Raw genomic sequence first — 57671 nt, forward strand, 5'->3', positions numbered from 1 at the left:
ACGATAGGGCTCGCTAATAAAGAGACACTAGTGACAGCGGGACATCTAGTGACAGCACGCGCCAAGGAGAATGGCGTTATGCTGATGCCTATCGACAGCGAGCACTCCGCTATATTCCAATGTCTGAACGGGGAAGCGGCTGAAGCGGTTCGTTCCATTACGCTCACAGGATCCGGAGGAAGCTTTCGCGATAAAAAGCGGGAAGAGCTGGAACATGTGACGATAGAGCAAGCGTTGAACCATCCCAATTGGTCCATGGGCGCCAAAATAACGATTGATTCGGCGACAATGGCCAATAAAGGACTTGAAATTATCGAAGCCCATTGGCTGTTTGATATGCCGTATGAACGCATTAATGTACTTATACATCCAGAAAGCATTATCCATTCCTTCGTGGAGTATCAGGATGGAAGCATTATCGCGCAAATGGGTGTGCCGGATATGCGCGTGCCCATTCAATATGCGCTTACTTATCCGCAACGGATCCATAACCAAGCTCCTTCGTTGAATTTGGCGCAAGTGGCCAAGCTGCATTTCCGTGAAATGGACTATGATCGTTATCCGATGGTTCGTTATGCTTGTGAATGCGGCATAGCAGGGGGGACGGCGACGACCGTATTTAACGCAGCCAATGAAGTTGCGGTTGCCCGTTTTCTGCAAGGAGCGATTGGGTTCTTGGACATTGAACGAATTGTATATCAGATGATTTCGAAGCATGATATCATCCCTGTCCCATCCCTGGAGGAAATACAAGAGGCGGATGGACTTGCGAGAGCGGAAGCCGCAGCGATTTTATAGCACCAATTGGTTTTAGCGGATTCTCTTGTGCGGAATCGGAGAATAATGATAATCTATATAGATAAACGGCGACCCGAAATCGTGAAGGAGGATGCAACGCAGTGCAGATGGTGCAAATAGTATTTTTAACGATACTCGTCTTTTTCGTCATCGTGACGATCCACGAGTGGGGACACTTCTTTTTTGCGAAACGCGCAGGCATTCTCGTGCGAGAGTTTGCAATCGGGTTTGGTCCGAAAATATTCTCTTATACTCGAGAGGAGACGCGTTTTACGCTACGGCTGCTTCCGGTCGGCGGATATGTGCGCATGGCGGGGGAAGATCCCGAGATTGTAGAAATACAGCCTGGGCAGACCATTGCTGTTCGTATTGCGGATAACCAAGTGACGAAGATGTATCTCGATCAATTGGACATGCGTAAACAAGTCATCCGCGGCGAAGTGAGCAAGATTGATTTGGAGCGCGAATTGAAAGTGACTATGGACGTTGACGGTGAAACGCTCACTTACGATATACATCCGCAAGCGATGATGGTCGTGAAAGGCGATGAAACCCAAATCGCTCCATACAACCGCCAATTCGGCAGCAAGACGGTCGGACAGCGCGCAATGTCTATTTTCGCGGGACCGCTGATGAATTTCATCCTTGCCTTCATCTTGTTCGGCGCATACATTCAATTCGCAGGGATACCGGTAGACAATCCGACCTTTGTAAAAATCGGTGATGTAACAGCAGATCTGCCCGCTGCTCAAGCACAATTGCAAAAAGGTGACATCATTGAAAAGGTCAATGACATGGTTGTTGGCGGAGATCGTGAGAAAATGATCGAGCTCATTTCGAAGTCTGAAGGGAAGCCGATGGACTTCGTCATCCGACGGGGTGATGAAGTCATCAAGGTAACACTTACCCCGCAAAAAGTGGAAGGTCAGGAAGGCGGAAAAGTTGGAATTGTGCCTATGCTGCCGACTCGAACAGCTTCGTTCGGAGAGACGATCAAGTTCGCTGGCGTCACGATGGTCGATACGACAGAACGCATCTTTGAAGGCTTCCGCATGCTTATATTCGGTCAGTTCAGTCTGGATGATCTTGGCGGACCAGTAAGAACATTTGAAGTAACCGGACAATTTGCCAAGCAGGGAATCGCGCAATTGACTTTCTGGACAGCGATTCTTAGTTTGTATTTGGGGATTTTTAACCTGTTGCCTATACCTGCTTTAGACGGGAGTCGCCTTGTCTTCCTGGGTATCGAAGGAGTTCGCGGCAAGCCGGTTGATCCGAATCGGGAGAGTATGGTTCATTTCGTAGGATTCGCCATGCTGATGTTGTTGATGCTGGCTGTCACCTACAACGATATACTTCGTTTAGTTAAAGGGTAATAGAAACGGAGATTTGATCAAAGAATGCCCTTTTAATGAAGCATTTATATGACACAGCTGTACGGAATAAATGATGATGCGGATTGTGTCTTCGGGAGGATTTTAACCGTTATGTCGAAAGAAAAACAATTTGTTACGGAAATTACACCTCAGCAAGAGGATTTCTCGCGCTGGTACATTGACGTCATCAAGAAGGCGGAATTAATGGATTATTCGCCGGTTCGCGGATGTATCGTCTTCCGCCCGGACGGCTATGAAATTTGGGAGCATATTCGCGAAGAGTTGGACCGCCGTTTCAAAGAGACGGGTCACCGCAACGCCTATTTCCCATTGTTCATTCCAGAGAGCTTCTTCCAAAAAGAGAAGGAGCACGTGGAAGGCTTCAATCCGGAGCTGCCATGGGTAACGGAAGCCGGCGGTGAAGTGCTTGAGGAGAAGCTGGCGATTCGTCCGACATCAGAGACGATGATTGGTCATATGTATTCGAAATGGATCCAATCATACCGTGACTTGCCGGTACTGATTAATCAATGGGCGAACGTCGTTCGTTGGGAGAAGCGCACGCTTCCGTTCCTGCGAACGAGCGAATTTTTGTGGCAAGAAGGTCACACTGCACATGAAACGGAAGAGGAAGCACGTCAAGAGACGATGCTTATGCTGAAGACATACCGCGAGTTCGTTGAAGATTATTTGGCCATTCCGGTCATCGAAGGCCAGAAGACGCCTTCGGAGAAATTTGCGGGTGCTGTCGACACATTCTCTATCGAAGCGATGATGAAGGATGGACGAGCTGTTCAAGCCGGGACATCTCATTATTTAGGAACCAACTTTGCGGTTGCTTTCGATATTAAGTTTTTGGGTCGCGAGAACGAGCAGGAATTCGTGCATACGACGTCCTGGGGCGTGAGCACTCGTCTGATCGGGTCCCTTATTATGGTACATGGAGATGACCGCGGTCTTGCATTGCCGCCGAAGGTGGCTCCAACCCAAGTCATTATGATTCCTATCGGACCAGCGAAACTTCGCGATCAAGTCGTTGGCCGCGCCAACGAACTGTTCGGTGAATTGAAGCAAGCTGGCGTACGCGTCCGTATGGACGACCGTTCGGACATTAGTCCAGGCTGGAAATTTAATGAATATGAAATGCGCGGTGTGCCAGTGCGTCTCGAGATCGGCCCGCGTGATATGGAGAACGGCGTATGCATATTAGTATCCCGTATCACCGGTGAGAAGCGTGTGGTGGAACAAGCAAACTTGGTGGAAGAAGTGCGCAAAATGCTTGCGGATGTCCATCAGGAAATGTATGATCGCGCCAAGCAATTCCGCGACGAGCATTTCTACACGGTCGATTCGATTGATGAGATGAAATCGGAGATGGAAGAGAAGCGCGGCTTTACGCTTGCCGGATGGTGCGGTTCAGAAGCGTGCGAGAAGCACGTGAAGGACGAAACCGGTGCAACGAGCCGTAATATTCCGTTCGATCCGCAGGAGAAGAAGACAACTTGCTTAGTGTGCGGCGAGGCTGCGAAGCATACGGTTGTGTTTGCTCGTGCGTACTAGATTGCCTTAGATACGTTTTACTGAAATAAGCCTGCTTGCAGACAGGATGAAGGGAAGCTTCCATCACGTGAACATCCAACGGAACACCGGAAGATGACTCGCCTGAGAGAGGCTTCTCTTTCATTTGGGTTTCTCGTCGGCTGTACGCAGTCCTGAGACTGCAGGAAATAGAGGAGGTGGAAGAAACGGCATGTCGGACAAAAGACAACGATTTGAGCTATTAATGAAACAGGCGGATTTACCGGGGGAACTGGTAGACAGTTTTTTTCTGGATGGCCGGATTGAACAGGTGGAGTGCAGCCGTTCCAATCGGGAATGGACGATACACATCGGTAAATCATCAGTTGTCCCAGCGGAGGCCTATCGTTCCTTCTGTCTGAAGGTTCAAGATAAAATGTCTCATATTGCGAAGATTCGCATTATTTTTCACTATGACGAGCAAGTTGCCAGCGGAGATATCGTTGAGGCATACTGGGGGTTGTTCGTTGAATGGGTGAAGCGCGAGGTTGCCTCAGTAAATGGGTGGCTTCATCGAGCCAAGGTTGAAACCGAACAAGATCATGTTAAATTGACATTATCAGAAACGACAACGCTTGAGCTTGCGAAGAAGAAGAAAATTGATGATTATGTAGTCAAATTCTTCGAGACTTATTTCATGCGGACGCTCCGTGTGACGATTCAGGCAGGCAGCTTCGATAGCAGTGCGTATGAAGCGTTCCAGGCGAAGGTCGTACAGGAAGAGCGGCATGCGGTTCAGCAAATTATGGAGAGCGCGGAGCGCGAGGTAGCGGAAGCGGAGGGCGAAGCTCCTGAACGGCTGCAGGTCGGTTATGATATTAAAGATAACCCGACTCCTATTATGGACATCCAGGAAGAGGAGAAGCGGGTGACCGTCCAAGGCGCCGTATTCGGTCTCGAGATGAAGGAGCTGCGCAACGGAAGCACGCTCTTTACGTTCAATTTGACCGATTTCTCGGATTCTATCATGCTCAAAATGTTCGCGAAGACGAAGGAAGACGTGAAGATGCTGAGCCTCATTTCGAACGGGAAATGGCTGAGGGCGCGAGGACGCGTGGAATACGATCGCTTCATGCAGGTGCCCGAGCTTGTCATGATGCCGTCTGATGTGAACGAAGTGACGCCGCCCGCCGAACGCAAGGATACGGCGGAAGAGAAGCGGATTGAGTTCCATTTACATTCGTCAATGAGTGCAATGGATGCAGTCACCTCGATTAGCGACTACATCAAGCAAGCGGCGAAGTGGGGACATCCGGCGATCGCGGTGACGGACCATGGAAATGTGCAGTGCTATCCGGAAGCTGCGAAGGCGGCTAAGAAGCACGGCATCAAGATGATCTATGGCTTGGAAGCGAACGTCGTCAATGATAATTTGGAAGTGGTCATGAACTCAGATTCGCGCAACTTGAAAGAGGCGACTTACGTCGTATTTGATATCGAGACGACCGGACTGTCCGTAACCAACAACAAAATCATCGAAATTGCGGGCGTGAAGATCCAGGACGGGGAGGAAATCGACCGTTATACCTCGTTCGTCAATCCACACGAGCGCATTCCATACAACATTCAACAGCTAACGAATATTACGGATGAAATGGTTCAGGATGCGCCTGAGGTCGATAAGGTCTTGCCCGAATTCGCCGATTTTGCAGGCGACGCAATTCTGGTGGCGCATAACGCCCGCTTTGATATGGGCTTCGTACAGAATAACTTGAAAAAGCTCGGATTGCCGGAGCTGACGAATCCGGTGCTGGATACGTTGGAACTGGCGCGGCTATTGCATCCCAGCATGAAAAATCACCGCCTCAATACGCTCGCGGATAAATATAAAGTATCACTTGAGAATCATCACCGCGCGATTGACGATACGATCGCGCTCGCCGGCATATTGAACGGGCTCTTGAACGATGTATATCAGATTCGCGGTATTGAAATGCTGGAACGGTTAAACGATTATGTCGGGCAAAACCTGCAAAATGCCCGGCCTTTCCATTGCAATATTTATGCCATGAATTCGGTAGGGAAGAAAAATCTGTTCAAGCTTATATCGATGTCTCATACCGAGTATTTCAAGCGTGTCGCTTGCATTCCGAAGAGCAAGCTCGTGGAAATGAGAGAGGGATTGCTCGTCATGTCCGGCTGCGAGAAAGGTGAATTTTTCGAGACGGTCTTAAATAAATCGCTGGAAGAAGCAGAACAGGTCGCCGAGTTCTATGACGTGCTGGAGATTCAACCGTTGACGATGTATATGCACTTGGTGGAGAAAGGACTGGTGGGTTCGACCGCCCAAATCCAAGATGCGCTGCGCAAGGTTATCCAGATAGGAGACAAGCTGAATAAGCTGGTCGTGGCGACTGGCAACGTTCATTATTTGAGTCCGCGCGACAAGCTGTTCCGTGACATTACAATTCACGGCATTACGGGATTCAGTCCGCTTAAGGATCTCCGGAAGCCAGATGCTCATTTCCGCACGACGAACGAAATGCTGCAGGAATTCGAATTTCTCGGCAAAGACCTTGCCTACAAGGTCGTCGTGAAGAACACGAACGAGCTGGCGGAACGGATTGAGGAATTCGAACTATTCCCCGATAAGCTGTTCACGCCGATTATTGACGGTGCCGACGAAGAGATGCGTTCGAAATGCTACGATACGGCGAAGCAGATATATGGGGAACCGATACCGGAAATCGTCGTGAAGCGTCTCGAGAAGGAGCTGGATCCGATTATTAAATACGGATTTTCGGCCAACTATTTAATTTCGGAACGGCTCGTAAAAAAATCGAACGAGGATGGCTATTTGGTCGGCTCGCGGGGTTCGGTCGGATCCTCTGTCGTTGCGACATTCCTCGGCATCTCGGAAGTTAACCCGCTTCCGCCGCATTACACTTGCCGCAATTCGGATTGCAAGCATAGCGAATGGTTCACAGACGGCAGCGTGCCGAGCGGCTTCGACTTGCCGGACAAAAATTGTCCGGAGTGTGGACAACCGATGAAAGGCGAAGGCCAAGATATCCCATTCGAAACGTTCCTCGGCTTCAAGGGAGACAAAGTTCCCGATATCGATTTGAACTTCTCCGGAGAATATCAGCCGATTGCCCATAACTATACGAAGGTGCTGTTCGGCGAGAAGAGCGTATTCCGTGCGGGCACGATCGGCACAGTCGCGGAGAAGACGGCGTATGGATACACGAAGAAGTATGAGGAGGACTATGGGAAGAAATGGCGTGGAGCCGAATTGAACCGACTGGCGGCTGGGTGCACCGGCGTCAAGCGAAGCACGGGGCAGCACCCGGGCGGTATCGTCGTCGTACCGGATTACATTGAAGTCGAAGACGTTACACCGGTCCAATTCCCTGCGGATGATACGAGCGCGGAGTGGAAGACGACGCACTTCGATTATCACGCGTTCGAAATGAATCTGCTCAAGCTCGATATTCTCGGGCACGATGATCCGACGATGATGCGCATGCTTCAAGATTTGACCGGAGTCGATCCGACGACGATTCCGATGAATGATCCGAAGGTCATGAGCATGTTCAACTCGACTGATTCGCTTGGCGTAAGGCCAGATCAAATACGCTCGCCGGTTGCAACCTTCGGCATTCCGGAAATGGGGACGCGTTTTGTCCGTCAGATGCTTATGGAATCGCAGCCGACTTCGTTTGCTGATTTGCTGCAAATCTCGGGATTGTCGCATGGTACGGGGGTATGGCTCGGTAATGCGCAAGAGTTGATTAAGAATGGTGTCTGTACGATCAAAACGGTTATCGGTTGTCGTGACGAAATTATGCTCTATTTGATCTATAAAGCAGGTATGGATGCGGGGCTTGCCTTTAAAATTACGGAAAGCGTGCGTAAAGGAAAGGGCTTGACGCCGGAATGGATCGAGGAGATGAAGCGTTGCAATGTGCCGCAATGGTACATTGACTCCTGTCTCAAAATCCAATACATGTTCCCGAAAGCGCACGCTGCGGCGTATGTCATTTCCGCGGTGCGTACTGCTTATTTCAAGCTGTATCATCCGATTGAATTTTACGCTACGTACTTTACGGTAAGAGCGGAGGATTTCGACATTGAGCTCTGCTGCCAAGGCTACGACGCTATCAATCGCAAGATTGATGAGATCGAAGCGAAAGGGTTCCAAGCAACCACGAAAGAGAAAAGCATGATTGCGATATTGGAAATGGCGGTTGAAATGACAGCACGCGGTCTCTCGTTTAAACCAATTGACTTGTACCGCTCGGATGCGACGAAGTTCTTGGTGGACGGAGAGGCGCTCATTCCACCGTTCTCCGCCGTTCAAGGCATCGGCGAGAACGCGGCACGCAACATTGCGGCATCGCGCGAGGGCGGAGAATATTTGTCCGTGGAAGATTTCCAGATGCGTTCGAAAGCGACGAAGACGATAGTGGAACTGCTCAATCAAATGGGCTGCTTCCGTGGACTGCCAGAAAGCAACCAGTTGTCGCTATTCTAAGTGCAAGCATGAGGAAGCGCCTGCTGGGGCCGCAGGGGCAATGGAATACCCTTGCCATTCCATAGACGGCTATGATATAATTTTTTTGGTAATCATGTGGATAAATCCGTTAACGTAAAGAGTGGGGAAACCCACTCTTTCATATTTGCTAACGGATTCTGACATATACAGTCTATATTCCTTACATTGTAGGAGGTCCTTTGCATTGAGTTCACCGAATATCAAATCGGTAGTGGAGAACATGGTTATGCCGTTTTTGGAAGAGAACGGCATTGAACTTGTCGACGTGGAATATGTGAAGGAAGGCAGCAGCTGGTTCTTACGCGTATTTGTGGACAAGGATGGCGGCATCGATATTGAGGATTGTGGCCGCGTCAGTGAATATTTGAGTCTGAAGTTGGATGAGGAAGATCCGATTTCGGATGCTTATTTCTTAGAGGTATCCTCACCGGGTGCCGAGCGGCCGCTGAAGAAAGCACAAGACTTCGTCAAAGCGGTGGGCAAACACGTGTATGTGACTACATACGAACCGATTGGCGGGCTGAAGGAGTTTGAGGGTCAGCTCGTTTCGTTTGATGAACAGACCGTGGTGGTTCAAGTCGGTAACAAAGAGCACGCGCTTCCTTACGACAAAGTAGCTAGCGCACGACTTGCGATAGTCTTCTAATATGAATGGAATCAAGCCGGTATCGGCTGAAAGGGGGAACTAACCAAATGAGTATGGATTTTATTGAAGCTTTGACGGAGATCGAAAGAGAGAAAGGGATTAGCAAGGATGTGCTGATCGATGCGATCGAAGCAGCACTCATTTCGAGTTACAAACGTAATTTTAATACAGCGCAAAATGTGCGTGTCGATATTAACCGGGCAACCGGTGTCATTAAAGTATTTGCACGCAAGACGGTTGTGGACGAGGTACTTGATCCGCGCATGGAAATTTCGCTCCACGCTTCACGCGAACTGAATCCTAATTATCAATTGGATGATGTGTGCGAAATCGAGGTAACTCCACGCGATTTCGGACGCATTGCGGCGCAAACTGCGAAGCAGGTTGTGACCCAGCGCATCCGCGAGGCGGAACGCGGGCTCATCTACAACGCTTTTATTGACAAAGCTGATGATATCGTAACTGGTATCGTGCAGCGTCAAGACATGCGTAATGTGTATGTGGATCTTGGTAAGGTAGAAGCGGTACTTCCTCTGAATGAAGTGATGCCGAGTGAGAAATTTAAGCACGGCGATCGCGTGAAAGCATACATTACGAAAGTGGAAAATACGACAAAGGGCCCGCAAATTATTTTATCCCGCACGCACCCAGGGCTTCTGAAGCGTCTATTCGAGCTTGAAGTTCCGGAAATTTTTGACGGTGTCGTCGAGATTAAATCCGTTGCTCGCGAAGCTGGGCAGCGTTCGAAAATTGCGGTATATTCTCGCAATGAAGAAGTTGACCCGGTCGGCTCCTGTGTTGGTCCGAAAGGAATGCGCGTCCAGACGATTGTAAATGAACTGCGTGGTGAGAAGATTGATATCGTCCGTTGGTCGGAAGATGTGCAAGAGTATGTAGCGAACGCACTCAGCCCGTCCAAGGTCGTTGAGGTGGATGTGCGTGAAGCAGAGAAGATGGCGCGCGTTATCGTCCCTGACTATCAATTGTCGCTTGCTATCGGTATTAAAGGTCAAAATGCTCGTCTTGCAGCAAAATTGACCGGATGGAAGATAGACATTAAGAGTGAATCTCAAGCGGAACAAGAACCGGCGGCCGAAGAAAATGAATCGCTTGCGGATCCGGAAGAAAACGTAGAAATAAGCGAATAACACCGAAGGCGCGACCAACGCCATATGAAACGGTCGCAGCCTTCTCTGGACGGTGCGATCGGATCGTAAGGGGGTATGAGTCATGAGACAAAGAAAAGTGCCGCTGCGCAAATGTGTCGCATGTCAGGAAATGATGCCGAAGAAAGAACTTATTCGTGTTGTGAAGACGCCCCAGGATGAAGTGCTAATCGATTTGACAGGGAAAAAATCAGGTCGCGGCGCATATTTGTGCGGAAAGCTATCCTGCTTTAAGCTGGCTCATAAATCGCGTGCTTTGGATCGGGCGTTGAAGCATCAGGTGCATTCCGAAATATATGAACAGCTTGCTAACGATTTCGTGAAAGTGGAAGATGAATTTCGCGCTTTGCAAGAGCGGGAGGACGATGATGAGTAAGCTGATGTCGCAGCTAGGCCTCTCGCGCCGGGCAGGCAAGCTCGTTACAGGGGACGAGAATGTGATGAAGGCGATTCGAAGCAAGCAAGCGCGGCTCGTATTCGTTGCGGGGGATGCATCGGAGAACACGAAAAAGAAGTTTCGGGATAAATGCCATAGCTACAGCGTGCCGCTTGTCATCGGGTTTGACCGAATGATGCTTGGGGAAAGCCTCGGCAAAGCGGAACAGGTGGTCTTGGCGGTTACGGATCATGGGTTTGCGAACATGATGCAGAACGGACTGAAAACTATGTCGGAGGTGGAGTATATTGACTAAACAAGAGAAGGACAATAAAGACAAATTGAGAGTGTATGAATATGCCAAATCGCTCAATATGAGCAGCAAAGAAATTATTACGATTCTCAAGCGTATTAACATTCCAGTAAACAACCATATGAGTGTAATGGAGAATGATGCAGTGGTAAAAGTAGAACAGTTTTTTAAGGATGTAAAAGCAAATGCACAGGCGAAGCGTGAGGGCGGACCGCAATCTAAACCGCAAACGCAAGCGCAAGTCAGTCAAGTGAGCAGCAAACCTGCCGAAGCGCCAAAGAGAACGGACAACAGCGGTAAAGAAGGCAACGACAATAAACCGCGTCAAGGACAGCGTGAAGGACAGCGTGAAGGACAGCGTCATCCGCAGCGTGAAGGACAGCGTGATGGAAATCGCAGTGGTTCGCGTGATGGACGTCCGTCGAGCCCAGCGGCTTCTTCGGATCGCAACGCTAATCGTGGTGGAGCTCGTGATGGTCAAAGAGAACAACAGAGACAGGGCGGCGATAGACAAACTTCTATGAATACAAGACAAGGTAACAATCAGGGGAAACCGACGGGACAAGGTGAACAACGCAGACCGCAGCAAGGCGGCCAATCCAATAATATGAATCGGGGCGGACAGCAGAGAACTGCACCGCAGCAGCAGCAGCGTAACGACCAAGGCAAATCGCAACAGCCTCAGCGTCAACAGCAGCCTACTCGCAGCTTCGATTCGACGAATAACGACAGCTTCTCTCAGAAGCCAGGCGGCAACAAAAATCAAAGCAGAAAGCCGAACTCCACGACTAAGCGCTTTGATGACAACAGAACGGGCGGCGGCATGCGCAACGGTCGTGGCGGTCGCGGCGGCAAGAACCGCGGCAGAGGGAACAATCAACAGCAAGTGCATCGTGAAAAAATTGACAATACACCGAAAAAGATTATTGTGCGCGGAGAGATGACGGTAGGAGAACTCGCGAAGCTGCTCCACAAGGATGCTTCCGAAGTCATCAAGAAGCTCTTATTCCTCGGTGTGATGGCGACCATCAACCAAGAGGTCGATTTGGAAACGATTCAGCTGATTGCGGATGAGTTCAAGGTTGAAGTGGACTTGAAACTTCCGGTTTCCGAAGATCCGTTCGAAGAAACAGAAGAAAAAGACGAAGAAGCTGACCTGCAAGAGCGTCCGGCTGTCGTTACAATTATGGGTCACGTCGACCACGGGAAGACGACTCTGCTTGATGCTATCCGCAAAACAAATGTAACAAGTGCTGAAGCGGGCGGTATTACGCAGCATATCGGAGCATACCAAGTCGAATACAACAATAAGAAGGTTACGTTCCTGGATACACCGGGTCACGAGGCATTTACATTGATGCGTTCCCGTGGTGCGCAAGTTACGGACATTACGATTATCGTCGTAGCGGCAGATGACGGTGTCATGCCGCAAACCGTAGAAGCGATTAGCCATGCAAAAGCAGCAAATTGCCCGATTATTGTTGCCGTGAACAAGGTTGATAAGCCAGAAGCTAACCCGGACCGCGTGAAGCAAGAATTGACGGAATATGAACTCGTTCCAGAAGAATGGGGCGGAGATACGATTTTCGTCAACGTGTCTGCGAAACAGGGCATGGGGCTTGATGAACTGCTTGAAATGATATTGCTCGTGTCAGAAGTAAATGAGTACAAGGCGAACCCTGACAAACGAGCTCGCGGTACGGTTATCGAAGCAGAGCTTGATAAAGGCCGCGGACCGGTCGTGCGTATTCTCGTGCAGCACGGAACGCTCAAAGTCGGAGATGCCTTCGTAGCCGGCACATGCTTCGGGCGTGTACGCGCGATGGTTAATGATCGTGGACGCCGCTTGAAAGAAGCAGGTCCATCTACTCCAGTAGAAATTACAGGTTTGACTGATGTTCCGCAAGCAGGCGATCCGTTCATGGCGTTCGAGGACGAGCGCAAAGCGCGTTCCATTGCGGAGAAGCGTGCAACGACATACAGACAAAGCCAGTTGGGCGCCAATACGCGCGTAACGCTTGACGACCTGTTCAAGCACATTAAAGAAGGCGAAATGAAAGAACTGAACGTCATCATTAAAGGGGACGTGCAAGGTTCGGTCGAAGCGCTGCGCGGTTCGCTTCAGAAAATCGACGTTGAAGGTGTTCGCGTCAAGATTTTGCATTCCGGTGTCGGCGCCATTACCGAATCCGATATCATCCTGGCGACGGCTTCCAACGCCATTGTCGTCGGATTCAACGTTCGTCCGGACGCGCAAGCGAAAGCAACGGCGGATGAAGAGAAAGTGGACATTCGTCTGCATCGAGTCATCTACACTATCGTAGAAGAAATCGAGCAAGCGATGAAAGGGATGCTTGATCCGGAGTATAAAGAAGTCGTTATTGGTCATGCTGAAGTACGGAACACGTTCAAAATCAGCAAGATCGGTACGATTGCGGGCTGTATGATTACGCAAGGCAAGATTTCCCGCGCGGCAGAAGCTCGCTTGATTCGCGATGGCATCGTCATTTTCGAAGGGAAAATCGACTCGCTTAAGCGCTTCAAGGATGATGCAAAAGAAGTCGCACAAGGATATGAGTGTGGAATTATGCTGGATAAGTACAACGATCTCAGAGAAGGCGACGTCATCGAAGCGTTTGTCATGGAGACGGTTGAACGCAAATAAACACACCTGTACGGCAGCAGCTTCCACAGCAACTAATGAAATGAGGTGTTTCCCATGGCGAACATTCGTGCTGGACGGGTTGGCGAACAAATGAAAAAGGAATTGAGTCAACTTATACAACTGGAATTAAAAGATCCTCGCATCGGCTTTGTTACGGTGACGGGAGTAGACGTGACTAATGACTTGTCGCTTGCGAGAGTCTATCTCAGTGTCATGGGCGATGAAGAACAGAAGGAGCAAACTATTAAAGCGCTGGATAAAGCAAGTGGATTTCTCCGTTCCGAGGTCGGAAAACGAATCCGTCTTCGCCATACTCCAGAGCTGTCGTTCAAGATAGATGCTTCGATTGAATATGGAAGTCGAATTGAAAAGCTGCTTGGTGATATTCGCGAGGAGAACGATACACCATGATGCAGCGCAACAAGCAGGAACAAGTGGAATCGAGCTTACGGCTCGATTCACTTGTCTCAACAGAGAATTGCATGGCTGAGCAGTTTTCTCCGTCATACGTTGTTGAATTGCAAAAAGCTTGCGATTTTGTTCGTGCTTGCAACAACGTGCTTGTCGTATCTCATGTCCAGCCTGATGGAGATGCAATAAGCTCAACCCTCGTTATTGGTTGGCTGCTCCGCAGATGGAACAAGACCTTCAAGATGGTGAATGAGAACGGAGTGCCGCATCGGCTGCGCTACTTGTCGATGTCCGAGGTCGTACGCTCCTATGCAGATGAAGAGGAGAGACATTCGCAACTTACGTATGACATGGTCATCTGTGTGGACTGTGCGGATTATTCTCGTATCGGCAAAATTGCGCAGTGGGTGGCTCAAGATGCCCGCATCTTGAACATCGACCATCACCCGACCAACGATCACTATGGCGAAGTCGCGTTAATTCGAGAAGATGCTGCAGCTACAGCAGAGATTCTGTTCGATATGCTGCAAGTGTCTGGCGAGGAACTCGATTCGGAAGTGGCGACGATGCTGTATACCGGGATTTTGACTGACACTGGGGGATTCCGGTACAGCAATACGACCCCGCATGTTATGGCGATTGCGTCACAGCTGCTGAAGCACGGAGTAGATGGCAACGATATTGCCGATCGGCTGCTAGAGAAAATGTCGATGCCGCAAGTTCAACTCATTAAGCGAGGGCTCTCGCGCCTGTCCTTCACTCCCGATCAGAAGATTGGCTGGTTGTATATTTCACCGGAAGATATGATTGATACGGGAGCGTTGAGCGAGGATTTGGAAGGGCTCGTCAATTATCCGCGCAATATTGAAGGGGTGGAAGTCGGCCTGTTGTTCAAGCAGGTGGATGAGACCGGAGTCAAGGTCAGCATGCGTTCTGCCGGGAGGGTGAATGTCGCTGAGATTGCTCAGCATTTCGGTGGCGGAGGACATGTTGTTGCTGCCGGGTGCAAAATTAACGGACAATTGCATGATGTCATTACTATGGTTGTAGAACGGGTGAATCAGTCTTTATGACAAAGTATCATGGTGTGCTGCCGGTATGGAAGCCGACCGATTGGACATCGCATGATGTCGTAGCGAAGGTTCGCCGATTGATTTGGGAGAAACGAATCGGTCATACAGGCACATTGGATCCACAGGTGGTTGGCGTATTGCCGCTATGCATCGGGAAGGCGACCCGCTTGGTGGAATATTTGCAGGAAATGCCTAAAGAATATGAAGCGACGCTGCGCTGTGGTGTATCTACGAATACGGAAGATATGAGCGGAGAAGTGATAGAACGAAGCGATGCTTCTCATCTTACTGAAGAAATGGTAAGGGACGCCATACTAGCATTCGTGGGCAACATCGAGCAAGTGCCGCCGATGTTCTCGGCCGTCAAAGTGAACGGCAAGCGATTATATGAGCTGGCAAGAGAAGGAAAGTCTGTTGAACGAACGCCTCGTCAGGTGACGATTTACAATATTGAGCTTCAGGAAATGCAGCTTGGTCAAGCCGAGCCTGAAATACGGTTTCGCGTATTGTGCTCCAAAGGGACTTACATTCGTACATTATGTGTGGATATCGGGCGCAAGCTTGGTGTTCCGGCGACGATGTCCAATCTGAAGCGGACAATATCTGCCAACTTCACTGAAGATCAATGTGTGACGTTCGAGCAGATCGAACAAGCCATCGCCGAAGATTCCTTCACATCGATGCTCGTTCCTGTGGATGAAGCAATTTCTTTTATGCCGAAGACGTGCGTTATGGAGCGATATACGACGTATGCCACTCAAGGACGGGGCATTCCGGTTCATGCTTTGTCTCCGCAACCTTTGACGAACACCATCGTTCGGTTGTATGATGAACAGGGAACGTTCTTTGGAATCTTTCATGTACCTGAGGGGCAGTCGGAGTTGCGCCCCGTCAAAGTATTCCTACCCGAATGAAGCTGTTAGAGAGAGACAGCGCAAATGGAGTTATCTGGTACTCTTTTTGCGCCACCTTTTCGTCTTATATTGTGAAAGGGAGAACATACTAGAAGTGCGTATTCAAAAAGGTCACTTTTGAGCACTGAGAAGTATACAACTTTTCGTAAGAAAACTGCATCGGAAGCATAGGCTCTTCTAGAGTGAATGCAAGATTCGACGTTGAATGACATCTTGGGATGCTTCGTGAAAAAAGGGGACTTTTTGAACAACTTCTAGAAGTAACATAAACGGTTAGTTGCAACCGCAAAACGATAGAATGCAGGGGCTCTGATTACGATGGAAACGATACCTTTACACGCACCGCTCGATGACACGAGCTGGACTTCATGCCGACAACCGCAAGTGTTGGTACTAGGTCATTTTGATGGAATTCATACAGGACACGCACAAGTGATTCAGCGTGCGTTGGACTATGGAGCAGAACACGGCTTGCCGGTCGGATTGATGACATTTCATCCGCATCCGAAAGGAGTATTCGGCAGATCTGAATATCACCGTTATGTGACGCCGCTAATGGAAAAGGAACGAATTTTGTCCCGAATGGGTCTGGATCGCTTGTACGTTGTTCAGTTTGACATGTCGTTCGCCCAAGTATCGGCGCAGAAATTCGCCGAGGCCGTATGCGCGCTTGGAGTGAAGCATGTAGTCATCGGCTTTGACTATCGATTTGGTCATCGCGGGGAGGGAACGGCTGAGATGTTGAAAGATTGGGGAAATGACTGCTTTACCGTAGATATTGTGCCTGCGCACAGCGAAGACGGTACGAAAGTGAGCAGCACACGGATTCGTCAATGCTTGGCTCAAGGTGACATTACGAAGGCCAATCAACTATTAGGCCGGCCATATCTGATTCAGGGCGAGGTCGTTCATGGAGACGCACGCGGCCGGACTATCGGCTTTCCGACAGCCAACGTAAATCCTGAGGAGCCGTACATTATTCCTGCAATCGGAGTATACGCCGCGAAGGTGAAGGTTGGCGGGACATGGTATGACGGCGTGCTGAGCATCGGTCTGAAGCCTACGTTCAAGTCCGGAGAAACCGTACCGACCATTGAAGCGCATCTATTTGATTTTGATGCCGATATTTATGGGGAAACAATTGCTATAGCCGTGATGGATTATATCCGTTCTGAACAGAAGTTTAACTCGATTCAAGATTTAATTGCGCAAATAACAGCGGATGCGGAAGAAGCACGCCAACGATTAGCTGCTATGGATGCAGAATCGATGTTCTCCTGCGCGGCTCAAGAGCGATAAGCTGCAGATAGATAAAGCGAAACATCGTTTTACTTTTGCGATTGATGATGCTATACTAATAACGTTGTCGTATTTGCGACACTTGTCCTTAGCTTGGTTACACGATCTCACCGACGGTAACGAGGCTAATGGCGTACATCAATTTACACATATTAGGAGGTGAATAGGATGGCATTAACTCAAGAGCGCAAACATCAGCTTATTGAAGAACACAAGACGCACGCATCGGACACGGGTTCTCCGGAAGTGCAAATCGCTATCCTTACGCAAAACATTATTAATTTGACGGATCACTTGCGTACGCACAAGAAAGACCATCATTCCCGTCGTGGTTTGTTGAAAATGGTTGGTCAACGCCGTAAGTTGTTGGCTTACTTGAAGCAGAAAGACGTTAAGCGTTACAGCGCATTGATCGAAAAACTCGGTCTTCGCCGATAATAGCACGACCCCAAGCAGCCTGGTTGTTCACCGCCGCCTGATAATGCGGCATGCAACTGGGTTGCTTTTTAGTGATTAAGAAAGCTCATACATAATTATATGGGACAAGCTCCTCTTTAAAGTGGGAGTTCAAAAGGGAATTTCTGTGCAACCTCTTTAAACGGTATTTCGAATAAAATGCAGGAAATACTGGGAGTAGTGCCGAAATGATTACTGTTTAAACTTAAGGAGGGATCCGATGAACCGCATCGAGATGGAACTTGGCGGAAGAACGCTCGTAATGGAGACAGGCCTTCTGGCCAAGCAAGCTAATGCGGCGGTTAAGGTTCAATATGGCGACACGGTTGTGCTTTGTACCGTTACGGCATCGAAGGAACCGAAGGATTTAGATTTCTTTCCGTTAACCGTCAATTATGAAGAACGTTTGTATGCTGTTGGTAAAATACCTGGAGGATTCATCAAACGTGAAGGTCGACCAAGCGAGAAGGCGATTCTTGCTAGCCGCCTGATTGATCGTCCAATTCGTCCGTTGTTCCCGGAAGGGTTCCGCAATGACATTCAAATCGTTGACCTGGTCATGAGCGTAGACCAAGACTGTCCTCCGGAAATCGCAGCGATGATCGGTACATCCGCTGCATTGACCATATCGGACGTACCGTTTAATGGACCGATTGGCGGCGTCATTGTCGGGCGCATCGACGGACAGTTTATTATTAATCCGACAGTAGAGCAAGAAGAGAAGAGCGACATTCATCTTACTGTGGCCGGCACGAAGGACGCCATTATGATGGTTGAAGCTGAAGCAGACGAAGTGCCAGAAAATGTAATGCTCGAAGCGATTATGTTCGGTCATGAAGAGATTAAAAAAATTGTTGCTTCCATTGAGAAGTTCGCCGAAATGTCAGGCGTGGCGAAGATGGAAGTCAAGCTGCATGCCGTTGAAGCCGATGTGAATCAAGCTGTGCGCGCATTTGCTCTGGAACGTCTCGTCGAAGCGATCCGCATTCCTGAGAAGCACGCACGTCAAGAAGCAATCGACACCATCAATCAAGAAACGGTGGCCCATTTCGAAGAGATCTACATGGAAACGCCAGAGAAGCTGGACGATGTCAAAGAGACGCTGTATGATATCGTGAAAGAAGAAGTTCGTCGTCTGATTACGCATGACAAAGTGCGTCCGGATGGCCGGAATCTGGATGAAATCCGCCACATCGAATGCGATACAGGGCTGCTTCCGCGCACGCACGGTTCAGGTCTATTCACGCGTGGCCAGACACAAGCGCTCAGCATTTGTACGTTAGGTGCGCTTGGCGATGTGCAAATCTTGGATGGCCTCGGTCTAGAAGAATCGAAACGCTTCATGCATCATTACAATTTCCCGCCGTTCTCTGTAGGTGAAGCACGTCCGCTTCGTGCGCCAGGACGTCGTGAAATCGGTCATGGTGCGCTTGGTGAACGTGCGTTGTCCAAAGTCATTCCACCGGAAACGGAGTTCCCTTACACGATTCGTCTCGTATCCGAAGTGCTGGAATCGAACGGTTCTACGTCGCAAGCTAGTATTTGCGCAAGCACATTAGCTATGATGGACGCAGGCGTACCGATTAAAGCACCGGTTGCCGGAATCGCAATGGGACTGATTAAAGATGGCGAGCATTTTTCCATTTTGTCGGATATCCAGGGGATGGAAGACCATCTCGGAGATATGGACTTCAAAGTGGCAGGTACGGCAGAAGGCGTAACGGCCATTCAAATGGACATCAAAATTGACGGCATTGACCGTGATATTTTGACGCAAGCGCTCGCGCAAGCTCGTGAAGGCCGGATGTTCATTTTGGGCAAAATGCTCGAAGTGATTCAACAGCCGCGTGAATCGTTGTCTAAATATGCGCCAAAAATTCTTATCATGCAGATTAATCCAGATAAAATCCGCGATGTTATCGGAGCTGGTGGTAAAGTCGTCAATAAAATTATTGAAGAAACCGGCGTTAAGGTGGACATCGAACAGGATGGGCGCATCTTCATCGCTTCCCCTAGCGAAGAAGCGAATGATCGCGCTCGCGAGATGATCGAGGGTATTGTGAAAGAAGTGGTTGTCGGTGAAACCTATACTGCGACGGTGAAGCGCATTGAGAAGTTTGGTGCCTTTGCAGAGATTCTTCCGGGTAAAGAAGGTCTTGTGCACGTTTCGCAGTTGTCTACCGAGCGTGTCGCCAAAGTAGAGGATGTCGTGTCCATCGGTGATAAGATTGAAGTGAAGGTCGTTGAAATCGACCAGCAAGGCCGCATCAATCTGTCGCGCAAAGTGTTGCTGGAGCCCGCTCAACCGACGGATGGCGCTGCAACCGAAGCAATAACTGCAGATCGCCCGCGGAATAATGGCAGCCGCCACAATCAAGGTGGACAACGTCCGCCGCGAGGACCGCGCCCGCCGAAGCCGCAAGCATAGGCTGCACTTGGGTGCATTCATATTGTAACGGACTTCGATTCCGTTGCACACTTGAAACGCCGGATGGCGATTATAGGATTCAAGGAAAGAGGCAGACTGGTTTCTGGCTCTTTTTTTGCGTCTATTTTCCTTGTTCTCCTTTCTAATCATCCTTGTCCGCATAAGCTGCGCCGAAATGGCATAGAATCAGAAGGACAAACTTTGGAAGGGAATGGACGCCATGCGGCCTATCATATGGAAATGGATTGTAATTGCGGCGAGCGTACTCGGAGTTCTGCTCATCGCTTCTGAGACCGAGGTGGGAACATTTATTCAGGAACGCAAGGCAGATCTTGTGATGAGTGAAGCGTTTCAGACGGATTCGATCGAGGCGTTGGAGCATAATCCACTCATGCAGCGGATTATGGCGGAAGCGAAGCAGCACGAGGTTGCGCCGATAAATGCTCGTATTGATCGAGTATGGAAAGCAATTCCCGGGTATAACGGAGTCGAGGCCGATATAGAACGGACCTACAAGGCAAATAAGGGGAAATCAGAGCAGGATAAACTGAAATGGATACTGCGAGAGGTGAAGCCAGAAGTTTCGTTGCGTGATTTGGAGCCGCAGCCGATATATAGAGGGAACCCGAATAAGCCGATGGTGGCGCTTATGATTAACGTCGCATGGGGAAATGAGTTTATTACTCCGATGTTGAAGGTGCTGCAGGAGGAGAAGGTGAAGGCAAGTTTTTTTCTGGATGGAAGCTGGTTGAGTAAAAATCCCGATGTGGCAAAACAAATTCAAGCCGAGGGACACGAATTGGAAAATCATGCGTATACGCATCCCAATATGAGCGAGCTTAGCGCAGGACTGCAGTCGCAGCAAATCGAGAAGACAAAACGGCTTCTAAAAGAAACGTTAGGTATCGAAAACAAATGGTTTGCTCCGCCGTCCGGCGACTTTAATGCGTTGACGGTAACCACTGCGCATGCACATGGCTTATCAACCGTCTTATGGACGCTTGATACGGTGGATTGGAAGAAGCCTGAACCTTCCACTATATTGCAGAAAATAAGGAAGAAGGTCGAACCGGGTACGCTTATTTTGATGCATCCAACCTCCTCATCCAGCCGTGCATTACAGGATATGATACGTATTATCAAAGATAAAGGGTTTCATCCGGGAACGGTGAGCGACACGCTGTCCGAACAGCGCGTTCCGTTGGTTCCAGTTGAGAGACGGTAAGTTTTTTGGTAGGATTAGATAGGCATGCATGGATAGAATTACGGATGAGGAGGATTGCCGGTGGAGAAAGTGCAGTTACGTAACGGACTACGTGTCGTTATGGAAAAAATACCGACCTGCCGTTCCGTTTCTTTCGGTATATGGGTGAAGACGGGTTCACGACATGAGGATGAAACGACCAACGGTATTTCTCATTTTATTGAACATATGATGTTCAAAGGAACAGAGCGATTCGATGCGAAAGCGATAGCGGATTCGTTCGATGCGATTGGCGGGAACGTAAACGCGTTTACCTCCAAAGAATATACTTGCTATTACGCGAAGGTGCTTGATGAACATTTGCCGCTCGCGGTCGACGTGCTTTCGGATATGTTTTTTCGCTCAACGATGCAAGAAGATGAACTTATGAAAGAGAAAAACGTCATTTTGGAAGAAATCGCGATGTACGAGGATACGCCGGATGACACGGTTCATGATCTCGTCACGCGGGCGGCTTACGGATCGCATCCGCTTGCTTACCCGATTCTAGGGACGAAAGAGCGGCTGTCCCTGATGGGACCGGATCACTTGCGTCAATATATGCGGGAGCATTATACGATCGCAAATACGGTCATTGCCGTAGCTGGCAATTTCGATGATTCGATTGTCGAACTGCTTGAGAAGCATTTTGGTCATTTCGAAAATACGAAGCAGTCATCATCGATTACGCCACCGAGCTTTCACAGCGAATTGATCTATCATAAGAAGAAGACCGAGCAGAATCACATATGCTTGAGCCTTCCGGGCTGCTCGATGACCGACCCGCGTCTGTACGCGATGATACTGCTCAATAATGTCATCGGCGGCGGCATGAGCTCGCATCTATTCCAGGAAATTCGTGAGAAGCGAGGCTTGGCATATGCTGTTTATTCCTATCACTCATCACATGCGGATACCGGCCTGTTCACGATCTACGCGGGAACTGCTCCGAAGCAGACGCAGGAAGTGCTTGATTTGACGCTGCAAGTATTGGGGGATTTAGCCGTACAAGGGTTGTCGAATGAAGAGCTGCGCAAGGGGAAGGAACAGCTAAAGGGGAATTTGATTCTGGGCTTGGAAAGTACCGGAAGCCGCATGAACCGATTAGGGAAGAATGAATTGATGCTCGGCAAACACTATACATTAGATGAAATCATAGCACGAATTGAAGCGATAACGATGGAAGACGTTTCGTTTGTGCTGCAGCGCATGCTGTCGCAACCGTTCGCGGTTTCGATGGTCGGTTCGAATGACCGTGCAATATCGGCTTTCAGGAGGGATTGTCTTGTTACAGCAGGATCATCAAGTACAAATTAAAAGATTACCCGGAAATGAAGATATTTCTTTGCCGCAGAAAATGTCTGACCTTGCTGCTGGCTTTGACTTATATGCAGCTGTGCAAGAGCCGATAACATTGGCGCCGGGTCATCGCGCATTGATTCCTACAGGCTTCTCGATGGCGATGCCCGCCCATTTGGAGGCCCAAATCCGACCGCGCAGCGGTCTTGCCTATAAGCAAGGCATCACGTGCTTGAATTCTCCCGGTACGATTGATGCGGATTACCGCGGTGAAGTCAAGGTGCTGCTCGTGAATGTGGGGCAGCAGCATTTCACTATTGAACGCAAAGAACGGATTGCCCAAATGGTATTTCAATTCGTACCGCAAATCCGGTTAATTGAAGTAGACGAATTATCTGACACCGTTCGTGGAGAAGGTGGGTTCGGACATACGGGCACGAAATAATCGGCATAATAACGCAGTCTGCTCCTGTACCGGGAGCGGCTGCGTTTTTTGCTATAAGAGGTTGCTGAGAAACTACCTTGTTCGAAGATTTCGATGCCAGCTATCAGATCGTGGCTGCACCCCTTTATGGGCTCCCGCATAAGATATTCTATACGTTTGGGCTCAGAAAGGAGTGAACAGCGACTATGTTAACCGGAGTTCAAGTCGTGTTCATAGGTGGGGACGCCCGTCAGCTTGAAATTATTCATAAATTCATCGAACTCGACGCCAGTATCACGCTAGTCGGATTTGACCAGCTGCAGAACCCGTTCCATGGCGTTCAACGTCAACCGTTGACACCGGAGCTGTTGAAGGATGCCGATGCCATAATGCTGCCAGCCGTAGGCACAGACGATAACGGCAAGGTGCATGCGATATTTACTTCGGACGAACTGATGCTTACCGAAGAACATATGGCGGTTGTACCGGAGCATTGCGTCATTTTTACCGGGATGTCAAAGCCGTACTTAAGCAAGCTATGCACGAAATACCGGATTTCACTCATTGAATTGTTCGATCGGGACGACGTAGCGATTTACAACTCCATCCCTACCGCTGAAGGAGCGGTGATGATGGCGATCCAGCATACCGATATTACGCTGCACGGTTCGGAGTCGGTCGTGCTCGGCATGGGGCGGACCGGATTCACGTTGGCTCGTACCTTGCTCGGATTGGGAGCGAATGTTCGTATCGGTGTGCGCAAAGATGAGCATTTTGCTCGTGCGACGGAGATGGGATTCAGGCCGTTTTTCCTAAGCGAATTGGCCCATCAGGTGTCAAATATCGACTTGCTTTTTAATACGATACCGACTATGATAGTCACAGCACAGGTCATTGCCCAAATACCTAACCGTGCGGTTATTATTGACTTGGCCTCGTTCCCTGGCGGCGTTGATTTTCGCTTTGCAGAGAAGCGCGGCGTCAAGGCGATGTTAGCTCCCGGATTGCCAGGCATCGTTGCTCCGAAGTCAGCGGGGCGCATCTTGGCGCACTGCATAACGAAGCTGCTTCTTGAGTTTATGCGGAATCGGGGGAATGGGCAATGAACTATCAGGGGAAGACGGTCGGTTATGCATTAACGGGTTCTCATTGTACATTTGCGGAAGTCATGCCACAAATACAGCGGTTTGTCGACGCGGGAGCGCGCGTCATCCCCATTGCGTCACAGACGGTGATGACGACGGATACGCGCTTTGGAACGTCAGAAAATTGGCAAAAGCAGTTGAAAGAAATTACTGGGAATGATATTATTTCTACAATTGTAGAAGCCGAGCCGCTTGGCCCGTCCAAGCTGCTTGATGTGATGGTCATTGCACCGTGCACTGGCAATACGACAAGCAAACTCGCCAATGCGATGACAGACAGTCCCGTCTTGATGGCAGCCAAGGCGCAGATGCGCAATCAGCGTCCGCTAGTTTTGGCGATCTCAACGAATGACGGACTCGGATTGAACGCAGCCAATATCGCTAAATTATTAGTCGCGAAATACATTTATTTCGTGCCGTTCGGTCAAGACAATCCGGCACAAAAGCCGAATTCCCTAGTGGCACGCATGGAATTAGTTCCTGAAGCGTGTTTTGCGGCGTTGGAAGGAAGACAGATCCAGCCGGTCCTTATTGAGCGATTTCAATAGACAATATAGCTTATCACGCATAATATTAATATAAGTATTTATACAAAAAAGCCCCTTTTCAGCACCGAGAAGTAGAAGTTTCCGCAGGAAACCTGCTTCGGGAGCATAGGCTCTTCAAGAGTGAATGCAAGACTCGATGTCGAATGACCTCTTGGAATGCTTCGTGATTAAAGGGGGCTTAGATTGATGGGACAGAGGGGAGAAAGTCATATGACGAATCAGAAGCGGTTTAACGTTGCTGTAGTTGGCGCAACAGGTGCAGTAGGGGGACAGATTATCAAGCTGCTGGAACAACGCCAATTTCCGATTAATACATTGAAATTGTTGTCATCGGCTCGTTCCGCCGGCACAAAGATTCCGTTTAACGGTCAAGAGTTTACCGTTGAGGAAGCGAAGCCGGAAAGCTTTGAAGGAGTGGACATCGCTTTGTTCAGCGCTGGCGGCGACGTTAGTAAAGCGTTAGCTGCGGCAGCAGTTGAACGGGGCACGGTCTGCATAGATAATACCAACGCCTTCCGTATGGATCCGAATACACCGCTTGTCGTACCTGAAGTTAACATCGAGAAGGTCAAAGAACATCAAGGTATTATAGCGAACCCGAATTGCTCTACAATTCAAATGGTGGCAGCATTGAAGCCGCTTTATGATCGTTATGGAATCTCCAAAGTGATTGTATCCACTTATCAAGCGGTGTCGGGAGCGGGAAGCCGCGCGATTGACGAACTGCTTCGTCAGACGAAAGCGGCGCTTGAAGGAACTGATGTGAATCCGGATATTTTGCCGGTAGGTTCACTTCCAGTCAAGCATCAGATCGCATTTAATGCCATTCCGCAAATTGATAAATTCCAAGATAACGGCTTTACGTTGGAAGAAATGAAAATGATCCGTGAGACGAAGAAGATTATGAACGATGAGGACATTCAAGTAACGGCTACTTGCGTGCGAATTCCGGTCGTATACGGACACTCTGAATCCTTATATGTTGAATTGAAAGAGGATTTCCAGATGGATGAAGTCCGTCAACTGCTCGCGAATGCTCCTGGTTTGACTTTGGTGGATGATCCTGAATCTCAGCAATACCCGTTGGCTGCAGACTCGGCCGGTAAACCAGACGTATTTGTCGGACGCTTGCGCCGTGACTTATATGAGCCACGTGCTCTTAACATGTGGGTCGTATCAGACAACTTAATGAAAGGCGCTGCATGGAACGCGGTACAAATCGCAGAATACATCGCTTCGGAGCGGTAGTAATCCAGCAGGCCGCTCCTGCTTTACCATTAAGGAATGTTCAAGTTCTGTGAAGCGCTAAAGCAAAACCAAACCTTCCTTATGGCGATACAACCTACCTCTACACGCGGTCGCTCATCTTCGATAGGCCGCGATAGAGGTTTTCTCATACTAGGCTGTTAAGCAAGCTTGGTTTTCTTTGGCTATCGATGTTTCTGCCGTTCAGTCTTCATAAGTTGGAGGAATTACACATGCGCATTTTAGTTCAAAAATTTGGTGGAACTTCCTTGTCATCAGCAGAAGCCAGGGTTCGCGTCATCCACCATATACGTCGTGAATTGGATCAGGGATACCGTCTGGCGGTTGTCGTATCTGCTATGGGCAGACGGGGAGAACCTTACGCAACCGATACGTTGCTTGATTGGATTGGTCAGAACGGAGACAATCTGCCTGTTCGCGAGAAGGATTTACTGCTGTGCTGCGGTGAAATTATATCCGCGACAACGCTTTGCAGCTTGCTGGAGAATGAAGGAATTACGGCAACTGTCCTTACGGGGGCACAAGCTGGATTTAAGACTGACAACCATTATGGCAATGCCCGGATCGTGGATGTTCGTCCGGAACGCGTCATTAGCGCGTGGAAGGATGCTGAGGTTGTTATCGTGACTGGTTTCCAAGGACAGACGGAAAACGGTGACTTCACAACGCTTGGACGTGGCGGCAGCGATACTTCGGCCACTGCGCTGGGTGCGGCATTGCATGCAGAAATTGTCGACATTTATACAGATGTGAACGGTATTCTAACGGCTGACCCACGGCTGGTGGAAGACGCAAAGCCGCTTACGGTGGTGAGTTATGCCGAAATATGCAATATGGCGCATCATGGGGCGAAGGTTATTCATCCACGAGCGGTCGAGATTGCAATGCAAGCGCAAGTGCCTGTTCGCGTACGATCCACCTTTAGTGACGACGAAGGGACACTTGTCACACATCCGGAAGGCTTTCGCGATATCGAGACGGGTATCGTTGATCGCTTTGTGACCGGAATCGCTTACGTAAGCAACGTAACGCAAATAACAGTAGAAGCCCGGGAAGGCGCCTATGATTTACAGCTGCAAGTGTTCAAAGCAATGGCCCAAAATCAAATTAGCGTTGATTTTATTAATGTTACCCCTTCGGGAGCAGTTTATACGGTGTTCGACAATGATGCGCCTCGCGCGCTTCATGTGTTGGATGAGATGGGGTATGCTCCAAGGTCGTTGTCAGGTTGTGCTAAGGTTTCGGTTATCGGAGGCGGCATCAATGGGGTCCCAGGTATTATGGCCCGCATCGTTGAAGCCTTAACGGAACAAGAAATTCAGATCCTTCAATCGGCTGACTCCAATACGACGATATGGGTGCTCGTACGTAAAGAAGATATGGTTCGTGCATTACGTGCGCTGCATGCTAAATTTGAGCTTCATCGATAAGCCGGCATTGTATATGAATCCCGAACTTTCAGCGTTAAACACGCCAGAGGAGGAATCAATGTGGACTTCGGAAGAATGATTACAGCCATGGTGACACCGTTCGACGAGAACGAAGAAATCCATTGGTATGAAGTAGAACGACTACTCGATTACTTAATCGAAGAACAACAGAGCGACAGCCTCGTCGTGTGCGGCACGACAGGAGAATCTCCCACGTTAACCGATGAGGAGAAGCTGGCGTTGTTTCGTTTTTCCGTGGAAAAAGCGAACGGACGTGCTCGCATCATCGCAGGTACCGGCAGCAACAACACCGCGCATTCCGTTCATATGACTAAGCTGGCTGAAGAGGCTGGTGTCGACGGAATACTTGCGGTCGTACCGTATTACAACAAGCCGAGTCAAGAAGGACTATATCGTCACTTCAAAACAATCGCGGACTCCACGTCGCTTCCGGTCATTGTATACAATGTGCCGGGTCGCACAGTGGCAAGCTTGTCAGTAGAGACGACGCTGCGTCTTGCAGAAATACCGAATATCGTGGCGACGAAAGAATGCGCCAGTGTCGATCAGATGTCTCAACTCGCAGCGCGCGCGCCGGAATCGTTCCGGGTGTACAGCGGTGATGATCCGATGACCTTGCCTTTGCTTGCGATAGGGGGCTATGGAATTATTAGCGTTGCGAGTCATTTGATTGGCGCACAGATGAAGAAGATGATCGAATCGTATTTGGCTGGCCAGCCGGCTGAAGCTGCACGTCTCCATCAAGAGCTATATCCCGTATTTAAAGGATTGTTCGAATTTCCTAGTCCGGTACCCGTCAAATATGCCATGCAGCTCAAAGGTTTTGACGTTGGTGGCGTACGCTTGCCGTTAGTGGAACCTACAGATAGTGAAGCGGCATCTATACGTCAGCTAGTTCAGTCCATTGAAGCGCAGCAAGGCTAAAAGCTTACGTTTTGAACATGCATTTTTATGCAAAATAAGCTATGCAATCGAACATATTTAGGAACCGATGCGATTTCGAAGCATCGGTTTCTTTGTTTTCGGCAACAATATACGTAACAAACGCCGACTTGTGTTTTTTACTTTTGTTCATGTATAATGAGAATCAAGTGACTGGGTGCGGTATATTTTTATTCAAAAAGAAAGAAATTCATTGGTACGACGGCCAACTGAATATAGGAGGTTAGGATCCACTTGTCGAAGAAAAACAACGTTGATAAATTGTCCATCTTCGCATTGGGCGGCGTAGGCGAAATCGGAAAAAATATGTACGTCGTTCAATATGGTAACGATATCGTCGTCATTGACGCAGGGTTGAAGTTTCCAGAAGAAGACATGCTCGGAATAGATATTGTCATCCCGGATATTTCATACCTGACGGAGAACCGAGATAAAGTAAGAGGTATTCTGATTACGCACGGACATGAAGACCACATTGGTGGTTTACCTTACGTATTGAAACATTTGAACGTTCCTGTTTATGGAACGCGACTTACGCTCGGATTGATAGAGAGCAAACTACGTGAAGCCAATCTGCTTGGTGAGACGAAGCGTATTCTTATCACAGCGGATTCGGAAGTTCAGCTCGGATCCATCCGTGCCAGCTTCTTTAGAACGAATCACTCCATTCCGGATTCGGTTGGTGTCTGCTTAGACACACCGGAAGGCAGCGTGGTTCATACAGGAGACTTTAAATTTGATCACTCGCCAGTAAATGCACAATATGCGGACTTGCATCGGATGGCGGAAATTGGACAGCGTGGCGTACTTGCTTTGCTCTCTGACAGCACGAACGCAGAACGCCCTGGCTTTACACCATCGGAAAGCAGTGTAGGCATTGCATTGGAAGATATTTTTAGAAAAGCGGAACAGCGTGTGGTGATCGCCACATTCGCTTCAAACATTCACCGCATACAACAAGTCATTGAAGCGGCTCATGCTACCAATCGCAAGCTGACGGTTATCGGCCGAAGCATGGTGAACGTCGTCACTATCGCATCGGAATTAGGATATTTACATATCCCGGATGGCATGCTGATTGAACCCGAAGAAGTGAATAAGATGGCGGCAGACCGTGTCGTTATTTTGTCTACTGGTTCGCAAGGGGAACCAATGTCTGCGCTGACGCGCATGGCTCGTTCTACACACCGCAAGGTAGATATTTTGCCGGGAGATACAGTTGTAATTGCAGCAACGCCAATTCCAGGCAATGAGAAATATGTCGGTCGTACCGTAGATGAATTGTCCCGTCTCGGAGCACATGTAATCTACGGCGGCATGAAATCGGGTGTTCACGTATCTGGACACGGCAGTCAGGAAGAACTAAAGCTGATGCTGAACTTGATTCGCCCGAAATACTTTATTCCGATCCACGGTGAATATCGCATGCTTCGTCAACATGCTGCGCTAGCTGAAGCGGTCGGAATTGAATCTGAGAATATTTTCATTACCGATATCGGAGATACGGTAGAAATTCAGAACGGTGTTGCACGCCGAGGTTCGAAAGTTCCTTCTGGTTATGTGCTCATCGATGGTCTTGGTGTCGGAGATGTCGGGAATATCGTCTTGCGCGACCGCAAGCTGTTGTCGCAGGACGGGATTTTGGTCGTGGTCGTTACGCTCAGTAAGCAAGACGGAACGATTTTGTCCGGACCGGATATCATTTCACGCGGATTCGTATATGTACGTGAATCGGAAGGGTTGCTTGATGAAGCTAATCGCATCGTGACATCGACATTGCACAAGTTGATGAGTGAGAAAGTGAATGAGTGGGCATCGCTTAAGACGAACGTGAAGGATGCGCTTGGTCGATTCTTGTACGAGCAGACGCGCCGACGTCCGATGATTCTTCCGATTATCATGGAAGTGTAGAAGTGTGGGGCGAGAATCCCAGTCACCAGTTATTCTCGTCCTGCCCACACGAACCGTGTAAGTAATAGTTAAGGCTGTTATTCCTGCCCTAGGGCAAGGAATAACAGCCTTTTTAACATTAAGGAAAGTGTTCTGTAAAGCGATAAAGTGAAATCATGTTCTAGAAGCATAACGATTCCCTTAGATGTGCAACCTATGACAGCATGGCACAAGATAGATCGGAGGGAATAGTGATGTCAGATCAGAATGGGTCTCCGTTTTCGTTTACACAGCAACAGAATGAGGCTCCCCCAGACGCTCAAGCACCGAAAGGTCCGCCTACCGTGGAGACGATTCAACAATTGGGGACCGCTTCAACTCCTTCTCCGGGTGAATCCAACATTTACTGCCTAAATATTATCGGACAAATCGAAGGTCATATCGTGCTTCCCCCCCAGAACAAGACTACGAAATATGAGCATGTTATTCCCCAACTGGTTGCGGCTGAACAGAACGCCAAGATTGAAGGAGTGCTCATCATTTTAAATACAGTCGGCGGCGATGTGGAAGCGGGTCTGGCTATTGCCGAGATGGTCTCATCGATGTCTAAACCTACCGTGACGCTAGTGTTGGGAGGCGGGCATAGCATCGGCGTACCGATAGCCGTATCATCCGCTGTCAGTATAATCGCGGAGACGGCCACAATGACGATACACCCGATACGTCTGACGGGTCTTGTAATCGGCGTGCCGCAAACGTTCGAATATTTAGACAAAATGCAAGAACGGGTGGTACGCTTTGTTACGACTCATTCGCGTGTGTCTGAACAGAAATTTAAAGAACTCATGTTTACGACAGGCGAGCTTACACGGGATATCGGAACGACCGTAATCGGAGTTGACGCGGTTCGATACGGTCTCATCGATGAGGTGGGTGGAATCGGCTTGGCATTACAGCACTTGAATCGAATGATTGATGAGAAAAGATCCAATCCGATTGGGAATCCGAATATGAGCCCGAATGTGAATAATGTAAATCCGAGTATGAATCCCGGTGCGAAGCCAGTCCAAGCCCCTCCGGCTGCTCCGCCGATCGGAGGAGGACAAGCATAATGTTATATACCGTTATGCCAATGGAACAGGTGTTGAATGGATATGATAAAGAGCCGAAATTTATGGAAATGGAATGGCAGGGACGCACTTTGCTGGTGGAGCAACTGGATTTGACAACCGTCCGAATCGAACGGTTGCTGCAAGGCCGCGGACTCCAGGACTTTTTACTCCCGTGTTTTGCTCCAGGCACTGTCTTATCGTTGCGTTAACATATGGCTTGATGTGTGAGCACGCGCCTCTGTTCAGGAGGTAAGCGTGCTTTTTTGTCTTCATGGAATGACAATAGGAAGAACGGCTGTTCTGTGCTATAATGTACAAATGGAGGTGACTGTATTTGGCCCGCAGGAAGAAAAAAAAGCAATCCTTTAGCAAAAGCCTGAAATACGAAATATACGGTATTTTGCTTATTACGTGTTCCGTCATCGCGTTGTCTGGCGGGGCGGCTTTCGGGCGATCATTATCCAAAATTTCAGGGTTGCTATTAGGAAAATGGTATTTCATTATTCCGCTTATGTTCATATATATTGGCTTGGCGGTCATGATTAAACGAAATTGGCCGTCAGGGTGGAATCCGCGCAAGACAGGGATGGTATGCATCATGTTGGCTCTAACGATGATTAGTACCGTTCATACTGTTGAGCAGCGTATTTTGCCTGTTGCCGAAGATGTTAGAGCGGGATTCATATTTCAAGACATACATAAGACATTAAAACTAGAATTACTGCAAGCTCAAGAGACAGGAACAGCAGGAACGATGCTGCAAAAGGATATAAGCGGCGGATACGTTGGCGCTGTGCTTTATTGCGCTTTGTTCATGCTGTTCGGCAGCCTTGGAAGCAAGCTTCTTACCATTGTGTTGCTATTTATCGGATTTATGCTGGCCACCCAGCTTTCTTATGTCGAACTCGTTCGTCTCCTGCGTACTCAGGTGAAGAAGTTGACCAATGTGCTGAAGAAGAAGCGCAAGGCGCGCTTGAATGAACGCAAGCTGCAGGAAGGCAAACAGCGGGTCGCGGCTAAGCGTCCCTCGGAAGAATATATGCTGCCGGATTCGCTCGATGACGAGGAAGATGAAGAGGGACCTCCGCGCCGGAGTGCCAAGATCCCAATATTTATGCAATTGTTCAGCCGTAAACGTACAGCCGAATATACAGATGAGGATGAAGAATACGGCGAAAGAGCAGTCTTCAAGGGGCGCTCGAAAGCGGCGCGCTTGAGTGACGGCGATGATGAGGAAGATAGTCTGATTATAAATGCGGCAGGGACAGCGGCAGCCGCGAACGCTTCGAGTGGGATGCTCAATCAGCATGGTGATCTGAATTCCGGTCCCAACGAAGCTCCCCGGTTCCGAGATTTCTCAGCACAAGCGGGTGAACCGGATTGGGCTGCTCAGGAAGGCGAATTGATAGAGCCCAATGCCGCCGCTGGCCAAGCGCCGTGGAAGCACGACGATACGGAGGATAATTGGGAGGAAGCAGCCCCTCAAGCTATTGCTCAACAAAGTGGTGGCAATTCGGGTGACACCGAATCAGCTGCCGAATTACTCCACGATGCTGACGGTGCGAATGCGGAAGGAGCAGCGGGTGAAGCGGCAATGATTAAGCCGCCACCCCCTCCGGTTAAGCCGTACAAAATGCCGTCGTTCAATTTGTTGGCCAAGCAGCCGAACAGTGCCAAAGGCGGGGATCAAGCTGATTTCATGCAGACAGCCCGCAAGCTTGAGGCGACGCTGGAAAGCTTCGGGGTACGGGCTAAAGTATTGGAAGTGGTTCGCGGACCAGCGGTGACACGGTATGAGATTCAGCCTGACATCGGCGTTAAGGTAAGTCGGATTGTAAGTTTGTCCGATGACATCGCCCTTGCGCTTGCTGCGAAGGACATTCGGATGGAGGCGCCGATACCGGGGAAATCTGCCATTGGTATCGAGGTGCCGAACAATGAGGTATCGACGGTCACGATGCGTGAAGTGATGGAGACGCCGACATTCCTAGAGGCCGCATCACGATTGTCAATCGCTCTTGGACGCGACATCTCGGGCACTCCGATCGTAGGCAACTTGGCCCGCATGCCTCACTTGCTCGTGGCGGGCGCTACAGGTTCAGGGAAGTCGGTATGTATTAACGGTATCATTACGAGCATTCTGTACAAGGCCAAGCCGGATGAAGTCAAATTTTTAATGGTAGATCCGAAAATGGTCGAGTTAAATGTGTATAACGGCATTCCACATCTGCTGGCGCCAGTCGTGACGGATCCACGTCGTGCATCGCTTGCGCTGAAGAAGATCGTAGTAGAGATGGAGAAGCGATACGAGCTGTTCTCGAAGTCGGGCACACGGAATATTGAAGGATATAACAAGCTTGTCGCTGAAGAACCGGATAAGGTTCTGCCATACATTGTCATTATCGTCGACGAGTTGGCGGACTTGATGATGGTCGCTGCCAATGATGTCGAAGACGCGATCTGCCGATTGGCGCAAATGGCCCGTGCTGCAGGCATTCATTTAATTATTGCGACACAGCGTCCTTCGGTTGACGTTATTACGGGTGTCATTAAGGCGAACATCCCTTCACGGATAGCATTTGGTGTGTCCTCTCAAGTGGATTCTCGCACCATTCTCGATATGGCGGGCGCGGAGAAGTTGCTGGGCCGGGGCGATATGCTCTTCCTGCCGATGGGCTCCTCGAAGCCAATTCGGGTACAGGGAGCGTTCTTGTCTGACCAGGAGGTAGAATCGGTCGTTTCCTTCGTCAGTGGACAAGGTCAGGCCGAATACAACGAAGACTTAGTTCCGGAAATTGACGAGAACGGACTTGCAGCGGACGAGCCGATCGATGAACTGTATGAGCAAGCCATTCAGATGGTGCTTGAAGCGCAGCAGGCTTCAGCGTCCTTGCTTCAGCGGCGCATGAGAATCGGATACAACCGGGCGAGCCGGTTGATTGATCATATGCATATGCAGGGCATTATCGGACCTCATGAAGGGAGCCGACCGCGCGAAGTGCTCTTGACATTAGAGCAATATCAACAAAATAAAATATCTTCATAACGTAAGAAAGGGATGCTCCGACGTCCTTAAAGTGTCGACATCCCCTTGTATTTCTAAGGAAATAGATACTAACTATTTTTGAAAGTTAGTTTGCGTAAGAACATACATGAAGGATAAAAGATTGCCTCCTATTTGGCCCTTCTGGCCAGATGGTTGGCAATCTTTTTCATGTTCTGGGCAATAGCTGTCATGAGGGCGGGGGGCAGGTGGTAGTGCCGCGAGATGGGTGTGCCTGTTCCATGCGTTGCCTCACTCTCCCCTTCATTCAGAATGAGAACCCCTCTCCCTTTCAAATCGGAAACACATTGACGGGTTCTTTTGTCCATTCTCCCATATAGTCAGGTGGAGCACGCCGAGGATAAGGCACGCTTCGTTTCAATATACCATGGCATGAAGCGGCCGATTATGATGGCAATAAATCTAAACCGTAACGTCTTCTGACGATAGGGGAGAGCGAAGCAAAAGAGCGGTTAAAGCAAATCGGCGTCAGCCTAAACATGCTGCTGCACGAATGGAGCATTTCGTTAATGATGAAGCATAGCTATGGTCAAAATCTAGATCCAAATGAATAGAAATTGCTGTGTTTTCTCATAATAAAGTTGCCAATCCTGTCAAATTCACAAGAGAGAGGTAGACGTTAGGCCATGAGAAAACGCATGATTTGGATTACGATGTGTATGGTGTTCGTGCTGTTCGGTGCATATCAGTACAAGCATATGACACAGTCCGCTGCCACTTTCAGCAATGCAACCATAAAGTATGGATCAACGGGACAAGACGTAAATGAGCTGCAAGGACGGCTGAAGTTTTTAGGCTATTATGACGGTAAAGTGGATGGTGTGTTCGGTAGCTCCACGCTTGAATCTGTAAAGTGGTTCCAGTGGAAGTTCGGTATGAAGGCAGACGGTGTAGCTGGTCCGAAGACGAAATTGAAGCTGTACAACGCTACGAAAAATTGGAAGCCGGGAGCGGCAGAGACTGCGCCAAGCGCTTCAAAGCCCAAAAACAACGTCAGCGGCTCCAACAATCTTGGATTTTCCGAAAATGATTTGAAACTAATGGCCAATGCCGTATATGGCGAGTCTCGCGGCGAACCATACGAAGGCCAGGTAGCCGTGGCCGCTGTCATTCTTAACCGGGTAAAATCACCTAGCTTCCCGAACACAGTATCGGGCGTTATATTCCAACCAGGGGCATTCACTGCCGTAGCAGACGGCCAAATCTGGTTGACGCCCAATGAAAAGGCGCGCCAAGCTGTACAGGATGCGATCGAAGGATGGGATCCAAGCGGCGGCTGCCTGTATTATTTCAACCCGGTTACCGCCACGTCCAAGTGGATTTGGACCCGGACTCAAGTGAAAACGATCGGCAAGCATATATTCTGTATGTAGCATTCGGAACGAAGAAGCAATGGTCAGGGCTCGACCGTTCGCTTCTTTGTTTTTAAATGGAAGTGCAATTTCTATATTCGGTATGTGGCAGGTATACTATGGATAAATATCGAATATAAGATGCAAGATGCATGACAATAGCCGTGTAGGGGACACGGAAGAAGAGAGGTAAACACTCGTGAGCAAACCTACTTTTGAACGAGGCAATGTCAAAGGCATACGGGTTCACGTTATGCCGACGAATCGCTTCAAAACGTTCGCCATCTCCGTATACGTAGGGATACCGCTTCAGGAAGAAACGGTTACCCCGATCGCATTGACGCCATTTGTGCTTCGGCGAGGGACGGCTTCTTATCCGGAAACGATTCGCTTTCGCGAGCGGCTGGACGAAATGTATGGTGCAGGATTTGGGTTCGACGTATACAAGCGGGGAGATTATCAAATTATACAGTTCCGTATGGACGTAATTAACGATACGTTCGTCCGTTCTGCAGACTCCTTGCTCGGTCAGGCGTTTCAATTTATGGGCGATGTCATTACTTCGCCTGTCACGGAAGAAGGAGTCTTCCGCAACAAGTATGTGACAGAGGAGAAAGAGACGCTGCGCCAGCGCATTGAATCGATTGTGAACGATAAGATACGATACGCGGCAGAGCGCTGCATTGAGGAAATGTGCAAAGATGAGCCATACCGGCTCCATGCACTTGGCGATCGTCAAGATTTGGATGGTATCGACGCACAATCGCTGCACGAGAAATATCGTTGGTGGCTGGAGCATGCCGCGATCGATGTGTATGTCGTAGGCGACACGACACTCGAAGAGGTGGAACGATACATTAACGAGTCCTTCGTCTTGAGCCGGATGGGCGAAACGCCTTATGCACGTTCCATGCCCGTTCCTCGGACCGGAGAACCGAACACGGTCGTCGAACGTCTGGACGTCAGTCAAGGGAAGCTTAACATGGGGCTTCGCTCCACCATCACTTACGGGGACAATGGGTATCCGGCAGCACTGTTATTCAATGGTGTGCTAGGCGGTTATCCACATTCGAAGCTATTTATTCATGTCCGGGAAAAGAACAGCCTTGCCTATTATGCATCATCGCGCTTTGACGGCCATAAAGGAATTTGCACGATCCAATCGGGGATTGAGTTCCAAAACTTTGATAAAGCGCAGCTTATTATTAAAGAACAGCTGGAAGCAATGAAGGCCGGACAGATTGAATCATTGGAGCTGAACCAGACGAAGGCGATGATAGCCAATCAGCTTCGGGAAATTGACGACTCAGCTTTTGAAATGATCGGTTTTGATTTTAACCGTGTCTTATCTGGCCGCGAACGCTCTACAGCCCAATTAATAGATGAGATTATACAAACGGATGAAACGCGCATACAAGAAGCGGCACAAACCTTTCATTTGGACACGATATACTTCTTGCGTAATCGGGAGGAGGTTTAACGATGGAGCAACGTCAATATTCCCAGTTGCAAGAAACGTTATATTACGAACGAATGGACAACGGTTTAGATGTCTACGTCCTGCCGAAGCCAGGCTTTCAGAAGACGTATGCAACGTTTTCGACGAAGTATGGTTCTATAGACAATCATTTTAAGGTTGAGGGCCTGAACGCGATTCAAGTCCCTGACGGTATCGCACATTTTCTCGAGCATAAAATGTTTGAAGAGCCTGAGGGTGATATTTTTGCAACCTTTGCCCAACAGGGCGCTTCTGCGAACGCTTTCACAACCTTTGACCGTACCGTATACTTGTTCTCTTCCACCGCCCGAGTTGAGGAAAGTTTGGAGACATTAATTGATTTCGTGCAAAGACCATACTTTACGGATGAGAACGTAGAGAAGGAAAAGGGAATTATTGCGCAGGAAATCAACATGTATCGAGACAATCCGGCATGGCGTTCCTACTTCGGATTAATCGAGGCGATGTACCAGCGTCACCCAGTACACATCGATATTGCCGGAACGGTTGAATCGATCGGTACGATTACGAAGGAGACGCTGTATACGTGTTACCACACCTTTTACCATCCGACCAATATGCTGCTGTTCGTCGTCGGCGGTGTAGATGAACAAGCTATTTTTGAATTAGTGCGGCACAATCAATCGCAGAAGCAGTTCGAGCCACAAGGACAAATCGATCGTATTTTCGAAGCAGAGCCTGATGCGGTACAAGAGGCCAGACGTGTCTCGAAGCTGCCCGTTTCCATCCCGCGCTGCTTGTTCGGATGCAAAGAACCCCGACCAGGACTGGAAGGCAGAGCGCTCTTGGAGTATGAAATTGCAACGCGCGTCATGATGGATTTGCTGCTGGGCAGCAGCTCGCCACTGAACCAGATCCTATATGAAGAAGGACTGACAACCGATTCATTCGGCAGCGAGTTCAACTGCAGTCCGGATTATGCGTTCTCGATTATGGGCGGAGAAACCAAGGAGCCGGATCGCTTAGTGCAGCGTGTACAGGAACTAATTGAACAAGCGAAGCAGAAAGGCTTCGAAATGGCTTCGTTCGAACGTATTCGCAATAAAGCGATCGGTTCTTATTTGCGAATGCTTAATTCGCCAGAAGCAATTGCTAATGAATTCACGAAGTTCAAGTTCCGGGATACGGATTTATTTGATATAATTTCCGTATACGAATCACTAAAGTTAGAACAGGTTCATCAGCGGCTTCAAGAACATTTCGATTGGAATCGATTAGCGGTTTCAATCGTGGAACAGCCGTAGTATATGAAGGCGTGCCTGACTAACGGGTACGCCTTCTTTGTATTTCGGTATTAGTCCAAGGTTACAGCATGTAAAGGGGAGAACAGGGAATGAAGGCTTTAGCGGAAACTTCCGTGTTGATTACAGGAGCAAGCCGGGGGATTGGGGCTGCCATCGCTGAACGATTCGCTTCCGTGGGGATGAAGGTCATCATCCATTATTTGCAGTCCCATGAATCCGCCAATGAAGTGGCGAGACGGTGCTTGGCATATGGCGGCGAAGTGATGACGATCGCAGCCGATTTACGTTCAGGGGAACAGATCGATCGGATGAAAACGAAGCTGGACGAGCTCGGGTTCACACCGGATATTGTTGTAAATAATGCAGGTGTCGCGTATTACGGTCTGTTTACCGATGTGACGGAAGAAGAATGGGATGAATGCATGAGCATTAATTTAAAGGGGATGTTTCTATGCGCCCAACGATTTGTGCCCCATATGATTTCGCAGAAATACGGTCGCATCATTAATGTATCATCGATCTGGGGCATTACGGGGGCTTCTTGTGAAGTGATGTATTCCACGGCAAAGGGCGGGGTAAATGCGTTTACGAAGGCGTTGGCCAAAGAGCTCGCCCCATCCGGTGTGACAGTCAATGCGGTTGCTCCAGGTGCAGTGGACACGGATATGGTCAAACATTTGGATAATGAGGAGCGGGTTGCTCTTCAGGACGATATTCCGCTAGGCCGCCTTGGCACTCCAGAAGAAGTAGCATCGCTTGTCTACTTCTTGGCTTTACCGGAGTCGAGCTACATTACGGGACAGGTCATCAGCCCCAACGGAGGATGGCAAACATAGCCAGGGCGCAATCCATTCATGTCAATCATACTGCCGAGGCAGGTTTTATCTATGATGAGAACGCATAATTCTGGCCTCAATCGTACATATTACGACTGTTGACGCATTAACTAAAGCGACAAGGAGGCGTTCTCATGTCATCTGTACTTAAAAGTTTCGACTCATGGAAAAAATTTCTTGGCGAGCGCGTCAAGCAAGCAAAAGGAATTGGTATGACAGAAGAAACCATTTCCAAATTAGCTTATGAAATCGGCTCGTTCTTGGATGAGAAAGTGGATCCTCAGAACCAGCAGGAGCGCACGCTGAAAGAGTTGTGGGAGGTCGGATCCGATGAAGATCGGAAGACGATTGCCCGCTTGATGGTGAAATTGGCTGAGCGCAACGGCTAATTGACACATGGCAGAGCAGCATGAGAAACCCTCTACCGAGGCCTTTCGAAAGATGAGCGACCGCGTGTAGAGGTAGGGTTTATTGCCATAAGGAATGTTTGGCTGCACTTTACCGCTTCACCAGAATTTAAACATTCCTTATTGGTCAAAAAGAAAGGGAGTTCTACAAAGAACTTTCTTTCTTTTCTGTCATCTTCATCTCATTGTTGTCACATGAATACATGCTCACAATCTGCTATAATAATACTATTCGCCTAACGGTTAAAGCTTGCCGTTTTTTTCTTTCATTTTTCACTTTGTCCGGTGGAATTTACGTGCTAGTTATTGTAGAATGAAAAGCGGCGGATTACCGCGGATGAGGTGTGTGTCATGGAATATAAACAGTGGTATATGGAATACAAAATACATAAAAATCGCCCAGGGCTGCTCGGGGATATCGCATCACTTCTCGGTATGCTTGAGGTGAATATTCTTACAATAAATGGTGTCGAGGATAAGACTCGGGGAATGCTACTGCAGACGGATGATGACGAGAAAATTGAGATTATGGGGCAGATGTTGAAGAAGGTCGACAATATTACAGTTTCCGCCCTTCGTCAGCCCAAATTGGTCGATATTTTGGCAGTTCGTCATGGGAGATATATTGAAAGGGATTCCGATGATCGGAAGACATTTCGGTTTACTCGGGATGAGCTTGGTCTGCTTGTTGATTTCTTGGGGGAAATATTCAAACGCGATGGACACCAAGTGATTGGTCTTCGTGGAATGCCTCGTGTCGGCAAGACGGAATCGATTATCGCCGGTAGCGTCTGTGCGATGAAGCGATGGTCTTTTGTCTCGTCTACCCTGCTGCGTCAGACTGTCCGCAGTCAAATGTCTGAGGAAGAAATGAGTTCGAACAACATTTTCATTATCGATGGCATTGTCAGTACGATACGCTCCAATGAGAAGCATGAATCGCTTCTTTACGAAATTATGAATATGCCTTCCACCAAAGTGATTGAACATCCGGACATTTTTGTTCAGGAGACCCGATATAATTACGATTTATTTGATTACATTATTGAATTGCGCAATACGCCAGATGAAGAAATTACATATGAGACGTTTACGACCAATTATCATGATCTATAGGATTGGGAGTTGCGGGTTATATACAAGTACGTGTTCAAAAAGTGAACTTTTCAGCACCGAGAAGGTTGCAAGAACCTGAAGCGTATGCTTCCGAAGCGAGTTTTGCTCCGCAAAACTTATAAGGAGGAGCGAAGTGTAGGCGAGACTACATGAGCACCGGACTTAGAGGGGGAGTGCAAGATTCGATGTCGAACCGCTTCCTAGATGATCTTGGTGATCAAAAGGGGACTTTTTGAACATACTTTGCAGCATGATATTCCAGACAGGAGGTGAGGTTGTGTCAGAATTAGGACAGCTGTTGAAGAAAGCCAGGCTGGAGAAAGGCCTCTCGTTGGATGATGTCCAGGAAGCTACGAAGATTCGGAAGCGTTATTTGGAAGCAATTGAAGAAGGGGACTACAAAGTGCTGCCGGGCTCGTTCTACGTACGCGCCTTCGTAAAAACGTACGCAGAGACGGTGGGCTTAAACCCGGATGAAATATTGCAATATTACCGCAATGATATTCCTGCTACCGAGCCGGAGACCAATAGCGAGCCGATAATTCGGAAGAAACGCAGTGTTCAGCATTCGGACCGGTTCGGGAGATGGGCGACGACGCTGCTGATGTGGGCGTTCGTTATTCTTATTATTGTGATCCTATATTTCTTTTTAGTAAAAACGTCGGATACCCCGAACAATCAGACTGCGGATGATACGAAGATTACCGATTCGGAGTCGCCGTCCCCAGTTGCGGGTGAGGGGAATAAAGGCGATGCTGCAGGCGGCAACGGAGGCAACACGAGCACAGAGCCGCCGGTTACACCAGAGCCAGAGCCTGAACCAAAACCAATTGTTGTGCTTGAGAAGTCAAGTCGAAGCGAGGACAATTTTGTGGTTGCCGCTCCGGACAACGGGAAATTGGAAGTCGAAATAACGTCGACAGGCGGTTACAGTTGGTTGGGCGTGTTCGTAGGTAATCGTCAGGGCGAACGGCTGTATTACGAGAACTTGGACGATGGTAAAACTGTGAAATACGAGATGCCAGACAAAGGAATGGCGATTCGAATGGGGCGGGCCGATTTTATTACCGTCAAAATCGCTGGGGAAGTAATCCCTGACGGTGATGTGGCTGGCTTGAAAAACATGAATCTGAAGCTGGTTCCATATGAAGAAGCGCAGAAGCTCCAGCAAGAAGCCGGAGGCGCAGGAAATACCGGCAATTCGGGGGCGAACGGAACAAGCACGCCCTAAACCGATACGCGCGGCTTATGGATAAATCATCTAGCAAGGTGACCAGCATAATGCCATCTCTGCAGGGGAGAATAATCGTTGCGGCGATCATTATATCTCTTCACAAGTGAGGTGTCGAGCATGGCAGTAAGCTGGGTGGTCACAGGTCTTGGTGTAGTCGTCAGCTTGTTGGGTTATTATTTATCGCCAAGTGCATGGGGTTACGGCATATTAGGATTCGGCTTGGCGCATATTGTGCTTGGTGTGCTGGATATGTTCCGCATGCCGGAGCGCAGTCGTTACTAGTAGACGTGTAACGCACGGGCATTCTTTTGCTGACGCAGTCTGCAGAGGAATGCCTTTGTGTTGTATTACATAATGTTTCAGTAATGAGGAAGAACGGAAGGGAGAGGTCAATATATGGCAGACTGTTCATTCGATATTGTATCTAACATGGATATGCAGGAGTTGAACAACTCAGTTAAGCAGGCGGAACGTGAAATTGAAACCAGGTATGATTTTAAGGGGAGCAAGAGCAGTATTTCATTAGAAAAAGAGGATCTGGTCATTGCCTCCGAAGATGAATATAAGCTTAAGAGCGTTATTGATATTTTACAATCCAAAATGGTCAAACGCGGCATATCTCTCAAAAATGTCGAATACGGCAAATTGGAGCCTGCATCGGGAGGTTCTGTGCGGCAACGCATCAAGCTGAAACAAGGGATTGAACAGGATATCGCCAAAAAAATCAACATTTTAATTCGGGACTCGAAATTGAAAGTGAAGAGTCAAATTTTGGGGGACCAAATTCGGGTAACCGGCAAAAATAAAGATGATCTGCAGGAGGTAATGCAGCTGCTCAGAGGAGCTGATTTACCGTTAGACTTGCAATTTACGAATTATCGTTAAACTTATAATGAGTGTACAAAAGGGGCTTTTTGAACAGCCTCTTATAGCCCGCCACCTCTCAAGCAGAGCTTTTAGAGGATGCTGGGCTTTTTTTTGGTTTTTGACTAGAAAGATAGCCCTGTATTATACTTGATGAGATAGAAATAGGTTTAAAGAAGCGTGATTGTTGCTAGACTAGAAATATAAAGAATCGTATGGGGAAGCAATGGTTATTAAAGCGACTCGTTGCCGTAACGAACAGGATGAGCTGCAATTTGCTATGGGGGATGTATAAATGACAGAAAAGATTAAAATCGTGACTTTGGGCTGCGACAAAAACTTGGTTGACTCGGAAATTATGTCCGGTTTGATTCACGAACGTGGATATGAGCTAGTGGAGAAGGAAGAGGACGCAACCGTCATTATCGTAAATACGTGTGGATTTATCGATGCCGCTAAGGAAGAATCGGTAAACACCATTTTAAGTTTGGCTGATTTGAAAGAGACGGCTGATTTAAAAGCTCTCATCGTGTCTGGCTGTTTAACGCAGCGGTATAAAGAGCAGCTGCTCGAAGAAATGCCGGAAATTGACGGAATCGTCGGAACGGGTGATTTCGATAAAATTAATGATATTGTAGATGAAGCGCTCCAAGGAAGCAAGCCTGTGCGAGTTGGCAATCCGGTATTTGATTATGATCGGATTTTGCCGCGTAAGGTAGCCACGCCTAGATATACGGCTTATGTGAAGATTGCAGAAGGCTGTGACAATAACTGCACGTTTTGCAGCATTCCGATTATGCGCGGTAAATTCCGCAGCCGCACGATGGATTCGATCTTAGCCGAAGTGAAGCTGTTGGCCGATCAAGGCGTCAAAGAATTCAGTCTAATTGCGCAGGATTCAACAAACTACGGCGTAGATTTGTATGATGGGTTTAAACTGCCTGAATTAATGCATAAAGTGAGTGAAGTTCCAGGTGTGGAATGGGTCCGCCTGCATTATGCTTACCCTGGCTTCTTCTCGGATGAACTGATTGAAGCGATCGCGAGCAATCCGAAGATTTGCAAATATATCGACATGCCGCTGCAGCATAGTGAAGACAATATTTTAAAACGGATGCGCCGTCCAGGTCGTCAACGCGATTCACGTGAATTGGTTCGCAAAATCCGCGAGCGCATTCCAAGTGCTGCCTTGCGCACATCGATTATTGTCGGCTTCCCAGGAGAGACCGATGAAGATTTTGAAGGACTGTGCAATTTCGTCCGAGAAATGAAATTCGACCGTCTCGGCGTGTTCACCTATTCTTCGGAAGAATCAACGCCGGCGACTCGCTTGCCGAATCATGTGCCGGATGAAGTCAAAGAGTGGCGCGCGAACACGCTGATGGAAATTCAACGTGAAGTGTCGAAGCAGGTGAGTGAGAAGCGAATTGGCGAAATCGTGGAGGTGCTCGTTGAACGATACGACGGACGCAACGATGTATATATCGGCCGTTCGCAATTTGACGCGCCTGAAATTGACGGTGAAGTGTTTATTTCCAATTCGCAACTGAGCATTGGGGATATTACGAAAGTAAAGATTACGCATGCTCTTGAATTCGATTTAGCCGGGGAGGGTGTCTCGTGAATCTGGCGAATAAGATAACGTTAGCACGCATTTTTCTCGTGCCGATAATGATGTTCTTTCTATTGGTGAACTTTGATTACTTGCCACCGATACGAATTGAGGACTTCTATATCACATACAACCAGATATTTGCGGCGTTAATCTTCATTATTGCAGCCAGTACGGATGGATTAGACGGCTATATTGCGCGCAAACGCAAGATGGTTACGAATCTCGGCAAGCTGCTAGATCCGCTAGCAGACAAACTTCTGGTAGCTGCCGTCCTGATTTCTCTCGTGGAAATGGGCAAATGTCAGGCTTGGATTGCCGTCGTCATTATTAGCCGTGAATTTGCGGTTACGGGCTTGCGCCAGGTTGCTCTGTTGGAAGGGACCGTGGTAGCGGCTAGCAAATGGGGCAAATGGAAGACAGCCATACAAATTACAGCCATTGTAGCTATGTTATTGAACAATTTCCCGTTCGCGTTTATTAATTTCCCGTTCGATGTCATCTCAACTTGGCTTGCGGCGTTGATCACGGTGTATTCGGGTATTGATTATTTCGTGAAAAATAAAAAGGTGCTTCACTTTTCGTAACGGCAAAATGTAAAGTGCGTGTTTAAATACAGATTCGATGTCGAATTATCCTCTCGAGATACATCGTGATCAAAAGGGAACTTTTTAAACAACCTTTGCGAGACAGCCTTTTAAACAATAGGCGCTTTTTTCTACGACATCGACTGTAGAGTGGATCGAGGAAAGAAGGCCTATTGTTTTTTCATGAATAAAATGACTCATTGATACACGAAAGGCGCGGACAGGATGATGAAGCAGCTTGCAGCGGCTTTACAGGTTGGATTTAGCATTTACATACATTGAAAGCATGGCGGTACAGATATAGATGAAGGATGGTGTCTCATATGAAAGCCGAAATGATTGCTGTCGGTACGGAACTGCTATTAGGGCAAATTGTAAACACCAATGCACAATATTTATCTCAGCAGTTGGCTCTTCTTGGGGTTGATGTCTATTATCAGACGGTAGTTGGCGATAATGCCGATCGGCTCCGTCACACAATCGAAGTGGCGCGAAGCCGTTCGAATGTCATTTTGTTTACAGGCGGACTCGGACCTACGATGGACGATATAACGAAAGATGTGTTGGCTGAATTGCTGGGGAGCGAGTTGTATCATGACGAGGATGCATTGACCCAGATGGAGAAAATGTTTGCCGGACGCGGCACTCCGATGGTAGAAAGCAATAAGCGCCAAGCGCTCGTTATTGAAGGGGCGGACGTGCTTCCGAACAGAACTGGCTTGGCGATCGGGAATGCGATCGTTCATGAAGGTGTGGCATATATTGTGCTTCCCGGGCCTCCGCGTGAAATGAAACCGATGTTTGCAGAACAGGTCATTCCTTGGATGAAAGACAATGGATTGCTTGATGCATCGACGCTGTATACGCGTATGCTGAAATTTGCAGGCGTCGGTGAATCCAGCTTGGAGGATGCGCTTCGTGATCTAATTGAGGCGCAGGGGGATACGACGATTGCGACGTACGCCAAAGAAGGTGAAGTGCTCGTTCGTCTTGCAACGAAGAGCGATGATGCGGCTCTGGCTGCAAGCAAGCTTGGAGAAGTAGAAACGGAAATCACGAATCGTCTCGGTCAGCATCTGTATGCAGCAGAAGACGTATCGATGAACGAGGTGCTCGTCAACCATCTCATTCAGCATCAAATGACGTTGTCTGCTGCGGAAAGCTGTACAGGAGGCTTATTTGCGGAGATGATGACGTCAGTTCCGGGAAGCTCACAAGTGTTTCTTGGTGGAGCCGTAACGTATTCCAACGAAATGAAGGAACGGATTCTCGGTGTGCCCCATGAGCTGTTAGAAGGGGAAAGCGCTCCGGGAGCGGTTAGTTCTGAAGCGGCCAAAGCGATGGTTGAGGGCATGCAGGACATTGCGGACACGGATTTCACGGTTGCAATTACAGGGGTTGCCGGACCAGGCCATTCAGAACGCAAACCGGTAGGTCTTGTCTATATTGCAATCGGAGAAAAGGGCAAGGATACGCATGTCGAAGAGCTCCGCTTGAGCGGGGATCGCGACACGATCCGAATTAGAACGGTGAACGCCGTAATGTACCGCTTATGGCGGAAATTGCAAGGACATGGATAAACTTTACTTTCGTTGTGGCATAGCTTATAATTAAATTAATAGTTAACGGAGGAACCGTAACAAAGTTATCTTACTTTGTTGCGGTTTTTTTTTGCGCATTGCTACTATTTCACGTTGTACAAAATGTTAATAAAAGGGATTTGGGGGTGGTTTTTCGCAAAATAAACGAATGTATGTTCGAAAAAATGCTTGGCAAACCGATCAAAACACGGTATGATATATTTATCAAACAAACGAATGAAGGAAGTGAGTTTGTGTCAGATCGCCGCGCTGCATTAGAAATGGCATTGCGTCAAATTGAGAAACAATTCGGTAAAGGTTCGATTATGAAACTCGGCGAATCCACTCATATGCAAGTTGAGATCGTTTCGAGCGGATCGTTAGCATTAGATATAGCATTAGGTATAGGTGGACTGCCACGAGGCCGTGTTGTTGAAGTATACGGACCAGAATCTTCTGGTAAGACGACGGTTGCACTACATGCTATTGCTGAAGTGCAGAAGTCAGGTGGACAAGCTGCATTCATCGATGCGGAACATGCTTTGGACCCGTTGTATGCAAGTAAGTTGGGCGTTAACATTGATGAGTTGCTTCTGTCTCAGCCGGATACAGGAGAGCAAGCACTTGAAATCGCCGAAGCGCTCGTGCGCAGCGGTGCTGTCGATATTGTCGTTATTGACTCTGTTGCTGCCCTCGTACCGAAGGCAGAGATTGAAGGCGAGATGGGGGACTCTCATGTCGGCTTGCAAGCACGCTTGATGTCTCAAGCTTTGCGTAAATTATCCGGTGCCATCAGTAAGTCCAAGACGATTGCTATATTCATTAACCAGTTGCGCGAGAAGGTCGGCGTAATGTTCGGTAACCCAGAGACGACTCCGGGCGGTCGCGCGCTGAAGTTCTATTCTAGTGTGCGTCTGGATGTGCGCCGTGTGGAGACGATCAAGCAAGGGAATGATATGATCGGTAACCGTACACGCATTAAGGTTGTGAAGAATAAAGTTGCGCCTCCGTTTAAGCAAGCGGATATCGATATTATGTATGGAGAGGGTATTTCCCGCGAAGGCAGCATCGTCGATATCGGTACGGAATTGGATATTATTCAGAAGAGCGGTGCGTGGTACTCCTTTGACAGTGAGCGCTTAGGCCAGGGCCGCGAGAATGCGAAGCAATTCTTGAAGGAGCATCGCGACATTTCAGAAGTCATTGAGAAAAAGATTCGTGATGCCAGCAATTTATCGACGACAATCCCACAGAATGCTTCGAACGAAGAAGAAGATGCAGCACTTGAACTGGAAGTAGAAGAGTAATCATAACTGTTATGGACAAGCACCTTCAAGTTTGTTGAAGGTGCTTGTTTTTGTACACACTTTGCGATGCTTATTTATTTTGTTTGGTCATAACGGCACTGCTGCGGTATAGTAAAGATACCGTGTATTCATTGGGGGAAGAAAGAGCGAAATGAACACGGATGGAGGAGAGTACTGTGAGCGATAAGGAACGTATCGTATCCATCGTGCGGGTCGAGCGTGACGAGAAGCAGGCAGGACGATATATTATTCATTTGGATCAAGCTTCACCGCTCAACGTACATGAGGCAGTGATGATTAAATATCGCCTGTTGAAAGGTACGGAGCTATCTCTGGACTCCTTGGACGAGATATTGCGTGCAGACGAAGGGAATAAGGCCTACGTTCAATCGATCAAGTATTTGCAACGCAAACCTAGAACCCGGATGGAACTGGCCCGTAACCTGGCTCAGAAGGGCTATGAAGAGGGTATCATCCAAGAGGTGCTGGATCGGCTGGAACAGGAGTGGCTGGTCGATGATCAGGCTTATGCGCATCAATGGACGAATCAACGGGTCACCCGTCATATGAAGGGTCGTCGCTGGATACAGCACGAGTTGAAGCAGAAGGGCGTTCACGAGCAGCATATCAGTTCCGCAATAGAGGCGATAGAGCCCGAACAAGAATGGGAGAGCGCTATGCAGGCTGCCCGCAAGAAATGGCGGCAAACCAAGGGTGAACTTCATCTTCGCAAACAGAAGGTGGCGGCTTTTTTGGCCAGAAGAGGATACCCAATGGATATAGCCAGGCGTGCCGCTTACCAAGCAGCGGATGAACAGGAAGCAGAAAACGGAGTCTGGGATGGGGAAGAAGGAGAGTAAAGTGTCAGCTTGCGGCATTTGCTTGACAATATCTTTTCATGAATAATAAAATGAACATGTATCTTTATTATCACGAAATCAATTTCCCCTTCCAAAAATTGATTTCTAATGATTCATTTCGCCAATTTTGAAGATTTCCGATTGTCGCCTTTGGGCGGCGCCGGTGTATGCGGAAGCATCACCTTCGCCGGCGTAAAGACGCCGGTCACCTAGCTTAATTAAGAATATGGAACATGTGAACAATCGAAAATGAAACCTGACCCAAGCAGTGCTTGGAGCAACCAACGGGGAGGTGAGGCAATGGAGATTAACATTTGGCTCGCGATCGTTCTCGTTGTGGCTGCATTGTTCTTGGGGTTTGGAATCGGATACCTGATTCGCAAATCGCTTGCGGAAGCGAAAATAACGAGTGCCGAGCACGCCGCGGAGCAAATTATGGATAGCGCGCGCAAAGAAGCTGAGGCACTGAAGAAAGAAACGGTGCTTGAAGCAAAAGACGACATCCATAAACTTCGCACCGAAGCGGAGAAAGATATCCGCGAACGTCGGAACGAAATTCAACGTCTGGAGAGACGCTTACTTCAAAAAGAAGAGTCGTTGGATAAAAAGTTAGAATCGCTGGAACGTAAAGAAGAACAAGTGGCTAACAAAGAGAAACGAATCGAAGAGACACAAGAGCAGATCGATCGTATTTGTCAGCAGCAAGTTTCTGAATTGGAACGCATTTCGAACCTGAGCATGGAAGATGCAAGAAGCATCATCTTGACGAATGTGGAACAGGAAGTGCGTCATGAAACGGCACAAATGATTAAAGAAATCGAGCAGCAAGCGCGAGAAGAAGCGGACAAGCGTTCACGCGAGATTATTACGCTGGCTATTCAACGCTGTGCCGCGGATCATGTGGCGGAAACGACCGTTTCCGTTGTTGCGTTGCCGAACGAAGAGATGAAGGGACGCATCATCGGACGGGAAGGACGCAATATCCGTGCGCTCGAAACGTTGACGGGTATCGATCTCATTATTGACGATACGCCGGAAGCAGTCATTTTGTCCGGGTTTGACCCAATCCGTCGTGAAATCGCACGGACTTCGCTTGAAAAGCTCGTTGCCGATGGACGTATTCATCCAGCGCGTATCGAAGAGATGGTGGAAAAATCGCGCAAGGAAGTGGACGAACGGATACGCGAATATGGGGAACAGGCAACGTTCGAAGTTGGCGTACACGGCTTGCATCCTGATTTAATCAAGATTTTGGGCCGTCTGAAATTCCGTACGAGCTACGGTCAGAACGTGCTCAAGCATTCCATGGAAGTAGCTTATCTTGCTGGTTTGATGGCAGGAGAGCTCGGCGAAGATGTGACATTGGCGAAACGTGCCGGATTGTTGCATGACATCGGAAAAGCGTTGGATCACGAAGTGGAAGGATCTCACGTCGAAATCGGCGTAGAGTTGGCGAAAAAGTATAAAGAACATCCAGTAGTCATCAACAGCATCGCATCTCATCACGGCGATTGTGAAGCAACTTCCGTCATTGCCATGCTGGTCGGAGCGGCGGATGCCCTCTCAGCAGCAAGACCGGGCGCGCGTAGGGAAACACTCGAAACGTACATCAAACGTCTGGAGAAATTGGAAGATATTTCAGAGTCGTTCGAAGGCGTGGAGAAATCGTACGCTATCCAAGCCGGACGCGAAGTTCGTGTCATGGTCCAGCCGGATAAGATCGATGATGCGGAAGCCTACCGCCTCGCTCGAGATATTACGAAGAAGATTGAGGGCGAGCTAGACTATCCGGGTCATATTAAAGTAACGGTTATTCGTGAAACCCGCGCTGTGGAATATGCGAAATAACATGGATATATGGGATTAGGAGAAGTGGCCCTAGTGGCCACTTCTCCCTTTTAAGGAGGACCTTGTTCAACATGAAAGTGATGTTTATTGGTGATATTGTAGGAAATACGGGACGTAAAGCGGTCAAGCTGCTCCTTCCGTCACTCAAACAGAAATATAATCCTCACATCATTATCGCCAATGCGGAAAATGCTGCAGGCGGACGCGGCGTAACAGCTGCAATAATTAAAGAGTTCGCCGATCTAGGCATTCATGGATTTACGATGGGCAACCATACGTGGGATAACAAAGATATTTTCGAATGGATCGATGACGAGAAGCGCTTGGTGCGACCAGCCAACTTCCCGCCGGGTACGCCGGGGCGGGGGTATGCATCCATCAAAGTGAACGGCAAAGAATTAGTCATCATCAACCTGCAAGGACGCACATTCCTGCCGGCCATCGATTGTCCCTTCCGGAAAGCGGATGAGATTATCGAGTCGCTTGGCAAAAAGCGCAAAGCAGTGCTCGTAGATTTCCATGCGGAAGCTACGTCCGAGAAGATTGCGATGGGCTGGCATTTGGACGGGCGCGCATCGCTCGTCGTCGGTACGCACACGCATGTGCAGACGAATGATGACACCATTCTGCCGCAAGGCACAGCATACTTGACGGATGTGGGCATGGTCGGTTCCAAGGAAGGCGTGCTTGGCATGGAGCGAGAAGCGGTGCTGCGCAAGTTCAAGACGCAGCTGCCGGTCCGGTTCGTCGTCGATGAAGGTAAATGGCAGTTCCATGCAGTAGTTGTGGACATCGACGAAGCGACGGGGCAAGCCGTTAAAATGGAAAAGGTGCGCGTTCGCGAGGACGATTGGATTATGAGCTAGACGTTCGTTTTTCGGACGTCTTTTTTTTGTTTACAGAGGAATGGGAGTGAAGGATGAGATAGAAGGAATTTTTGGGAGTTTCTCGAATATGTTGTAGTATTGGAGTCTAACCCTAACATTCCCGAGGAGGTACTTTCCATGGAAGTATTAAAGGTTTCAGCAAAGTCCAATCCAAATTCGGTAGCTGGAGCGTTAGCAGGGGTTTTGCGCGAACGGGGAGCAGCCGAACTGCAGGCAATCGGTGCCGGGGCCTTGAATCAAGCGATTAAAGCGGTCGCGATTGCACGGGGATTCGTCGCACCAAGTGGTGTGGATTTGATTTGCATACCTGCATTCACGGATATTGTCATTGACGGTGAAGATCGGACGGCAATTAAGTTAATTGTAGAGCCTAGATAGTGTGAAGACATGGAAATGACCGGGGGACTTTCTTAGCCTGTTTACGATGTAAGCAGGTTTTTTTACTTTGCTGAATGAGACGAGCCAGCCTGTAATAAACTCGGCGCTTAGTCGGACGGGCGTAACGAGGCATTGTCCACCGATAAGAGCTGCACATGCCTATGAAAGGATGAGAGATGGATGAATCACCGAGTTATCGATTTTCATTGTGACGTACTGTACAAAATGCTCTACCAAGGCAGCATTCATTTTGACCGTGAGGAGGGGCTGGATGTAACGTTGCCGCGAATGCGCCAGGGTGGAGTAGGTATGCAGGTGTTTGCGCTGTTTCTGGAAGATTCGCTTCTATCCGGTCCGCCTCGCTTTTCACAGGTGCTGCGCTGCATTGATTTGTTGCGTGAACGAATCAATGCTTTGCCAGGAGTTGAATACATACGTTATCGTGAAGATGTTGAACGATGGGAGCAAGATGCCGATAGTATTGGGACGCTCTTGTCACTAGAAGGTGTGGATGGCTTGGAAGGGGATATGGTCTACGTGCGCACGGCCTACGAGCTGGGTGCGCGTTTTGTCGGGTTAACGTGGAACCATGCCAATTGGGCGGTTGACGGGACGCTTGAGCCGCGTCAGGGCGGGTTTACGAGCAAAGGACGGCAGTTCATTCGTGAATGCGACCGGCTGGGGCTGATGATTGATGTGTCGCACTTGAATGAGAACGGATTTTGGGAGCTGCTTGATCTGACGGAACGGCCGATATTTGCCTCTCATTCTAATGCAGCACATATACTCGAGCATCCTCGTAATTTGAAAGACAAGCAGATTCAAGCAATTATTGAACGTAACGGGCGTATCGGCATAACGTTCGTGCCTTATTTTATTAAGGATGGAGAAACGGTAACGATTGATGATTTAATTCGGCATATTGACCACATCTGTGAGCTAGGTGGCGAAAATCACGTGATGTTCGGGTCTGACTTTGACGGTATTGACCGGAAAATTGACAAATTGGAGCATTCAGGACAATACGCTCATCTGCTGGAAAAATTGGATAAAAGATATTCGTCGACATTTGTCAAGCAGATCGCTCACACTAATGCATTGCAATTTTTGAAGACAAATCTACCTTTGCGAGATGAATAAGACAAATATTCATCTCGCAAAGGTATCATATCCATCGAAAGTTGCTATCGTGGACAACGGGGAAAACGCTTGCTTTTTCCTACACCCGGACATAGAATGAGAGTGACTCAACCATTACTATTTTTTTACTTGTTACATTTTATCGAACTTTGGTGTGCATCTATGAGGATGCAAGCGCGAGTCACCTTTCAAAAGGAGTGGGCGAGCTTGATTAGTCAATTGTCTTGGAAAATCGGGGGTCAGCAAGGGGAAGGCGTAGAAAGTACGGACCGTATTTTCTCGACGGCATTAAATCGTCTTGGTTATTATTTGTACGGCTATCGTCATTTTTCTTCCCGTATTAAGGGTGGACATACGAACAATAAGATCCGCATCAGCACGAAGCCGATTAGAGCGATTTCGGACGACTTGGATATTTTGGTCGCATTCGACCAAGAATCAATCGATTTGAACGTTCATGAGCTGCGTTCTGGAGGCGTCATTGTAGCGGACGCGAAATTTAACCCGGTCGTTCCAGAAGGAAACGATGCGCGGTTGTTCGCGGTTCCGATTACGGCGATCGCAGAAGAACTGGGCGCCTCACTGATGAAAAATATGGTCGCTTCCGGCGCTTCGTGGGGATTGCTTGGGTTGCCGCTCGAAGTATTTAACCAAGCGCTTGAAGAAGAATTCGGACGGAAAGGTCCGGCTGTCGTCGAGAAGAACGTGGAAGCGGCGCGCCGTGGCGCAGAATTTGTGCTGGAGCAAGCAGGCGGACCGCTGAACGAGTTCCAATTGGGGCCGGCAGATGGTAAGCAGAAGCTGTTCATGATCGGCAACGATGCAATGGGTTTGGGCGCGTTGGCTGCCGGTTGCCGGATTATGGCGGCCTATCCGATTACGCCAGCGTCTGAAATAATGGAATATTTGATTAAACGTCTGCCGAAGTTCGGTGGTACAGTCATTCAGACAGAGGATGAGATTGCTGCTATAACGATGGCAATTGGGGCGAACTATGGCGGTGTGCGGGCTATGACAGCGTCTGCCGGACCGGGGTTATCGTTGAAGACGGAAGCTATCGGCTTAGCTGGCATGACGGAAACGCCAATCGTAATTGTCAACACCCAGCGCGGGGGTCCGAGCACAGGTCTTCCGACGAAGCAAGAACAGAGCGACTTGAACGCTATGATCTATGCGACACACGGTGAAATTCCGAAGATTGTAATCGCACCGAGTTCGATTGAAGAATGTTTCTACGATATGATCGAAGCGTTTAATTTAACTGAGAAATATCAAGTTCCGGTCATCGTCTTGACGGATCTTCAGCTCTCTCTCGGCAAGCAGTCCTGTGAAATGCTGGACTACGAGCAAATCGTCATCGACCGCGGCAAGCTGGTCAATGACTTGCCTCCGTTAGAAGAGCATAAACAATTCAAGCGTTACGAGCTCACCGAAGACGGCATTTCTCCTCGCGTAATCCCAGGAGAGAAGGGCGGACTGCATCACGTAACAGGCGTTGAGCATGACGAAACGGGACGTCCGTCGGAAAGTTCGGTTAACCGCAAAAATATGATGGACAAACGGCTGAATAAATTGAACGGTCTGCACATCACGAATGCAATCCATGTAGACGCACCCCATGAACAGCCAGATTTGCTCTTGGTTGGCATGGGTTCCACAGGAGGAACGATTGATGAAGCGCGGACAAAGCTTGAAGCCGAGGGCATCAAGACGAATCATATTACGGTCCGTCAAATCTATCCGTTCCCAGCGGATTTGTTCGCACCGCACGCGGAACGAGCGCAAGTAATCGTCGTTATCGAGAACAATGCGACCGGTCAATTGGCGGATCAAATCAAGCTGAATGTCGGGTTCGGCGAGAAGACGCGCCGTATTAACAAATACGATGGCACGCCGTTCCTGCCTTCGGAATTGTACAAACAAAGCAAGGAGTTGGTCTAGAATGGCTACGTTTAAAGAGTTCCGCAACAATGTGAAGCCGAATTGGTGCCCGGGCTGCGGTGATTTCTCGATACAAGCGGCCATTCAACGCGCAGCGGCCAACGTCGGCTTAGAGCCTGAACAATTAGCGGTCGTATCCGGTATCGGATGCTCCGGACGGATATCCGGATATATTAACGCATACGGCTTTCATAGCATCCATGGCCGCGCACTTCCAATAGCTCAAGGCTTGAAGCTGGCCAACCGTGATTTGACGGTTATCGCTTCCGGCGGTGACGGAGACGGCTTCGCCATCGGGATGGGGCATACGGTGCATGCGATTCGTCGAAACGTGAATATTACGTACATCGTAATGGACAACCAGATTTACGGCTTGACCAAAGGACAGACGTCTCCGCGGAGCGCAGTGGGCTTCAAGACAAAGAGTACGCCGGAAGGCGCTATCGAATCGACGCTTTCACCATTAGAAATTGCGATGGCATCCGGAGCAACCTTCGTTGCCCAGTCGTTCTCCAGCGATTTGAAACAACTAACGTCACTGATTGAAGAAGGGATCAAGCATGAAGGCTTCTCATTTATTAACGTATTTAGCCCATGTGTTACCTTCAACAAAATTAATACGTATGATTGGTTCAAGGAGAATATCATCAACCTGAATACGGTAGAGAACTATGACTCTTCGAACCGCATCATGGCCATGACGAAGCTGATGGAATCCGGCGGGATGATTACAGGACTTATATATCAGGATAAGACAAGAAAGAGTTATGAGAACCAGGTGGTGGGCTTCCGTCCGGAACCGCTCGCCAAGCAAAATTTGCAAATTTCGCCTACCGATTTCGAGAAATTGGTGGCAGAATTCAAATAATTGTTGAAAAAGACATGCGTCAATTGACGCATGTCTTGTTTATTTTTCTAGTATAAGTAGTATAATATGAGTTGGTACTAGCTAGAGAGAACACATACGTGAGGTGGATGAGAAATGAAAACTGTACCCGTTGGCGTATCTGCTCGCCATATTCATTTAACCCAAGAACATGTTGAAGCATTATTTGGACCTGGGTATCAATTGACGGAATTTAAGCCGTTGTCTCAACCGGGACAATTTGCTGCGAATGAAACCGTTGAAGTTATCGGACCGAAAGGATCCTTTAATAAAGTACGTATTTTGGGACCGGCACGCCCGGCTTCTCAATTGGAAATTTCCCGTACGGATTCCTTCGCTATCGGTGTGAAAGCTCCTGTGCGCGAATCCGGCGATATTAATGGAACTCCAGGCATCTTGGTCAAAGGGCCTGCAGGAGAAGTGGAATTGCAAGATGGCGTTATCGTCGCAGCTCGTCATATTCACTTTCATACATCAGACGCTGAAAAATATGGCATTCAAGACAAACAGAAGCTCCGCGTTGCTGTAGGTGGCGAACGTGGTGTCGTATTCGATAACGTTGTCGCACGCGTATCTGCGAACTTCGCGCTTGATATGCACATCGATACGGATGAAGCAAACGCAGCGGGCGTCAAGAACGGCGATACTGCGGAGATCATTGACTAATACACGCATAACTTTACAATAGGTCACATCAGAGAATGCAGCATGTCCACTCCGGACTTGCTGCATTTTTTTAATATGATGATATCGGGAGCGTTCAATGCTTAACGACATTGCTGTCAAAAAGAGATTTTGCATATCACAGAATTGATGTTCAATTCCCCTAATGGTATAATTTGAAGTAATGCTTTTTTAGCTACTACCTTACAAAATTACGAATTATACAGAGAATGAATAAGAGGAATATACTATCACAAACCAAGAAGAGGGAGTGGCCGACATGAGCAAAAAGTCGAAGGATTACTCCAAATATTTTGATTTCTCGAACGCAAAAGTTATTTCCGAAGATGAACACGGTAAACGTATCCGTATAAATGGTCGTGAAATCAACATTATTTCGGAGCCAAACCAACGTGAAGAGAAGCAGCGCGGCAAGCAAGATATTCAAGTTCATTACGACAATGCAGTCGCGGAAGAGCTGCAAGGTCTCGGGAACGGGAAGAAATATCTAATCTATACGTTCGGCTGTCAGATGAACGAGCACGACTCCGAAACGATGAGCGGATTGCTCGAACAGATGGGGTATGAGAAGACCGATGAAAGAAAGAAAGCGGATATCATTTTGCTGAACACCTGCGCGATTCGAGAAAATGCGGAGGATAAAGTATTCGGTGAGCTGGGACATTTAAAGACATTGAAGCTGGAAAAGCCGGGCCTCGTGCTTGGGGTATGCGGCTGCATGTCGCAGGAAGAAAATGTAGTCAACCGCATCATGCAAAAGCATCATTTTGTCGATATTATTTTCGGCACGCACAATATACACCGTCTTCCTTATTTAGTGCGTGACGCTTTGTTCAATAAGGAAATGGTTGTCGAAGTGTGGTCGAAAGAAGGCGACATCATCGAGAATCTTCCGAAGAAGCGCGAAGGCATGCGCGGCTGGGTGAACATTATGTACGGATGTGATAAGTTCTGCACATACTGCATCGTTCCCTATACCCGGGGGAAGGAGCGCAGCCGCCGTCCTGA

Annotated in this window: 49 protein-coding genes (2 of these 49 cut by a window edge); all 49 read left to right on the forward strand. The window is 48.6% G+C overall.

Annotation, left to right across the window (positions count from 1 at the left end):
• A protein-coding gene (locus A372_RS0131930; protein ID WP_019425022.1) for a 1-deoxy-D-xylulose-5-phosphate reductoisomerase crosses the window boundary here: on the forward strand, positions 1 to 798 show its 3' portion. 345 nt of this gene lie to the left of the window's left edge; only the last 798 of its 1143 coding nucleotides appear in the window; its start codon lies off the left edge, out of view; its stop codon occupies positions 796 to 798.
• A gap of 101 nt (positions 799 to 899) precedes the next feature.
• On the forward strand, positions 900 to 2174 hold the full coding sequence (gene rseP, locus A372_RS0131935; protein WP_019425023.1) for an RIP metalloprotease RseP: 1275 nt from the start codon (positions 900 to 902) through the stop codon (positions 2172 to 2174).
• A 111-nt stretch (positions 2175 to 2285) separates the two neighbouring features.
• On the forward strand, positions 2286 to 3734 hold the full coding sequence (proS, locus tag A372_RS0131940; RefSeq protein WP_019425024.1) for a proline--tRNA ligase: 1449 nt from the start codon (positions 2286 to 2288) through the stop codon (positions 3732 to 3734).
• A gap of 190 nt (positions 3735 to 3924) precedes the next feature.
• Positions 3925 to 8229: a PolC-type DNA polymerase III gene (locus A372_RS0131945; protein ID WP_019425025.1), complete on the forward strand. Its 4305-nt coding sequence runs from the start codon at positions 3925 to 3927 to the stop codon at positions 8227 to 8229.
• 205 nt (positions 8230 to 8434) lie between these two features.
• Positions 8435 to 8896: a ribosome maturation factor RimP gene (gene rimP / locus A372_RS0131950; RefSeq protein WP_019425026.1), complete on the forward strand. Its 462-nt coding sequence runs from the start codon at positions 8435 to 8437 to the stop codon at positions 8894 to 8896.
• 47 nt (positions 8897 to 8943) lie between these two features.
• Positions 8944 to 10044, forward strand: coding sequence for a transcription termination factor NusA (gene nusA / locus A372_RS0131955; protein ID WP_019425027.1), 1101 nt, complete (start codon positions 8944 to 8946; stop codon positions 10042 to 10044).
• Between the two features lie 82 nt (positions 10045 to 10126).
• Positions 10127 to 10438, forward strand: a complete 312-nt coding sequence (gene rnpM, locus A372_RS0131960) for an RNase P modulator RnpM (RefSeq protein WP_019425028.1) — start codon at positions 10127 to 10129, stop codon at positions 10436 to 10438.
• Positions 10431 to 10754 carry a L7Ae/L30e/S12e/Gadd45 family ribosomal protein gene (locus tag A372_RS0131965; protein WP_019425029.1) on the forward strand — a complete coding sequence of 108 codons (324 nt, stop codon included), beginning with the start codon at positions 10431 to 10433 and terminating at the stop codon, positions 10752 to 10754. Before rnpM ends, A372_RS0131965 begins: the two co-directional genes overlap by 8 nt.
• Positions 10747 to 13416, forward strand: coding sequence for a translation initiation factor IF-2 (gene infB / locus A372_RS0131970; RefSeq protein WP_019425030.1), 2670 nt, complete (start codon positions 10747 to 10749; stop codon positions 13414 to 13416). Before A372_RS0131965 ends, infB begins: the two co-directional genes overlap by 8 nt.
• A 54-nt stretch (positions 13417 to 13470) precedes the next feature.
• Complete coding sequence (rbfA, locus tag A372_RS0131975) at positions 13471 to 13827, forward strand: 30S ribosome-binding factor RbfA (RefSeq protein ID WP_019425031.1); 357 nt, start codon at positions 13471 to 13473, stop codon at positions 13825 to 13827.
• A complete protein-coding gene (locus tag A372_RS0131980) occupies positions 13824 to 14900 on the forward strand; it encodes a DHH family phosphoesterase (protein WP_019425032.1) in 1077 nt (358 codons plus the stop codon). Before rbfA ends, A372_RS0131980 begins: the two co-directional genes overlap by 4 nt.
• Complete coding sequence (truB, locus tag A372_RS0131985) at positions 14897 to 15814, forward strand: tRNA pseudouridine(55) synthase TruB (RefSeq protein ID WP_019425033.1); 918 nt, start codon at positions 14897 to 14899, stop codon at positions 15812 to 15814. Before A372_RS0131980 ends, truB begins: the two co-directional genes overlap by 4 nt.
• A gap of 318 nt (positions 15815 to 16132) precedes the next feature.
• On the forward strand, positions 16133 to 17113 hold the full coding sequence (locus tag A372_RS0131990) for a bifunctional riboflavin kinase/FAD synthetase (protein WP_019425034.1): 981 nt from the start codon (positions 16133 to 16135) through the stop codon (positions 17111 to 17113).
• 168 nt (positions 17114 to 17281) lie between these two features.
• Positions 17282 to 17551: a 30S ribosomal protein S15 gene (rpsO, locus tag A372_RS0131995; protein ID WP_019425035.1), complete on the forward strand. Its 270-nt coding sequence runs from the start codon at positions 17282 to 17284 to the stop codon at positions 17549 to 17551.
• Positions 17552 to 17789: 238 nt separating this feature from the next.
• The gene (pnp, locus tag A372_RS35155) at positions 17790 to 19997 is read left to right on the forward strand and encodes a polyribonucleotide nucleotidyltransferase (RefSeq protein WP_019425036.1); all 2208 of its coding nucleotides are present in this window, start codon (positions 17790 to 17792) and stop codon (positions 19995 to 19997) included.
• A 211-nt stretch (positions 19998 to 20208) separates the two neighbouring features.
• Positions 20209 to 21222 carry a polysaccharide deacetylase family protein gene (locus A372_RS0132005; RefSeq protein ID WP_019425037.1) on the forward strand — a complete coding sequence of 338 codons (1014 nt, stop codon included), beginning with the start codon at positions 20209 to 20211 and terminating at the stop codon, positions 21220 to 21222.
• A gap of 60 nt (positions 21223 to 21282) precedes the next feature.
• On the forward strand, positions 21283 to 22557 hold the full coding sequence (locus A372_RS0132010; protein ID WP_019425038.1) for a M16 family metallopeptidase: 1275 nt from the start codon (positions 21283 to 21285) through the stop codon (positions 22555 to 22557).
• Positions 22490 to 22984: a dUTP diphosphatase gene (dut, locus tag A372_RS0132015; protein ID WP_192813654.1), complete on the forward strand. Its 495-nt coding sequence runs from the start codon at positions 22490 to 22492 to the stop codon at positions 22982 to 22984. Before A372_RS0132010 ends, dut begins: the two co-directional genes overlap by 68 nt.
• Positions 22985 to 23169: 185 nt before the next feature.
• Positions 23170 to 24069 (forward strand): dipicolinate synthase subunit DpsA, encoded by a 900-nt coding sequence (dpsA, locus tag A372_RS0132020; RefSeq protein ID WP_019425040.1) that lies wholly within the window; start codon positions 23170 to 23172, stop codon positions 24067 to 24069.
• Positions 24066 to 24656, forward strand: coding sequence for a dipicolinate synthase subunit B (locus tag A372_RS0132025; RefSeq protein ID WP_019425041.1), 591 nt, complete (start codon positions 24066 to 24068; stop codon positions 24654 to 24656). The genes dpsA and A372_RS0132025 overlap by 4 nt, the downstream gene beginning before the upstream one ends.
• Before the next feature lie 210 nt (positions 24657 to 24866).
• Complete coding sequence (locus tag A372_RS0132030) at positions 24867 to 25904, forward strand: aspartate-semialdehyde dehydrogenase (protein ID WP_026011422.1); 1038 nt, start codon at positions 24867 to 24869, stop codon at positions 25902 to 25904.
• A 230-nt stretch (positions 25905 to 26134) separates the two neighbouring features.
• Positions 26135 to 27352: an aspartate kinase gene (gene dapG, locus A372_RS0132035; RefSeq protein ID WP_019425043.1), complete on the forward strand. Its 1218-nt coding sequence runs from the start codon at positions 26135 to 26137 to the stop codon at positions 27350 to 27352.
• Positions 27353 to 27412: 60 nt separating this feature from the next.
• Positions 27413 to 28297, forward strand: coding sequence for a 4-hydroxy-tetrahydrodipicolinate synthase (dapA, locus tag A372_RS0132040; protein ID WP_019425044.1), 885 nt, complete (start codon positions 27413 to 27415; stop codon positions 28295 to 28297).
• A gap of 252 nt (positions 28298 to 28549) precedes the next feature.
• Entirely contained in the window at positions 28550 to 30226 is a 1677-nt protein-coding gene (locus tag A372_RS0132045) for a ribonuclease J (RefSeq protein ID WP_019425045.1), read from the forward strand.
• 233 nt (positions 30227 to 30459) lie between these two features.
• The gene (locus A372_RS0132050; protein ID WP_019425046.1) at positions 30460 to 31317 is read left to right on the forward strand and encodes a ClpP family protease; all 858 of its coding nucleotides are present in this window, start codon (positions 30460 to 30462) and stop codon (positions 31315 to 31317) included.
• Positions 31317 to 31526, forward strand: coding sequence for a YlzJ-like family protein (locus A372_RS0132055; RefSeq protein ID WP_019425047.1), 210 nt, complete (start codon positions 31317 to 31319; stop codon positions 31524 to 31526). The genes A372_RS0132050 and A372_RS0132055 overlap by 1 nt, the downstream gene beginning before the upstream one ends.
• A gap of 125 nt (positions 31527 to 31651) precedes the next feature.
• Positions 31652 to 34363, forward strand: coding sequence for an FtsK/SpoIIIE family DNA translocase (locus A372_RS0132060; protein WP_019425048.1), 2712 nt, complete (start codon positions 31652 to 31654; stop codon positions 34361 to 34363).
• A gap of 644 nt (positions 34364 to 35007) precedes the next feature.
• A complete protein-coding gene (gene sleB / locus A372_RS0132070; protein ID WP_026011423.1) occupies positions 35008 to 35754 on the forward strand; it encodes a spore cortex-lytic enzyme in 747 nt (248 codons plus the stop codon).
• A gap of 178 nt (positions 35755 to 35932) precedes the next feature.
• A complete protein-coding gene (gene yfmF / locus A372_RS0132075) occupies positions 35933 to 37213 on the forward strand; it encodes an EF-P 5-aminopentanol modification-associated protein YfmF (RefSeq protein ID WP_019425051.1) in 1281 nt (426 codons plus the stop codon).
• Between the two features lie 2 nt (positions 37214 to 37215).
• Positions 37216 to 38496, forward strand: a complete 1281-nt coding sequence (gene yfmH / locus A372_RS0132080) for an EF-P 5-aminopentanol modification-associated protein YfmH (RefSeq protein WP_019425052.1) — start codon at positions 37216 to 37218, stop codon at positions 38494 to 38496.
• 89 nt (positions 38497 to 38585) lie between these two features.
• Complete coding sequence (gene ymfI / locus A372_RS0132085; protein ID WP_019425053.1) at positions 38586 to 39332, forward strand: elongation factor P 5-aminopentanone reductase; 747 nt, start codon at positions 38586 to 38588, stop codon at positions 39330 to 39332.
• A 134-nt stretch (positions 39333 to 39466) separates the two neighbouring features.
• The gene (locus tag A372_RS0132090; RefSeq protein ID WP_019425054.1) at positions 39467 to 39721 is read left to right on the forward strand and encodes a DUF3243 domain-containing protein; all 255 of its coding nucleotides are present in this window, start codon (positions 39467 to 39469) and stop codon (positions 39719 to 39721) included.
• Positions 39722 to 40090: 369 nt separating this feature from the next.
• The gene (locus tag A372_RS0132095; RefSeq protein ID WP_019425055.1) at positions 40091 to 40855 is read left to right on the forward strand and encodes a DUF3388 domain-containing protein; all 765 of its coding nucleotides are present in this window, start codon (positions 40091 to 40093) and stop codon (positions 40853 to 40855) included.
• Positions 40856 to 41132: 277 nt separating this feature from the next.
• Positions 41133 to 42086, forward strand: a complete 954-nt coding sequence (locus A372_RS0132100) for a helix-turn-helix domain-containing protein (protein ID WP_019425056.1) — start codon at positions 41133 to 41135, stop codon at positions 42084 to 42086.
• A gap of 78 nt (positions 42087 to 42164) precedes the next feature.
• Positions 42165 to 42371, forward strand: coding sequence for a hypothetical protein (locus A372_RS38095; RefSeq protein ID WP_237728745.1), 207 nt, complete (start codon positions 42165 to 42167; stop codon positions 42369 to 42371).
• A gap of 114 nt (positions 42372 to 42485) precedes the next feature.
• Positions 42486 to 42974 (forward strand): YajQ family cyclic di-GMP-binding protein, encoded by a 489-nt coding sequence (locus A372_RS0132110; protein ID WP_019425058.1) that lies wholly within the window; start codon positions 42486 to 42488, stop codon positions 42972 to 42974.
• Positions 42975 to 43248: 274 nt separating this feature from the next.
• Positions 43249 to 44577 carry a 30S ribosomal protein S12 methylthiotransferase RimO gene (gene rimO / locus A372_RS0132115; protein WP_019425059.1) on the forward strand — a complete coding sequence of 443 codons (1329 nt, stop codon included), beginning with the start codon at positions 43249 to 43251 and terminating at the stop codon, positions 44575 to 44577.
• Positions 44574 to 45152, forward strand: coding sequence for a CDP-diacylglycerol--glycerol-3-phosphate 3-phosphatidyltransferase (gene pgsA / locus A372_RS0132120; protein ID WP_019425060.1), 579 nt, complete (start codon positions 44574 to 44576; stop codon positions 45150 to 45152). Before rimO ends, pgsA begins: the two co-directional genes overlap by 4 nt.
• 323 nt (positions 45153 to 45475) lie before the next feature.
• Positions 45476 to 46732 carry a competence/damage-inducible protein A gene (locus tag A372_RS0132125; protein ID WP_019425061.1) on the forward strand — a complete coding sequence of 419 codons (1257 nt, stop codon included), beginning with the start codon at positions 45476 to 45478 and terminating at the stop codon, positions 46730 to 46732.
• 254 nt (positions 46733 to 46986) lie between these two features.
• Positions 46987 to 48039, forward strand: coding sequence for a recombinase RecA (gene recA, locus A372_RS0132130; RefSeq protein WP_026011424.1), 1053 nt, complete (start codon positions 46987 to 46989; stop codon positions 48037 to 48039).
• A 176-nt stretch (positions 48040 to 48215) separates the two neighbouring features.
• The gene (locus A372_RS0132135; protein WP_019425063.1) at positions 48216 to 48899 is read left to right on the forward strand and encodes a regulatory protein RecX; all 684 of its coding nucleotides are present in this window, start codon (positions 48216 to 48218) and stop codon (positions 48897 to 48899) included.
• 300 nt (positions 48900 to 49199) lie between these two features.
• Positions 49200 to 50747, forward strand: a complete 1548-nt coding sequence (gene rny / locus A372_RS0132140) for a ribonuclease Y (RefSeq protein WP_019425064.1) — start codon at positions 49200 to 49202, stop codon at positions 50745 to 50747.
• A 71-nt stretch (positions 50748 to 50818) separates the two neighbouring features.
• Positions 50819 to 51613 carry a TIGR00282 family metallophosphoesterase gene (locus tag A372_RS0132145; protein WP_019425065.1) on the forward strand — a complete coding sequence of 265 codons (795 nt, stop codon included), beginning with the start codon at positions 50819 to 50821 and terminating at the stop codon, positions 51611 to 51613.
• Positions 51614 to 51751: 138 nt separating this feature from the next.
• A complete protein-coding gene (locus A372_RS0132150; RefSeq protein ID WP_006286829.1) occupies positions 51752 to 52012 on the forward strand; it encodes a stage V sporulation protein S in 261 nt (86 codons plus the stop codon).
• 180 nt (positions 52013 to 52192) lie between these two features.
• The gene (locus A372_RS0132155; RefSeq protein WP_019425066.1) at positions 52193 to 53152 is read left to right on the forward strand and encodes a dipeptidase; all 960 of its coding nucleotides are present in this window, start codon (positions 52193 to 52195) and stop codon (positions 53150 to 53152) included.
• A 207-nt stretch (positions 53153 to 53359) separates the two neighbouring features.
• Positions 53360 to 55093 carry a 2-oxoacid:acceptor oxidoreductase subunit alpha gene (locus tag A372_RS0132160; protein ID WP_019425067.1) on the forward strand — a complete coding sequence of 578 codons (1734 nt, stop codon included), beginning with the start codon at positions 53360 to 53362 and terminating at the stop codon, positions 55091 to 55093.
• A gap of 1 nt (position 55094) precedes the next feature.
• Positions 55095 to 55961 (forward strand): 2-oxoacid:ferredoxin oxidoreductase subunit beta, encoded by an 867-nt coding sequence (locus tag A372_RS0132165; RefSeq protein WP_019425068.1) that lies wholly within the window; start codon positions 55095 to 55097, stop codon positions 55959 to 55961.
• A gap of 114 nt (positions 55962 to 56075) precedes the next feature.
• Positions 56076 to 56645 (forward strand): phosphate propanoyltransferase, encoded by a 570-nt coding sequence (pduL, locus tag A372_RS0132170; protein WP_019425069.1) that lies wholly within the window; start codon positions 56076 to 56078, stop codon positions 56643 to 56645.
• Positions 56646 to 56922: 277 nt separating this feature from the next.
• On the forward strand, positions 56923 to 57671 hold the start of the coding sequence (gene miaB, locus A372_RS0132175) for a tRNA (N6-isopentenyl adenosine(37)-C2)-methylthiotransferase MiaB (RefSeq protein WP_019425070.1). The gene runs 805 nt beyond the window's last position; 749 of the gene's 1554 nt are visible here — the first part of the coding sequence; its start codon is at positions 56923 to 56925; its stop codon lies off the right edge, out of view.

This window comes from Paenibacillus sp. OSY-SE (genome assembly GCF_000283315.1).
GTDB lineage: Bacteria > Bacillota > Bacilli > Paenibacillales > Paenibacillaceae > Paenibacillus_B > Paenibacillus_B profundus.

What these genes read in the sequence shown, in the direction of transcription:
- proS (WP_019425024.1), top strand. Translation starts at nt 2,286, where the DNA reads ATGTCGAAAGAAAAACAATTTGTTACGGAAATTACACCTCAGCAAGAG.
- A372_RS0131945 (WP_019425025.1), top strand. Translation starts at nt 3,925, where the DNA reads ATGTCGGACAAAAGACAACGATTTGAGCTATTAATGAAACAGGCGGAT.
- nusA (WP_019425027.1), top strand. Translation starts at nt 8,944, where the DNA reads ATGAGTATGGATTTTATTGAAGCTTTGACGGAGATCGAAAGAGAGAAA.
- rnpM (WP_019425028.1), top strand. Translation starts at nt 10,127, where the DNA reads ATGAGACAAAGAAAAGTGCCGCTGCGCAAATGTGTCGCATGTCAGGAA.
- A372_RS0131965 (WP_019425029.1), top strand. Translation starts at nt 10,431, where the DNA reads ATGAGTAAGCTGATGTCGCAGCTAGGCCTCTCGCGCCGGGCAGGCAAG.
- rbfA (WP_019425031.1), top strand. Translation starts at nt 13,471, where the DNA reads ATGGCGAACATTCGTGCTGGACGGGTTGGCGAACAAATGAAAAAGGAA.
- A372_RS0131980 (WP_019425032.1), top strand. Translation starts at nt 13,824, where the DNA reads ATGATGCAGCGCAACAAGCAGGAACAAGTGGAATCGAGCTTACGGCTC.
- truB (WP_019425033.1), top strand. Translation starts at nt 14,897, where the DNA reads ATGACAAAGTATCATGGTGTGCTGCCGGTATGGAAGCCGACCGATTGG.
- A372_RS0131990 (WP_019425034.1), top strand. Translation starts at nt 16,133, where the DNA reads ATGGAAACGATACCTTTACACGCACCGCTCGATGACACGAGCTGGACT.
- rpsO (WP_019425035.1), top strand. Translation starts at nt 17,282, where the DNA reads ATGGCATTAACTCAAGAGCGCAAACATCAGCTTATTGAAGAACACAAG.
- pnp (WP_019425036.1), top strand. Translation starts at nt 17,790, where the DNA reads ATGAACCGCATCGAGATGGAACTTGGCGGAAGAACGCTCGTAATGGAG.
- A372_RS0132005 (WP_019425037.1), top strand. Translation starts at nt 20,209, where the DNA reads ATGGACGCCATGCGGCCTATCATATGGAAATGGATTGTAATTGCGGCG.
- dut (WP_192813654.1), top strand. Translation starts at nt 22,490, where the DNA reads ATGACCGTGCAATATCGGCTTTCAGGAGGGATTGTCTTGTTACAGCAG.
- dpsA (WP_019425040.1), top strand. Translation starts at nt 23,170, where the DNA reads ATGTTAACCGGAGTTCAAGTCGTGTTCATAGGTGGGGACGCCCGTCAG.
- A372_RS0132025 (WP_019425041.1), top strand. Translation starts at nt 24,066, where the DNA reads ATGAACTATCAGGGGAAGACGGTCGGTTATGCATTAACGGGTTCTCAT.
- A372_RS0132030 (WP_026011422.1), top strand. Translation starts at nt 24,867, where the DNA reads ATGACGAATCAGAAGCGGTTTAACGTTGCTGTAGTTGGCGCAACAGGT.
- dapG (WP_019425043.1), top strand. Translation starts at nt 26,135, where the DNA reads ATGCGCATTTTAGTTCAAAAATTTGGTGGAACTTCCTTGTCATCAGCA.
- A372_RS0132050 (WP_019425046.1), top strand. Translation starts at nt 30,460, where the DNA reads ATGTCAGATCAGAATGGGTCTCCGTTTTCGTTTACACAGCAACAGAAT.
- A372_RS0132055 (WP_019425047.1), top strand. Translation starts at nt 31,317, where the DNA reads ATGTTATATACCGTTATGCCAATGGAACAGGTGTTGAATGGATATGAT.
- sleB (WP_026011423.1), top strand. Translation starts at nt 35,008, where the DNA reads ATGAGAAAACGCATGATTTGGATTACGATGTGTATGGTGTTCGTGCTG.
- yfmH (WP_019425052.1), top strand. Translation starts at nt 37,216, where the DNA reads ATGGAGCAACGTCAATATTCCCAGTTGCAAGAAACGTTATATTACGAA.
- ymfI (WP_019425053.1), top strand. Translation starts at nt 38,586, where the DNA reads ATGAAGGCTTTAGCGGAAACTTCCGTGTTGATTACAGGAGCAAGCCGG.
- A372_RS0132090 (WP_019425054.1), top strand. Translation starts at nt 39,467, where the DNA reads ATGTCATCTGTACTTAAAAGTTTCGACTCATGGAAAAAATTTCTTGGC.
- A372_RS0132095 (WP_019425055.1), top strand. Translation starts at nt 40,091, where the DNA reads ATGGAATATAAACAGTGGTATATGGAATACAAAATACATAAAAATCGC.
- A372_RS0132110 (WP_019425058.1), top strand. Translation starts at nt 42,486, where the DNA reads ATGGCAGACTGTTCATTCGATATTGTATCTAACATGGATATGCAGGAG.
- rimO (WP_019425059.1), top strand. Translation starts at nt 43,249, where the DNA reads ATGACAGAAAAGATTAAAATCGTGACTTTGGGCTGCGACAAAAACTTG.
- A372_RS0132125 (WP_019425061.1), top strand. Translation starts at nt 45,476, where the DNA reads ATGAAAGCCGAAATGATTGCTGTCGGTACGGAACTGCTATTAGGGCAA.
- rny (WP_019425064.1), top strand. Translation starts at nt 49,200, where the DNA reads ATGGAGATTAACATTTGGCTCGCGATCGTTCTCGTTGTGGCTGCATTG.
- A372_RS0132145 (WP_019425065.1), top strand. Translation starts at nt 50,819, where the DNA reads ATGAAAGTGATGTTTATTGGTGATATTGTAGGAAATACGGGACGTAAA.
- A372_RS0132150 (WP_006286829.1), top strand. Translation starts at nt 51,752, where the DNA reads ATGGAAGTATTAAAGGTTTCAGCAAAGTCCAATCCAAATTCGGTAGCT.
- A372_RS0132155 (WP_019425066.1), top strand. Translation starts at nt 52,193, where the DNA reads ATGAATCACCGAGTTATCGATTTTCATTGTGACGTACTGTACAAAATG.
- A372_RS0132165 (WP_019425068.1), top strand. Translation starts at nt 55,095, where the DNA reads ATGGCTACGTTTAAAGAGTTCCGCAACAATGTGAAGCCGAATTGGTGC.
- pduL (WP_019425069.1), top strand. Translation starts at nt 56,076, where the DNA reads ATGAAAACTGTACCCGTTGGCGTATCTGCTCGCCATATTCATTTAACC.